Genomic DNA, 57,069 nt, shown 5'->3' on the forward strand with positions numbered 1-57,069 from the left:
AGCTTCGGCGGAATCACTTCGAGCAGCAGTTCATGGCCGCTTGCCTGGACCGCGTCGTAGAGCGCGCGTAGCTGCGCTTCCTGTTCGAGGCGCTGCTCGATGGGCTCGTCGGGGTGGAACTGCACGAGACACTTCACCGTATGCCCGATGGGCCAGGCTGCGAGCGTGGTGCCGATCGAGCGGCCATGGTCGAACACGAGCGGCACCGAGCCCGGCAGCTCGACCGGCCGGCCGATCCACCAGTCGCGCCCGGTTGCCGCGTTGAGCGCGTCCTGGCCGTAGCGGTCGTCGATCAGGACGCCGATGCGGCCTTGCAAGCCGAGCTCGCTTTCGGTCTGCGCCACGGCGTCGACGAACAGGTTCTTCAGGTGCGAGATACGCGCCTCGCTGGCGCCGGTTTGCTGGGCGAGGTCGAAGAACTGGTTGCGATGATCGAATGCGAAACCCAGCACCTCGTCGTACTGTTTGCGCGCGGGCGTCACGCGATGCAGTCGGGCGAGCGTCGCGTCGCGGTCGGGGCGGCGCATGCGCACGGGGTCCATTGCGGCTTCGCGCAGGAAATAGTCGAGCTCTGCAGGTGTGGGCATGGCAGGCGCGCAACCGTGGCGCGAGACCACGAGCGCGCCGCACGCATTGGCCGCACGGGCGCAGTCCTCGAGCGGCGCGTCGCGCAGCCAGCCCGAAAGAAAGCCCGCCGCAAACGCGTCGCCCGCGCCGAGCACGTTGAGCACTTCGACTTCCACGCCGCGCTGCAACGGCACGGTATCGAGGGAATCGGGCACTGCGCCCTCGACGATCTGGCAGCCGAGCGGGCCGCGCTTCACGAGCAGCGTGGCGGCCGTGACCTCGCGCACGCGCTTGAGCGCGTCGGGGAGGTTCTCCTTGCCGCCCGCGATGCGGAACTCTTCCTCGGTGCCGATCACGAGGTCGAAGCGCGGCAGGATCCGTTGCAGATGCTCGCTCACGCCTGCGCTCGCGATGAAGCGCGTTTCGCCGTCAGCCTTGCCGGTCAGGCCCCAGAGCACGGGCCGATAGTCGATGTCGAGCACGGTGCGCACGTTGTTGCGGCGCGCGTAGTCGAGCGCGGCGAGGCTCGCGCGGTTCACCTGTTCGGTCGAGAAGTGCGTACCGGTGATGAGCAGCGCTTTCGACGAGGCAATGAAGGCTTCGTCGAAGTCACCCGCATCGACGGCCATATCGGCGCAGTTCTCGCGATAGAAGATGAGCGGAAAGGTATCGCGGTCCTTCAAGCCGAGCAGCACCAGGGCGGTGAGCCGATCGCGGTCGATGCGCACGTGGCTCGTATCGCAGCCTTCCTTGGCGAGTGTTTCAGTGAGGAAGCGGCCCATATGGTCGTCGCCGACGCGCGTGAGCATGGCCGCGTTCAGGCCGAGCCGCGCGCAGCCAAAGGAAATGTTCGCCGACGAACCGCCGAGATACTTGGCGAAGGTGGAGACATCCTCGAGCCGCGCGCCCACCTGCTGCGCATAGAGATCCACGCCGAGCCGGCCGAGGCAGACGATGTCGCGGCTGCGCGCGCGCGCGAAGCGCGAAGGGGAGGTGCTGGGGAGAGCCATGAGCATTCCTGTCGTATTCGGTCCCGCACGTATTCAAATGGTCGCGCCGTCGAGCTCGGCAATCATCTTCTGCATCTCCGCGCCGCCGGCCATCATGTCGAGCACTTCGTTCTTGCTGATCGTGTCTTTCGTGTACGTGCCGAGCGAGCGGCCGCGATTGAGCAGTGTGAACGAGTCGCCAATCGGGTACGCGTGGTGGACGTTGTGGGTGATGAAGATCACCGAGATGCCTTTGGCGCGCGCGTTATGAATCAGCTTGAGCACGTTGAAGCTCTGCTTCACGCCGAGCGCGGCCGTTGGCTCGTCGAGAATCAGCACCCGTGCGCCGAAGTGAATCGCCCGCGCGATCGCGAGGCACTGGCGCTCGCCGCCCGACATCGTGCCGATGGCCTGATGCGGGTCGCGCACGTTGATGCCCATTTCGGAGAGTCGATCCTTCGCGATGGTTGCGCTTGCATCCAGATCCATCACGTTGATGAACCCAAAAAGCTTCTTCTGGGGTTCGCGGCCCATGAAGAAGTTGCGCGCCACGGAGAGCAGCGGCACCAGTGCAAGATCCTGATAGACCGTTGCGATGCCGAGGTCGAGCGCGTCCTTGGGCGAATCGAAGCGCACGGGCTTGCCGTCCACTAAATATTGGCCCGAGGTAGGCGCGTGCACGCCGGCTAGCGTCTTGATGAGCGTGGACTTGCCCGCGCCGTTGTCGCCGAGCAGGCAGTGCACTTCGCCGCGCTTCAGACGCAGCGTGACGCCGTTGAGCGCGATGACCTTGCCGAAGTACTTGCTGACGTTTTCCAGTGCGAGGATCGTGTCGCTGTTCGCATTTGCGCTTTCAGTCTGGTTCATGTCGGCCTCCGGCTTAGGATTGCGCGACGCGGCGGCGCACATAGTGGTTGAAGAGCACGGCGATGAGCAGCATCACGCCAAGGAAGACGCGGAACCAGTCCGAGTCGATGTTCGTGTAGGTAATGCCGATCTGCACGACGCCGAAGATGAGCGCGCCGAACGCGGCGCCGATCACCGAGCCATAGCCGCCCGTGAGCAGCGTGCCGCCGATTACTGCGGCGATGATGGCTTCAAACTCCTTTTGCAGGCCGCGGTCGGCGGCGGCCGAGCCGATATCGCAGACTTGCAGCACGGCGAACAGGCACGAGCAGAAAGCGGTGAGCATGAAGAGCGCGATCTTCACGCGCTTGACCGGCACGCCCACGTTCTTTGCGGCGTTGGCGTCGCCGCCCACGGCGAGGATCCAGTTGCCGTAGCGCGTCTTGGCGAGCGTGAACGCACCGATGGCCACGAGCGCGAACCACCAGAGAATGACCTTCGGCACGCCCGGCACGAGCGGCTGACCGTTGTCGAGCATCTTGCCGATGCCGATGTGCGCGAGCGCCACGAACAGGCCCTTGAACGCCGTGCCGTGAAAGAGCAGGTTGGTCACATAGTCGGCTTTCGCGACGTCGCCCACGCCGGAGACGATGGTGCGGTCGGCGAACATGATCGAGAGCGCGAGTGTGAGGCCGCGCAGGATGAACAGGAACGCGAGCGTGACAATGAACGAGGGCAGCCGCGTGCGCATCACGAGGTAGCCGTTCAATGCGCCTAGCGCGGTGCAGCCCGCGAACGCGAACAGCATGGACAGCGCAATGGGCCAATGGAAGTACATGGTGGGGATGGCCACCATCATGCCGGCAAAGCCGATCATCGAGCCGATCGAGAGGTCGAATTCGCCGGCGATCATCAGCAGGCACGCGCCAACCGAGAGGATGCCCAAGTAAGCGGCCACCTGCGACCAGTTCATCACGCCGTCGAGGTCGAACATGCCGGAGCCGCCCGCGCCGATCGCGAACACGGCGAACACGAGCACGGTGCCGGAAATCGCGGCAAATTCGGGGCGGCCGAGCAGATGCCCGAACCACGATTCGCGCCGCACGCGCTCGTCGGTGGTTCCGGGCCCCGCCGGCGCCGGCTGACCCGGGCGCGGGTCGGGCGCCTTGTCCGTTGCATGCGAGGGGAAGTGTTTGCCGGCTACACCCATGATGGCTCCTTGATTCGACCACACCTGGTGTGCGCCAGGTGTGGTCTCTTGCTGAAGAGAAGACGCTTTGAACCTGGGGGATCAGCGGTATTGACCCGCGTACTTCACGACCTTGTCGAGGTTCTCCCGGGTGATGAAGCCCGGACCCGAACGGATATTGCGTTGGCCGTACGAGGGTTGCAGGCCGTAGGTGTCCAGACGCTGCTTGAACTTCGGATTGGCTTCGAGGATCTGGCGGATCTTCGCCGGGTCGGTCGTATGTTCCTTCTTCACGATCGCGAGCACGGCCACCGGGATATAGCCCTGCAGATACGGCTGCTGGTCGATGGCGAACTGGATCGTGCCCGCGCGGATCGCCTTGGCGATCTCATCGGAGAAGTCGAACGTGCAGAAGTAGATCTTGCCCGCGAGGCCCATCTGCTGAACCGCCTTGAGCGTGGCTGCCGCCGGCACAGGGCCGAGCGTGAGAATCGCGCCGGTGTTCGGATGGTTGCGCAGATACGCGCTCACTTTCGACTGGATTTCGGTCGGGTCCTGGCCCGAGTCGATCGTCGAGGTCTTGTAGTTCACGCCGATGGCGTCCGCAAAGCCGCGGCAACGGTCGAACGACACCGTATTGGTGGCGATGTGGTTCACGCAGAGAAACGACTTCACGCCCGCGGCCTTGGCCTTTTCGCCGGCTGCGTGGCCCGCCACGTATTCGGGCTGGCCCACGTGCATGATTGCGCCGAGCTTCGCGCTCTGGTCCTCAGTGCCGGAGTTGATCGTGACGAGCGGGATCTTCTTTTCCGTGACCTTGCCGATGGAATTCTTCAGCACGTCGTAGTCGGCGATGGTGGTGATGACGCCGTCGTAATTGCGCGCGGCGGCCTGCTCGATCAGGCGCGCCATGTCGGCGATGTCGCCGTTGGGCGGATTGCGGTAGTCGGTTTCGACGTTGAAGTCTTCGTCGGCCTGCTTGATGGCGTTCTTGATGGTGTTCCACCACGAGTCCGAATCCGGCGCGTGGCTGATCAGCACGAAGTGTGCGTCGGCGGCCTGCGCCGGTTGCGCACCCAACGCGCTCAAGCCACTCAGTCCCGCTGCCAGCGTGAGCGCTGCGGCCAACCTTCGGAGCATGGTCTTGCCCTTGCGTTGCGTCATTGTCTCCACCTTTCTCGGTCTGTCGTTCGTTCTTGGGGTGAGCGACGCGCGCTACTCGGCTTGAGTTCCTGGCTTGCGTTGCCGCTTCGCTCAACGACAAGAGTAGGCGATCGTCTGGCGAGTTGCAACAGAAATTTCATTGCAAATAAAAATGGAAAATTTGTTCCAATCGTGTGCGCCGCTGCCTATAATCGGCTCCGTCGGCATGCCATGCATGCGTGGGCCAGCAGGGCTTCGCAGCAGGGGTTTGCCACACTGCAGCAAGCAACAGGGAAAAACGATCATGGCCGATGAAACCAGCGACGCCGTAGCAGGCGTGGACGAATTGATGCAGCGCATCGCGCACGAGTACGAGGCGTTGCCGCGGCAGTTGAAGAGCGTCGCGAACTATATCGAGCAGAACCGCGCGAGTGTCATGATGGATCGCACGAGCGACATCGCCGCGAGCTGCTCGGTGCATCCGTCGGCGGTGGTGCGGTTCGCGCAGCGCTTCGGCTTTTCGGGCTTCTCCGATTTGCAGGCGGTGTTCCGCCAGGCCTATGCGGGGCAGGGGGCGTCGCCCACGAGCTATCAGCAGCGCATACGCCAGTTGATCGAGGCGAAAGACGGCAGCGCGAGCCCCGATCTCGGCGGTGCGGTCGCGCGCGAATTCATCGGCGCGTGCCGCAATGGGCTCGACGAACTCGAGGCCGGACTCGACGATGCACAGTTCGACGCCGCGGTGAAGATGCTCGAGCACGCGGACAACATCTACGTGATCGGCGTGCGCCGCTCGTTCGCGGTGGCGAGCTATATCGTCTACGCATTGCAGCACACGAGAAAGCGCGTGCATCTCGTGTCGGGCTTCGGCGGCATGTATCACGAGCAGATCCGCAGCGTGAAGAAAGGCGACGTGGTGATCGCCATCAGCTTCGCGCCCTACGGCAAGGAGACGCAATACTGCCTGCGCGTGGCGCAGCAGCATCAGGCGAAGACGCTGGTCATTACGGACAGCCAACTTTCTCCGCTCGCGCGCCATGCCGACGCGCAACTCTATGTGAAGGAGGGGAGCGCATTCGCGTTCCGCTCGCTGACGAGCACGTTTTGCCTGTGCCAGGCGCTGTTCGTTGCACTCGCGTACCGGCTCGAACTCAACGTGGAAGAATCGACCGACCCAGGAGAATACGATGACTGAAGCAGGAACATGCAATGTTGCAGTATTCGGCGCGGGCCGCATCGGGCGGATTCATGCGGCGAACCTCGCGCGCCAGCCCGGCGTGCGCCTGAAGTACGTGGTCGATGTGAACCGTGAGGCAGCGGCCGCGCTCGCGGCGCAGCTAGGTGCGCAAGTGGCTGACGTGGAAGGCGCGCTCGGCGACACCTCGGTCGGTGCTAGCGTGATCTGCTCATCGACCGATACGCATTCCGAACTGATCTTGAAGTCGGCGGCGGCAGGCAAGCATATCTTCTGCGAGAAGCCGGTCGATCTGGCTCTCGCGCGCGCCCGCGAATGCGCCGATGCGGTCGCACGCGCGGGCGTGGTGGCTATGATCGGCTTTCAGCGCCGCTACGATCCCACTTTTGCGGCGCTCAAGGCGCGTCTGGATGGCGGCGAAATCGGCACGCCCGAGATGCTGGTCGTGACGAGCCGCGACCCGGGCGCGCCGCCGGTGGAGTACGTCGTGCGCTCGGGCGGCATCTTCAAGGACATGCTGATCCACGACTTCGACATCTTCCGCTGGATTCTCGACGACGAAGCCGACACTGTGCATGCGACGGGCAGTTGTCTCTCGGACCCCGCGATCGCCGATGCGGGCGACATCGACTCCACTGCCGTCACGATCCGCACGAAGCGCGGCCGTCTTTGCCAGATCAATACGTCGCGGCGCGCGGCCTATGGCTACGACCAGCGCTTCGAGATTCTCGGCAGCGCGGGCATGCTTCAGGCAGGCAACATGACGCCGACCGAGGTGGTGTCGTGGACCAAAGGAGCGGTGGCGCGGGACGTGCCGGAAGCGTTCTTTCTCGAGCGCTACCGGGCCGCCTATGCGCGCGAGATGGCGCATTTTTACGAGGCTCTCACGCAGGGCACGCCCGTGCGCACGAGCGTGGCCGACGGCCTCAAGGCGCTGGAGCTTGCGGAGGCGGCGGCGCTGTCGTGGCGCGAAGGCCGCGTAGTGAAGCTGGGGGCGTGATCACGTCGCGCGAGTGAGGGCCGTGGCGGCATGGTGCTCGCAAGATAGAGAGGATCCCGAAGGAGACAGGCGATGCAGGCGAATGAACGTACCCGGCCGTTGCGCGTGGGCGTGGCCGGACTGGGCCGGCTCGGGCGGCGGCATGCGCTTAATCTTGCGTACCGTGTGCCGGGCGCGAAGCTGGCGGCCGCATGCAGCCCGCTCGACGACGATCTCGCGTGGGCCCTCGAGGCGATACCCGAAGCGCGGCAATACCGCGAGTACGCCGAGTTGCTGGCCGATGCAACGATAGACGCCGTATGGCTCGTGACGCCCTCTGCGCTTCATGCGCAGCAGATTGTCGCTGCGTTGCACGCGGGCAAGCACGTGTTCTGCGAGAAGCCGCTCTCGCTCGACGTGGCCGAATGCGAGCGCGTGGTCGACGAGGCGCGGCGCTTTTCCGGGTGGCAGGTGACAATCGGTTTCATGCGCCGTTTCGATCCGAGCTATCACGACGCGTTTTCGAAGCTGCGCGCGGGGGCGATCGGGCGGCCATTTCTCGTGCGCTCGCAAACCTGCGACCTAAACGATCCGGACGGTTTTTTCGTGCGCTTCGCGCCCGGCTCCGGCGGCATTTTTCTCGACTGCACCGTGCACGATATCGACGTCGCGCGCTGGCTGCTCGGCAAGCCGCGCGCCACGCGCGTGTTCGCGGCCGGCGCGGTGGCGCTGCACGAGGGCCTGCGTGAATTCGGCGATATCGACAACGGCGTGGCGATCTGCGAGTTCGAAGGCGGCAGGCTCGCGATGTTCTACGCATCGCGCACCATGGCACATGGCAACGACACGTCGAGCGAGGTGATCGGCACGGCCGGCGCGCTGGCGATCGGCCACGTGCCGCGCGCGAACCGTGTGGAGATCTACGACGTGCACGGCGTGCGCAGCGTTTGCACGCCGACCTTCTTCGACCGCTTCGAGGAGGCGTTTCTGATCGAAGCGCAGGCGTTTGTCGCAGCGGTGCGCGCGCGTGAGGGCGGTGAGGCCGGCGTGGCGGAGGACGCGACGGCGAGTGCGGAGCAGGGCGCGACGCTGGAGGACGCGCTGGAAGCGACGAGAATTGGCTGTGCGTTGCGCGAGTCGCTGCGCACGGGCCAGGCGGTGACGCTCTGAAGGCGCAAAGAAGGTGCAAAGAAGGCACAAGCGGCGTTGTACGCGGCTGCGGTAAAATCGCTGCTATCCGTGCACACCCTGCGCCCTCCGCCGAGGTGGCGCGCCAACGAAGGATCCAACCCAATGCAGATTGAGGTTCACAAGGAAGTAGATGCGCGTGGGCTGACCTGCCCGCTGCCGATCCTGCGCGCCAAGAAGGCGCTCGCCGACATGGAAAGCGGCCAGATTCTCAAGGTTCTCGCGACCGATCCCGGCTCGCAGCGCGATTTCGCGGCCTTTGCCAAGCAAACGGGCAATGAGATCGTGGAAAGCTCGCAGCAGGACAAGACCTTTGTGTTCCTGATGCGCCGCCGCTGATATAACTGCAGGGATGCGCTCGAGCGCATCGCATGAAAAAATGGCCCGCAATCGTGAGATTGCGGGCCATTTTCTTTGCCGGGATGAGGACTGATTAGCCCTCCAGCTCCGGCTTGCGCGTGCGCAGATATTCCGCGAAATCGGTGGCCACTTCCGGGTGGCGCAGCGCGAATTCCACGGTGGCCTTCAGGTAGCCGAGCTTGCTGCCGCAGTCGAAGCGCGTGCCGTGATATTTGTACGCGAGCACTTGTTCATCGGCGAGCAGCGACTGGATGGCGTCGGTGAGCTGGAGTTCGCCGCCCGCACCCGGCTTGATCGAGCGCAGGTGCTGGAAAATGCGCGGCTTGAGCACGTAGCGGCCCACCACGCCGAGGTTCGACGGCGCGACTTCGGGCGCCGGCTTTTCGACGATGCCCGAGAGCTTGACGATCGAGTCTTCCCACTCCTTGCCGTCGACGATGCCGTACGAGCCCGTTTCCGAGGGCGGGATCTCTTCCACGCCGAGCACCGAGCTGTGGTAGTGGTCGAACACCTCGACCATTTGCTGCATGACGGGCGGGGTGCCGTAGAGCAGGTCGTCGGCGAGGATCACGGCGAACGGGTTGTCGCCCACGAGCTTTTCCGCGCACAGCACGGCGTGGCCCAGACCCAGCGCTTCGGGCTGGCGCACGTAAAAGCAGTCGACGTTGTTCGGCTTGATGTTGCGTACCAGTTCGAGCAGCTTTTCCTTGCCGCGTGCTTCGAGCTCGGCTTCGATCTCATATGACTTGTCGAAGTGGTCTTCGATCGCGCGCTTGCTGCGGCCCGTCACGAAGATCATTTCGGTGATGCCAGCCGCGACGGCCTCCTCGACCGCGTACTGGATCAGCGGCTTGTCCACGACCGGGAGCATTTCCTTCGGGCTCGCCTTGGTGGCCGGAAGGAAGCGCGTGCCGAGGCCCGCAACCGGGAATACCGCTTTGGTAACTTTTAGCATGTCTTTAGTCCTGGTCCTGGCTGGTCTGGCGCCGTGCGCGCCGCCAGACCTCACCTTAAGCCGATTCAGGCCGGCAGCCGCGCGAGTTGCGCGGTCAGCTTGCCCAGCGTTGCCTGAAATTCTGCCAGCCTCTTCTGCTCCTGCTCAACCACCACAGGCGGGGCTTTTGCAACAAAACTGTCATTTCCTAGCTTGGCATTGCACTTCGTCACTTCGTTCCTCAGTCGCGCGATCTCCTTCGAAAGACGTTCGCGTTCGGCCGCCACGTCGATCTCCACCTTGAGCACGAGCTTGTCCGTACCCACGATAGCAACCGGCGCGCCTGCCGAGGCGGCGTCGAGCGTCGCTTCGTCGGCGATGATCTGGACTTCCGAGAGCTTCGCGAGCGCTTGCGCATAGGGCGCGAACGACGCGAGGCGCTCCGCGTTGCCCGTCACCAGCAGCGGCACCTTCGTGGCGGGCGAGAGGCCCATCTCGCCACGCAGGTTGCGGCATGCATCGATCACGGCCTTCAGGTCGGCAGCCCATTGCTCGGCGGCTTCGTCGATCTTCTTCGGCTCGGCCAGCGGGTAGCGCTGCATCATGATCGATGCTTCGCCCTCGGCCGCGCCCGCCGGATAAGCATCGGTGAGCGGCGCCACCTTCTGCCACAGCGCTTCGGTGATGAACGGAATCACCGGATGCGCGAGGCGCAGCACCGTCTCCAGCACGCGCAACAGCGTGCGCCGCGTGGCGCGCTGCTGCGCGGGCGTGCCGGTCTGGATCTGAACCTTCGCGAGCTCCAGGTACCAGTCACAGTATTCGTCCCAGACGAACTTATATATGGCGTTGGCCACGTTGTCGAAGCGATAGTCGGCGAAACCCTTCGCGACTTCGGCTTCCACGCGCTGGAGCAGCGAGACGATCCAGCGGTCGGCCTGCGAGAAGTCGGTGTAGCCGCCCGGGCCGCAATCGCCCGGCTGGCACGCGCCCGGCTTCGAGAAGCCGCAGTCGTGGCCTTCGCAGTTCATCAGCACGAAACGCGTGGCGTTCCAGAGCTTGTTGCAGAAGTTGCGATAACCCTCGCAGCGCGCGAGGTCGAAGTTCACGTTGCGCCCGAGCGTGGCCATCGAGGCCATCGTGAAGCGCAGCGCGTCGGTGCCGAAGGCGGGAATGCCGTTCGGGAATTCCTTGCGCGTTTTCTTCTCGATGGTCGCGGCCTGCTTGGGGTTCATGAGGCCGGTGGTGCGCTTGGCGACCAGCGCTTCGAGCTCAATGCCGTCGACGATGTCGATCGGGTCGAGCGTGTTGCCCTTGCTCTTGGACATCTTCTGGCCTTCGGCGTCGCGCACGAGGCCGTGCACGTAGACCGTGTCGAAGGGCACCTTGCCGGTGAAGTGCGTGGTCATCATGACCATGCGCGCCACCCAGAAGAAGATGATGTCGAAGCCCGTGACCAGCACGGAGGAGGGCAGGAAAGCCTTCAGCTCAGGCGTATCCGCAGGCCAGCCGAGCGACGAGAATGGCACGAGCGCCGATGAGAACCACGTGTCGAGCACGTCCTCGTCGCGCTTCAAGGCGCCCTTGTAGCCCTTGGCATCGGCCTGCGCGCGCGCTTCTTCCTCGCTCTTCGCGACGAAGATTTCGCCGTTCTCGCCGTACCAGGCCGGAATCTGGTGGCCCCACCAGAGCTGGCGCGAAATACACCAGTCCTGGATGTTCTCGAGCCACTGGTAGTAGGTGGTGGTCCAGTTTTCCGGCACGAACTTGATCTGGCCGTTGCGCACCACCTCGAGCGAAGTTTCGGTGATCGACTTGCCGGGGTTGAAGGTGCCTTCGGGTGCGGGCTTGGTCATCGCCACGAACCACTGGTCCGTGAGCATCGGCTCGATCACGACGCCCGTGCGGTCGCCGCGCGGCACCATCAGCTTGTGCGGCTGCACCGATTCGAGCAGGCCCAGCGACTCGAAGTCGGCCACCACCTGCTTGCGCGCTTCGAAGCGGTCGAGGCTGCGATATTTTTCGGGCGCGTTGTCGTTGATCTTCGCGTCGAGCGTGAGGATCTCGATCATCGGCAGGCCGTGGCGCTGGCCCACCTGGTAGTCGTTGAAGTCGTGCGCGGGCGTGACCTTCACGACGCCCGTGCCGAACTCGCGGTCCACATACTCGTCGGCAATGATCGGGATTTCGCGGTCCGCGAGCGGCAGCTTCACGGTCTTGCCGATCAGGTGCGCATAGCGCTCGTCTTCCGGATGGACCATCACGGCCGTGTCGCCGAGCATGGTTTCCGGGCGCGTGGTGGCGACCGTGAGGTGGCCCGAGCCATCGGCGAGCGGGTAGCGCAGGTGCCACAGGTGGCCGTTTTCCTCTTCGCTCGCGACTTCGAGGTCCGAGACGGCGGTGAGCAGCACCGGATCCCAGTTCACGAGGCGCTTGCCGCGGTAGATCAGGCCCTGTTCATAGAGGCGCACGAACACGTCGCGCACGGCGGCCGACATCTTGTCGTCCATCGTGAAGTACTCGCGCGACCAGTCGATCGAAGCGCCCAGGCGCCGCACTTGGCCCGTGATGGTCGAGCCCGACTGCTGCTTCCATTCCCACACGCGCTCGACGAACTTCTCGCGGCCGAGGTCGTGGCGCGAGATCTTTTGCGCATCGAGCTGGCGCTCGACCACGATCTGGGTGGCGATGCCCGCGTGGTCGGTGCCCGGCACCCACAGGGTGTTCTCGCCGAGCATGCGGTGGTAGCGCGCGAGGCCGTCCATGATCGTCTGGTTGAACGCGTGGCCCATGTGCAGCGTGCCGGTGACGTTCGGCGGCGGCAACTGGATCGAGAAGTTGGCGCGGCCGGGCGTGAGGGTCGCGGCGGCGTAGCCGCGGCGCTCCCATTCGGGGCCCCAGTGGGCTTCGATCGTCTGCGGCTCGAAGCTTTTCGCTAGCGTGCTGTCGCTCATGGGTGGAATCTGCCGAAAAAAGATGCTGAAAACTTTCGATTATAAGGGGAAGCGCCGTCAGGCCGGGCCCGGGGCCCGTCCATAGCCGGTATGGCCTTTATAATGACGGTCTACTTCGAAGCCCGCCGCGATGGCGCCCCTGTTTGCGGCTTTCCTCGCGGCCTTCCTCGCGCCCCTCATTCATGCCTGAACTGCTCGCCAACCTGAACCCCGAACAACACGCCGCTGTCACGTTGCCGAACGAACCTGCGCTCATTCTGGCCGGGGCCGGCAGCGGCAAGACGCGCGTGCTGATCACGCGCATTGCGTGGCTCATCCAGCAGGGCCTCGCCTCGCCGATGACGATTCTCGCCGTGACTTTCACGAACAAGGCCGCACGTGAAATGACGAGCCGCCTTCAGGCGATGATGCCCATCGACACGCGCGGCATGTGGATCGGCACCTTCCACGGCCTGTGCAACCGCATGCTGCGCGCGCATTACCGCGACGCCGGCCTGCCGCAGACCTTCCAGATCCTCGACACGGCCGACCAGCTTTCGGCCATCAAGCGCTTGATGAAGGGTCTGAACATCGACGACGAGAAGTTCCCGCCGAAGAACCTTCAGCACTTCATCAACAACGCGAAGGAGCAGGGCCTGCGGCCGAAGGACGTCGACGTCACGGATCACTACAACCGCAAGTTCGTCGAGCTCTACGAAGCCTACGAGCAGCAGTGCCAGCGTGAAGGCGTGGTCGACTTCGCCGAGCTGCTGCTGCGCTGCTACGAGCTGCTCGCGTACAACCCGCCGCTGCGCGCGCATTATCAGGCGCGCTTTCGCGACATCCTCGTCGACGAGTTCCAGGACACCAACAAGCTCCAGTACGCGTGGCTCAAGCTGCTCGCGGGCTCGGGCAACGCGATCTTCGCCGTGGGCGACGACGACCAGTCGATCTACGCGTTCCGTGGCGCGAACGTGGGCAACATGCGCGACTTCGAGAACGAGTTCCGCGTGAAGCACCTGATCAAGCTCGAGCAGAATTACCGCTCGCACGGGCACATTCTCGATGCGGCGAACTATCTGATCGCGCATAACTCGCGGCGCCTCGGCAAGAATCTGCGTACCGACGCGGGCCACGGCGAGCCGGTGCGCGTCTACGAGGCCGCCACCGATTCGCAGGAGGCGGGCTGGATCGTCGAGGAAGTGCGGGCGCTCATCAATCAGGGCCTCGCGCGCAACGAGATCGCGATTCTGTACCGCAGCAACGCGCAGTCGCGCACGATCGAGCACACGCTCGTGAACGCGGGCGTGCCGTACAAGGTGTATGGCGGCCTGCGCTTCTTCGAGCGTCAGGAAGTGAAGCACGCGCTCGCCTATCTGCGCCTGATCGACAATCCCAACGACGACACCGCGTTTGCGCGCGTCGTGAACTTCCCGACGCGCGGCATTGGCGCGCGCTCGATCGAGCAGCTTGCGGATGCCGCACGCCTCTATAACTGCTCGATGGCGGCGGCGATTCCCTATGTCACGGGCAAGGCCGGCACGAGTCTCGGCTCGTTCGCGAACCTGATCGCGAAGATGCGCGCCGAAACTGCGCAAATGAGCCTGCCCGAGACGGTCGAGTACACGGTGCGCATGAGCGGTCTGGCCGAGTTCTATCAGGGCGAGCGCGAAGGCCAGGACCGTCTGGAGAACTTGCAGGAACTCGTGAACGCGGCCACCGCGTTCGTGAGCGAGGAAGGCTACGGCATGGACACGCCGGCGCGCTCGATTCCGCTGCGTCCCGGCGCGAGCGCGCTGCCCGAGATCGTCTCGCAGGAAGGCGAGATCGAAGTGCTCGACGCGCCCGCGATCACGGATCCCGCGCAGAACCCCGACCTCATGACGCCGCTCGCGGGGTTTCTCTCGCATGCGTCGCTCGAAGCGGGCGACAATCAGGCGCAGGCGGGCCAGGACGCCGTGCAGTTGATGACTGTGCACGCCGCGAAGGGGCTCGAATTCACGGCGGTGTTCATCACCGGTCTCGAAGAGGGGTTGTTCCCGCACGAGAACAGCGCGATGGAAGCCGATGGCCTCGAGGAGGAGCGCCGCCTGATGTACGTGGCGATCACGCGCGCGAAGGAGCGGCTCTATATCTCGTTCGCGCAGAGCCGTCTGCTGCACGGCCAGACGCGCTACAACGTGCGCTCGCGCTTCTTCGACGAACTGCCGCAGGAGTCGCTCAAATGGCTCACGCCGAAGGTCGAGGCGGGCGCGCGCTGGGGCGGGCGCTCGGACAACGCCGGCTGGGGGCGCGACTGGTTCTCGCGTCCGGGTGGCGGAAGCGGCGGCGGTGGCAGTCGCGATCGCGATGCCTATATCGCGGACAAGAGCCCCGCGCCGGCGTTCGCCAACGAGCAGCGCGCAGCCGAGACGGGCTTTCGCGTGGGCCAGGTCGTGTTTCATACGAAGTTCGGCGAAGGCACGATCACGGCGCTCGAAGGCAGCGGTGCCGATGCCAAGGCGCAAGTGCGCTTCAAGCGCCATGGCGAGAAATGGCTCGCGCTGGCCGTGGCGAAGCTGCAGCCGGTCGAGTGAGCGGCGTTTCCGTGCAACGCATCAACCCAGTGATGTAACCGGTCGACATAACCCATCGACGCAACCCGGCAGGCCCTTGAAGCAATGAACTCCCTTTCCACACAGCCCGGCGCAGCGGCGCGCCCGCTTGGCGTGCTTGCCGCGCTTCCCCAGGAACTCGGCGATCTGATCGCCACGATGCAGGCCGAATCGGGTGTCGTCACGCGCACGCTCGGGCGGCGCGACTATCACGTCGGCACTGTGCACGGCGTGCCGTGCGTGGTGACGCTCGCGCGCGTCGGCAAGGTGGCCGCGGCGGCCACGGCGAGCGCGCTGATCCACGTCTTCGATGTGGGCGCGGTGGTGTTCACGGGCGTAGCGGGCGGCGTGGGGCCGGACGTGCACGTGGGCGACGTGGTGGTGGGCGAGACGCTGCTCCAGCACGACATGAACGCCGAGCCGCTGTTCCCTCGCCACGAGATTCCGCTGCTCGCGCGCTCGCGCTTTGACGCCGACCGTGCGCTGGCCGATGCGCTGGCCGCCGCCTGCGAGCGCTTCGTCGCGGAAGAGGGCACGGCGCTGGCGGCGCGCTTTAGCGCCGCGCTGCCGCGCTTCGAAACCGCGCTGCCGGGCGTGCATCGCGGGCTCGTGATCAGCGGCGACCAGTTCGTGGCCAGTGCGGCGGCTGTGGGCGCATTGCGCGCGGCTTTGCCCGATGCGCTCGCCGTGGAAATGGAAGGCGCGGCGCTGGCTCAGGTCTGCCACGAGTACGAGGTGCCGTGCGCCGTCGTGCGCACCATTTCCGACACCGCCGACGAGCATGCGAGCACCTCGTTCTCGTCGTTCCTCACCGACATCGCCGGGACGTATTCGACGGGCATTCTGCGGCGCTTTCTCTCGTCGTACCGCCCGGCGGGCCGCTGAGCGGCGCGGATGGGCGCCGGCGGCCCGCAGTCGACCCGTGGGCGCGGGTTAATAATGACTGTGAAATTATTTATATCTAAAGTAATCTGGCCTGCCGTTCAACCGCCATTGACCGACTGCGCCTGAAAGTCCGCGTCCAGGGGCCTTGCTGCAAGGCATCTGGAGACGCCCGGACGGGACGGCGCCGTGCCCGCCCATGTCCGATGCCCGCTCCATCCCCGCGCGCACGACGCGCGCCGTCCTGCTCGTCTGCGGCTTGTCCGTTCTCTTCGAAGGCTACGACGTCGGCAGTCTCGGCGCGGTGCTGCCCGCGCTGGCCGCCGACCGACACTGGAGCCTCACGCCGATGCAACTCGGCGCGCTCGGCAGCTACGCGCTCGCGGGCATGTTCTTCGGCGGGATGGCGATCGGCACGCTTGGCGATCTGCTCGGGCGGCGGCGCATGCTGCTGGCCTGCGTCGCACTGTTTTCGCTCACGATGGCCGGCGCCGCGATTGCGCCCACGCCGTTCTGGTTCGGCCTGTGCCGGTTTCTGGGCGGCCTCGGTCTCGGCGGCGTGATTCCGGTGGCCGCCGCGCTCACGATCGAGTATTCGCCGCCGGCGCGGCGCAGCTTCAACTACGGAATGATGTACTCGGGCTACTCGCTCGGCATCCTGTGCGCGGCGCTCGCGGCCATGGCGCTGTTGCCCGCATGGGGCTGGCGCGGTGTGATGGCGGTGGGTGCGCTGCCGCTGCTCGCGCTGCTGCCGATGGCGCTCGCATTGCCCGAATCGCTCGAATATCTGGCCGCGCGCGGACGCTTCGACGAGGCGAGCGTGCTCGCCGCCCGGCTCGGCGTGACCGGTGAGCTGCCGGCGGCACGCGGCGCCGCGTCCCAGCGACGGACGAGCTTGCGCGACGTCGTGGCCGCGATCTTCGCGCGCCGCCGTCTGCGCGCGACGGCCTGCTTCTGGATCGCACTGTTCTGCGGCATGTTGCTCGTGTACGGCCTCAACACCTGGCTGCCGATGATCATGCGCAAGCAAGGCTACGATCTCGGCTCGAGCCTCGCCTTCCTGCTTGTTTTCAGCCTGACTTCGGCATGCGGCGGCGTGGTGCTCGGCAAGATCGCCGACCGCTTCGGCGCGCGTGCGACGGTCGCGCTGGCCTATGCCATCGGCGCGCTCGCGATCGCTGTGCTGATGACCCGCAACGCGCTCGTCGTGAGCTATGCGCTCGTGGCGCTCGCGGGCATCGGCAGCATCTCGGCTTCGCTCATCCTGACCGGCTATCTGACGCACTTCTATCCGTCGCACGCGCGCGGCGCGGCGACGGGCTGGGCGCTGTCCTTCGCGCGTTTCGGGGCGATGTGCGGGCCGCTCATGGGCGGGTACATCGCGAGCGTCGGCGCAAACTGGTCGTGGAATTTCGTGGCGTTCGCGGTGACAGGACTCGTGGCGGCGCTGGCGGTCGCGGCGTTGCCGTCGCGTGTGCGCGCTGAGGCGGGAGAAGATGCGAGGGTCGAAGCAGACGAAGGCGGCGAGGCGGCGCAGGGCGACGCCCGCCGCGCCACCGAGCGCGGCGCCCAGCTTTCCTGAAGGCGCGGCGGGCGCGCCTTGGATCGCCGCTTCACGCCTTGCCGGTTGGCTCGACCGCCTCGCGGATCTGCTGCAGCGCCGCTGCGTCCTCGATGGTCGGCAAATCGCCGGGATCGCGCCCTTCGGCGAGCGCCGCGATTGCGCGGCGCAGGAGCTTGCCCGAGCGCGTCTTCGGCAGCATCGACACGAAGTGCACGCGCGCGGGCCGCCCGATGGCGCCGAGCTGGCGGTCCACGGTGGCCGCGAGCGCGGCGGCGAGCTTGTCCGCCGCCGCCGGATCGGCCGCCGCACCCGCGTCGCGCAGCACCACGAACGCGAGCGCGGCCTGGCCCTTCACCGTGTCGTTCACGCCCACCACGGCGACTTCGGCGACCGCCGCGTGCGACGAGATCGCTTCCTCGATCTCGCGCGTGCCGAGCCGGTGGCCCGCCACGTTGATGACGTCGTCGGTGCGGCCGAGGATCGTCACGTAGCCGTTTTCGTCCTGCACGCCCCAGTCGAAGGTCGAATAGACCTGCTGGCCCGGCACGCTCTCCCAGTACGTCTTCACGAAGCGCGCATCGTCGCCCCAGACCGTTTGCATGCAGCCCGGCGGCAGCGGGTAGCTCAGCGTGATCACGCCTTTCTCGCCCTGCGCGCAGGGCTCGCCCGTATGCTCGTTGCGCAGCACGAGGTCGTAGCCGTAGCACGGCACGCCAGGCGAGCCGACCTTCGGCGGCAACGCTTCGACGCCGCGCTGGATCGCGAGCATCGGCCAGCCGGTCTCGGTCTGCCAGTAGTTGTCGACCACGGGCTTGCCGAGCGCGTCCGAGATCCACACGGACGTGGGTTCGTCGAGCGGCTCGCCCGCGAGAAAGAGGGTGCGCAGGCTCGACAGGTCGGCGGCGCGCAGCAGCGCCGGATCCTGCTTCTTGAGCACGCGGATCGCGGTGGGCGCGGTGAACATGAGATTGATGCGGTGCTGCTCGACGAGGCGCCACCAGATGCCGCCGTCGGGCCGCACGGGCGTGCCTTCGTACATCACCGTGGTCATGCCCGCGAGCAGCGGCGCGTAGATGATGTAGCTGTGGCCCACGACCCAGCCGATATCCGACGCCGTGAACATGGTGTCGCCGGCGCGGCCCTCGAAGATGTACTCCATCGACGCGGCGAGCGCCACCGCGTAGCCGCCGACGTCGCGCTGCACGCCCTTGGGCCTGCCGGTCGTGCCGGAGGTGTAGAGCACATAGGAAGGCTCGTTCGATTCGAGCCATTCGCAGGGGACGTGCGCGTTGTAATGCTGCTCGCGCAACGGTTCATAGTCGACCAGCCAGGGCGCATTGAGGCGTTCGGGCGCAAGCTGCCGGTCGATCAGCAGCACGCGCGGCGGCGCATGTTCGGCGCGCGCCATGGCCTCGTCGACGAGCGGCGTGTAGTCGATCACCTTGCCGCCGCGTGCGCCGGCGTCGGCGGAGACGAGCAGCGTGGGCTTGGCGTCGTCGATGCGCGCGGCGAGGCTCGGTGCCGCGAAGCCGCCGAACACCACCGAGTGGATCGCGCCGAGGCGCGCGCAGGCCAGCACCGCAAACACGGCCTCGGGAATCATCGGCAGATAGATCAGCACGCGATCGCCGCGCTGCACGCCGAGCGAGCGCATGACGGCGGCCATGCGGTTCACTTCGGCGTGCAGATCGGCGTAGGTGTAGCGGCGCTCGATGCCGGTTTCGGTCGACACGTAGACGAGCGCATTCTGTTGTGCGCGGGTGTCGAGGTGCCGGTCGACGGCGTTGAAGCACAGGTTCGTGCGCCCGCCCACGAACCAGCGCGCGAAGGGCGGATTCGAGCGGTCGAGCACCTCGGTGAACGGCGTTTGCCAATGGATGCGCGCGGCTTCGCGGCGCCAGAAGTCCTCGGGGCGATCGATCGACTCGCGGTGGAACTCGCGGTAACGGCGCATGACGTCCATCCTCCCGTACGGTGTCGCGGGCGCGGCGCGTGGGACGGCGCCCGCATGATGCCGGTATGGCGGCTGGACCCGGCTCTGAAGGGTCGAGGATAGTGCAGTGCAATGGGCGCGGGCAACGCGGGTTCACCCGTGGGTGGACCTGCAGATTCGCCCACAGATCTGCCCACAGATGCGTCGTTACCCGCTGCGCGACGTCAGTGCGTGATCAGGAGCGCAACGAGGCTTCGCGCGCGGTGTCGGGTTACGCGAGAGATTGCGCGAGTGGGCGCGGGTGCGCATGCCAGCGCCGCAGCCGGCGGCACGCGATCTCCACCGCCGGATCGAGCTGCGCGCTCACCGCAGCGCCGAGTCCCGTGCCATACGCGTCGTGCGCGTGCGGCTGCACGCCGATCAGCACGAGTTCGCGCGGATAGTGGCCTTTGAGCTGTGCGCAGGCGAGCGGATCGGCGAAATCCATCTGACGCAGGTTCACGGGGCGCGTGCGCAGATGCTGCACGGCTTCATCGCCTTCGCGCACGCACAGCGTGCCGGGCGTACGGCCGAAGTCGGCCGAGTTGAAGGCGAGCATGCGCTGTGCCGACTCGACGAGCGGCAGGAGCGCGAGTCCCTGGGTGCCGCCCGCGACGAACTCGACATGCGATGCGCATTGTCAACCGGCTTTGAGCCGCTCGATCGCGCGCATGCCGAACCCGGCGTCGCCCCATTGCAGATTGCCGAGTCCCAGTGCGACGCTGCGCGGCAGCGCCGGCGTATGCGTGGCGGCGCGGGCCGGCGCCGTCAGGGGGCGTGTGAAGATAAACGGAACGTGCTCGTAGAGAAAGCTCACGCGACTCACTTTGCGAAGGACACAGAGTTCAGAATATTCTTAGCTGTCGCGCATTTTTGTGCTGAGGTGTGTCAAGGGGCCAGGAATTTATGCGTGTGCTGGGATAAGTTTTGCAGGTTCAGGCGATTGACTGTCGGACAACCTTTGATTAACGGTTAAAACCTTTAAGCAATGTTCAGGCGCGCTCGAGCTCACGCGCCCGGTTTCACGACCACGGTACAGGTCGTGCCTGCGGAGAGCGTCATGCCGTCCGGCACCTTGTCGATGTGGATGCGCACCGGCACGCGCTGTGCGAGGCGCACCCAGTTGAAAGTCGGGTTCACGTCGGCGAGCAGTTCGCGGCTTTGCGGATTGTCGCGGTCGTAGATACCGCGCGAGATGCTTTCCACATGACCTTCGAGCGTGCCGCCGCTCATCAGCTTGATGTCGGCCTTGTTGCCCACCTTCACGCGCGGCAGCTTGGTTTCCTCGAAATAGCCGTAGACCCAGAACGAGTGGCTGTCCACCACGGCCAGCCTCGCCTGGCCGGCGTTCGCGTAGTCGCCGCGAAACACCTGGAGGTTGGTGATGTAGCCGTCCACCGGCGAGACCACGCGCGTGCGCTCGAGGTTGAGCTTCGCGGCATCGAGCGCGGCGAGCGCCTGCTGGTACTGCGCCTGCGCCGAGTTCGCGGTGTGCGAGGCGTTCTCGCGGCTTTCCTGCGAGACGACCTGGCTGTCCATGTCGGCGCGGCGGCGCGCGTCGTCCTGTTTCATGGTGAGTTCGGCCTTGCGCGCGGCCACGGCGGCTTGTGCCTGCTCCACGGCAATCTGGTAGTGCGACGGATCGATCTGCATCAGCAGGTCGCCCTTGTGCACGAACTGGTTGTCGCGCACGGGCAGCTCGACCACGGCGCCCGAGACGTCGGGTGCGATGTTCACGACTTCGGCGCGCACGCGGCCGTCGCGGGTCCAGGGCTCGTCCATGTAGTGCACCCACAGGGCGCGCCCGACCAGAATGGCGACGGCGAAAATAAGAGCCGTCGCGAGAAAGCCAATGATGTTTCGGATAGTCATGATTCGTTTGAATCCGGTTCGGCGGTTTGCGCTTATTTCAGCGAGTTCAGCGAGTTCAGCTATAGACGGCGAGCCCCAGCACGCAGCACACGACCACGAGCAGGCTCACGCGAAAGAGAGAGGGGTGCCACACGATCCGGTAGAGGCCGGTTCGGGCCAGCACGGAATCGAGCACCCACGTGAGCGCCGCGCCCAGAATGAAGAGCAGGACGATCGCGGGAAGGTAGGCGTCGAGAAACGCGACGTCACGCGGCATGGTTTGCTCCTTGCGGGGTACCGGGTTGATCCATCGGTGGGTTCAAATACGCTGCGAACGGCGATTGCGGATCGATGAGCGCGGCGCGGATGAAATGCAGATGGCTCAGGATGCGCTGCAGCCGATGACGCGTTTCGCGCGGCGCGTTGTCTTGCACGATCCGTTCGAGCACGCCGTGGCAGGCCGCGATGGCTGCACGGGTGGCGGCGAGCGCGGTGGCGTGGCGGTTCGCATCGGGGCGCTCGAACAGCGCGCTCACGGCCTTGAGCGTGGCCGCGGTGGCGTCGCGCCACGGCGCGGGGTGCTCCGTTACGGCGGCCAGCTCCTCGCGCAGATCGAGCGCGGCATTGCCGATCTCGAGCGTCGCGAACATCCAGCGCAGGGTGTCGTGGCGCAACGCGTCGTCGTTGCCCGCGAGCGCGTGCAGCTGGAACATCAGGTCGCGCGCGCCGCTTTCGAAGCGATTGCGCAGGCCCGCTAGCCCGCTCGCGCCGAGCCAGCGCGCGCGGCACGCGTGCACGGCCTGGCCCCGCAGATTGGCGAGGAGGCGCTTGCGCAGCCACGGCGCGGAGGGCGGCAGGAGCACCGCGAACGCGGCGGCCGTGACGATCATCGACATGACGAGCGACAGCGCGTCGTTCATGTAGCCGGCCGGGTTGTACTGCACGACGTTGTCCGGACCCACGAGGAAGCAAAGGAAGATGCAGTAGCCCATGCCGTAGCCCATATACGCGGGGCGAGTCGTGAGGAACACGCCGAAGGCGAGCGCGGGCGCAAGCGCGACACACAGCAACGGAAAGCCGTCGATGTGCGGAAACACGCCGAACGTGAGGAACATGCCGACCACCGACGCGAGCATCGTGCCGCCCGCCATCTGGCTCGACATGCGCGCGGGCTGGGGCGAGGCGGAGGCCAGCGCGCAGGTGGCGGCGGCGGTGAGCACGAGATTCGCGCCGCTCGGCCACGCGCTCGCGATCCAGAACGCGGCGAGCAGGCCCATCACGACGGCCGCGCGCAGGCCCGCCACGGCGGCCGCGACCAGATTGGTCTTCGGCACATAGCGCGCGACCCATTTCTCGCGCGAGTGCGTGTCGACGGCGAGCGAGGCGTAGGTCGCCGTGTATTCGTTCATCTCGTGCACGAAGCGGTAGAAGAGCTCGGTGGCCGTGTCGAAATCGAGCAGGCGCGCGGCGCGCGTGTCCGCGTTTTTGCCTTGCTGGTCCAGATCGGCTTCGAGCTGCACGCGCGTTTCGCGCACGCGCCTCGGCAACGTCGCGCGGTAGCTTTCGAGTTGGGTGGCCACGTGCACCGCATCGGCGGCGCTGAGCACCGGTTCGCCGGACTTGTCGAACAGCGGCGCGATTTCGCGGAAGTACGGTTCGAGCGCGTCGACCGTGACGGTCGAGCCGGCCTCGCGCAGGCGGTTCATCAACTGATGCAGCGCGTGAAAGCGCGTCGAGACGGTCATGAACTCGGTGTTCAGGCGCGCCAGCCGCCCCGCGCGCATGCGCGCGTCGGGCGACTCGAACACGGCCGTGCTGCGGCTCGCCTCGAAGCCGACGATGTCGGCCACGAAGCGCGCGTTGGTCGCTTCGATCCGCGAGCGTTCGACTTGCCCGCCCAGCGACGCCGACACATAGTCGACGAACGACGAGAAGCGCTGGCGCACCGTGGCGCGCAGCAGCTCGCCCGTGTACTGCGGAAACACCACGGCGCTCACGAAGCCCGACGCCAGGATGCCGATCGAGATTTCGGCCACGCGCGTCATCGCGGACATGAACGCGCCATCGGGATGCTGCGAGGCCGGGATGCCGATCAGCGCGGCCGTATAGCCCGCGAGCACGAAGCCGTACGAGCGGAAGTTGCGGTTGCGCGCCGCGCCCGCCGTGCAGATGCCCACCCAGAGCGCCGTGGTGGCGATGAAGAGCTCCGGCTGCTGGGCGAACACGCCGATCAACGCGAGCATGACCACGAGGCCGACCAGCGTGCCGCAGATCCGGTAGAAGCTTTTCGCGAACACGGGGCCGCTTTGCGGCTGCATCACGATGAACACCGTGGTCATGGCGGTGCGCGGCGAGGGCAGGTCGAGCTTCATCGCCACGCCGAGCGCGAGCAGCGCCGCGGCAATCGCCTTGAGGATGTAGAGCCAGACGAGGCCGTCGGTGCGCGCCCAGTCGGCGCACGCCTGAAACATGCGTGGGCCGCCGGCTTGCGTGGAAGTGGGAGAGGACGCAGCCATCTTCGCGGCCTCAGTGCGCAGGGGTTGAATCGGCCGCGTTGGCCGAATCGCCCGCATGAGCCGTATCCACGCCGGCCTTATCCACGTTCGGCAGCTTCGGTGCAAGCAGCGCTGCCGGCATGAGCGGCACGTCGCGCGTCTTCTTGCCGTGCGCGGGTAATTGCTCGGCTTGCGTCGGGCCCGCTGCCGGATCGATCATGCCGCCGCCGAGCGCCGCCACCAGCGTCGCATGGGCGGCGAGGCGCGCAGCCTGGATATGCGCGACGCCTTCCTGCGCGTGCAGCAACTGCGTCTGCGCGATCAGCACGTTGACATAGTCGCTGAGCCCGCGGCGAAAGCCGGCCTGCGAGAGGTCGTAGTTGCGCTGCGCGGCCGCGACCGAGCGATGCGCGTCGTCTTCCTGGGTGGCGAGCGAACGCATGCGCACGATCTGGTCAGCGATTTGCTTGAGCGCGCTCACGAGCGTCTGGTTGTACTGCTCGACAGCGATGTCGTAGGCCGCCGATTGCGCGCCGAGCTGCGCTCGCAGGCGCCCGCCGTCGAAGATTGGCAGCGAGAGCGCGGCGCCGCCCGCGTAGCTGCCGCTCATCGACTTGAGGAACTGGAACAGCGGGCCGGCCGCCGCATAGCCGCCCATCGAGACGAGCAAGTCGACGTTCGGGTAGAACTGGGCCTTCGCGACGTCGATGCCGCGCGCCTGCGCGGCGACGGTCCAGCGCGCAGCGACCACGTCGGGGCGATGGCCGATCAGTTCGGCCGGCAGCGCCGAGGGCAGGCCCGCCGGAGCGGCAAGCGAGAGCGACGGGCGCGTGATCGATTCGCCCGCGCCGGGACCCTTGCCCGCGAGCGCGGCAAGCTGGTTCTTGTCGAGCGCGATGCTTTCTTCGAGCGCGTCGATCTGGCGCTCGTGCTCGGGCAGCGGCGTTTCGGCCTGGCTCACTTCGAGCTGCGTGCCGATGCCGCCTGCGAGACGCTTTTGCGCGAGCGCGAGAATTTTCTGCTGCTCGGCGAGGTTTTGCTTCGCGATGTCGAGCAACGCGTAGTTCATCGACAGATCGATATACGCGCGCGTCACGTTCACTTCGAGCTCGAGCTGCGCGGCGCGCGCATCGGCGGCCGTGGCGTGCGCCATGTCGAGCGCGCGCTCGGCGGCGTTCTTGTCCTGGCCCCAGAGATCGAGGTGGTACGAGAGGCCGAGCGTGGCGGTGTTGTTCCACGTGTTGGCGCCGGCGAGCGGGCCGGGGCCGTAGAAGACGTTGTCGGCCCATTGCTGGCGCTGCACCGACATGCTGCCGTTGATCTGCGGCAGGAGCCCCGCTTGCGCGACGCCGGCCATCGAGCGCGCCTCGCGCACGCGCGCCTGGGCGGCGGCGAGCGACGGATTGCCTGCGACCGACGCCTCGATCCACGCATTGAGCTGCGGGTCGTTATAGGCGCGCCACCAGTCGCTGGCGGGCCATTGCGCGTCGGTGTTGGCGGCGCGAATGGCCGAGCCGACGTCCAGTTCGGCCGCGTCCGTGTGCTTCGCTTGCGGTGCGATGCCCCCGGTACTGGCGCAGCCCGCGATTATCAACGAGAACGTAAGAACCGTGAGTGCGGCTAGTCCTTTCGGTACCGGAGACTGCACGATTTACTCCTTTTACATGCATAGTTTGACGTACCGCATTATATTTTTTGCTGGATTCGCGAATAACCAGTAAGGATGCAAGGCATTCTTACGTGATTTGAGACAATCGATTTTGCGAAATATGTAACAATTCGTCCGTCAGCTAAAGGATTGTTATGGATACGCTTCAGAACATGCGTGTATTCATGCGGGTGGTCGAAGCCGGTAGCTTCACCGGCGCCGCCCAGCATCTGAATACGACGACGGCCTACGCATCGCGCGCGGTCTCCGATCTGGAGGCGCATTTGCGCACGCGGCTCCTGAACCGCACGACGCGCCGCATCGCGCTCACCGAGGCCGGCGAGCGTTATCTCCAGCGTTGCGAGCAGATCCTGGCCTATGTGGACCAGGCGGAAGCCGAAGCCGGCGATGCGCATGCGCGGCCCTCGGGCCGGCTCAAGGTGCACGCCATGACCAGCTTCGGCCAGCACTATGTGGTGCCCGCGGTGGGGCGGTATCAGCAGTTGTATCCGGACGTGCAGGTGGACCTCACGCTTGCGCAGCGCATGCCCGATATCCTCGACGAGGGCTACGACGTCACGCTCGTGCTGGCCACCGATCTGCCCGATTCGGGTTTCGTCTCGCAGCGCCTGACGAGCGCGTTCAGCATTGCGTGCGCGTCGCCGGCCTACCTGGAGCGCCACGGCGTGCCGCAAACGCCGCGCGACCTCGCGAATCATCGCTGCCTGCAGATGGTGACGCCGGTCTTTCCGGCATCGCAGTGGCAGTTCAGCGGACCGGACGGAGAGCAGACGATCGACCTCGGCGCGGCCCCGTTCCAGGTCAATGTCGCCGAAGCGCTGGCCGTGGCGGTGCGCGAGGGCATGGGCATCGGGCTCTTGCCGATCTATTCGGCCATTAGCGGCCTGCGCAGCGGCGAGCTTGTCTGGATCCTGCCCGAATACAAGTCGCAGGAGATGAATATCTATGCAATGTATCCGTCACGCCAGTACCTCGACGCGAAGATCCGCACGTGGGTCGAACTGCTGCGCGAGAACCTGCCCGCGACGATGGCCGAAGACCAGGCCGAGCTGCGGCAGTTCGCGCGGACCTGAGCGGGCCGGGAGCAGGGACTTGACGCGGGCGCGCTGACGGCGCGCCGTGACAGCCTGTTACAGCTTCGGACGATGGCAACACTTCCTTACGCACACCGTCGCGGCGGCTTGATAAGGTAGCGGAACTGAAACGTCAATCCGCCAGAACCCGAGGTTTTCCATGGATATGCATACGATGATCGGCATCGCCGTGATGATAGGCCTGATCGGCATTGCCGCATCGCGTGACTTGCTGCGCATGCGCCGCGCGCAGCTCCAACCCATCACACTGCGCACGCAGCGCCCGCGCGACCCACGCTGAGCGCCGCTCAGATCTCCACCACCTTGTCCCACGCGAAGGCCGGATTTTCCGGCTGGCCGGTGCGCCGGTCGCGATAGCCGCGGGGGTTGCACACCACGCGCGTGGCATCGACGGTGTAGTCGAAGCACGTATGCGTGTGGCCGTGGATCCAGAGCGCGGCGGGCGCGCCCACCAGCGCGCCCAGATCGTTCACGAATCCCGCCGAGACCAGATCATCCGCATAGCGCGCCGCGAGGCTCAGCCGATGCGGTGCATGGTGCGTAACGACGATCGTCTTGCCCGCAAAGGGCTTCGCCAGTTCCCCTTCGAGCCAGGCTCGCGCATGCGCGTGCAGCGCGAGCGAGTCGGCGGGCGTGAAATCGCGCGCGGCCGATTCGGGGCTCGCGGGCCACGACACCTGAATCAGCCCGCGAAAGTCGAGCATCACTCGCTTCGCGGCCTCGATCGCCGCTTCGAGCGCGGCCTCATCGGCGCCGAACAGCGCGAAATCCGCCCATAGCGTCGTGCCGAGCACCCGAAATCGGCCTGCCGGATCGACGTACGTCCCGTTATTCAAAAAGTGCACGTTGTCGAGCGTGGCGGCGGCGTCGCGCATGGCCGCTTCGAGCGCGCCGAGCTCGCCGTCGTAGTACTCGTGATTGCCCGGCACGTAGATCACGGGCACCTGCGGGTCGAACGTTTCGGCGGCCCAGCGCAAGCCCAGCCCGTGATTGTGGATGTCGCCCGCGAGCACGACGAGATCGGCCTGCGCGTGCGGGATCGTGTCCGGCTCGTCGTTTTCCAGATGCAGGTCGGATAGCACACGAACTTTCACTTCGCCTCCCTGGGCGTTCATTGCCGCGTTCAGCGGATGACCTTGCCCGGATTCATCAGATTGAGCGGATCGAGCGCGGTTTTCACGGCACGCATCAGCGCGAGCTCGACTTCGCTCTTGTAATGCGCGTTCTCGTCGGCCTTCAACTGGCCGAGGCCGTGCTCCGCGCTGATCGTGCCGCGATGGCGCGCGACGCTGTCGTAGACGATGCGGTTTAGCGTGGGCTCGTTTTCCGCGAGGAAACGCTTCGGGTCGCCGCCTTCGGGCGCCTGCACGTTGTAGTGCAGATTGCCGTCGCCGAGATGGCCGAACGTCACCATGCGCGCGCCGGGCACCATACGCGCGATTTCGGCGTCGGTTTCCTCGATGAAATGGCCGATGCGTGAGATCGGCACGCCGATGTCGTGCTTCACGTTCAGCCCTTCCTGCGCCTGCGCGAGCGGAATGTGCTCGCGGATATTCCAGAACGCCTGCGACTGCGCGAGGCTTTCCGCGACCACGGCGTCTTCCACGACCCCTGCTTCGAGCGCGGCTTCCATGAGGCGCTCGAAGAGCGCACGAGCGTGTTCTTCGCTTTCGTTGTCGGAGAGTTCGAGCAGCACCACTTGCGCGTGGCGCTGCTGGAACGGGTAGCGCAACTGCGGGAAGTGCCGGCCCACCAGTTGCATGCAGAAGTCCGACATCAGCTCGAAGCCGGTAAGGAGCGGTCCGGCAAAGCGCTGCGCGAGCGCGAGAAAGTCGAGTGCGGTGTGTGCGGAGGCGAGTCCCGCGAGTGCCGTGACGCGCGCGGTCGGCTGCGGATGCAGCTTCATGACGGCGGCGGTGATGATGCCGAGCGTGCCTTCCGCGCCGATGAACAGGTCGCGCAGGTCGTAGCCCGTGTTGTCTTTACGCAGCCCGCGCAGACCGTCCCAGAGTTCGCCCTGCGGCGTCACCACTTCGAGGCCGAGGCACAGTTCGCGCGTGTTGCCATAGCGCAGCACGGCGGTGCCGCCCGCGTTGGTCGAGAGATTGCCGCCGATCGTGCAGCTGCCTTCAGCCGCGAGCGAGAGCGGAAAGAGGCGCCCGGCCTCGGCGGCGCGCGCCTGGACCTCGGCGAGAATCACGCCGGCTTCGACGGTGATCGTGTTGTTGTGCGTGTCGACTTCGCGCACGCGGTTCAGGCGGCGCAGGCTGAGCACGGCCTGGCGGCCGCTCGTGTCGGGCGTCGCGCCGCCCGCAAGGCCGGTGTTGCCGCCCTGCGGCACGAGCGCGATGCGATGTTCGTGCGCAAGCTTGACGATTGCGGCGACTTCGTCGGCGCTTGCGGGACACAGCACGGCACACGCGGCGCCCTCATAGCGCTTGCGCCAGTCGGCGAGGTAGGGCGCGGTGTCGTGGGCGTCGGTCAGCACGTGCTGTGCGCCGATGGCGCTGGCGCAGGCGTCGAGGAAGGCTTGGCGGGCAAGTGCGTTGCTTGGGGTCATGGCGGGCGAGTTGTCTGCGGGGCCGGGCGGGGGGGCCGGGGCACTGACGAGCGCCACGTGCGCAACGCGCCGGCCTGCGGTTCTGGCTAAAGGGTTAGTGTGACATGCCGGGGGACCGGATAGTCAAGGCGCGCGCAGGGGCCGCCGGGTGTGGGCACCGATGCACGCTTGTGCGTTTGTGCATGCTCACGCGCTTTCCCGCTTGGCGCGCCGTGCGGCGCGCTTGAACGGCGCGACATACGCGAGCGCGCAGCCGAAGAACCCAAGCGCCAGCGCCACCTCGATCCAGCCGAGCAGCTTGCCAGGCGCAGGGTCGGTCATGCCGCGCACGATGCCCTCGGCGAAGTAGAGCAGCACCAGCATCGATGCCCATTGCAGCGTGTAGAGACGGCGCCGCAGCACGCCGGGCAGCGCGGCGGCAAGCGGCAGCGCCTTGAGCACCAGCGCGCTGCCGCCGGGGCGCAGCGGCGCGAGTTTCCACTCCCACGCGAGGCACAGCAGCGTGAGCGCGGCGAGCATGACGAACGCGCCGAGCGCGGCGGGTGCGCCGGTGCGGCGCTCGGCGATGTCGGCTTGCGTGCGGGGCGAAGAGGCCGGCATGGGCGGCTCGCCGCCGGCGTTCATGGCCGCTCGCCTTGCGACAGCGCGAGCGACGCCCGCGCGAGCCGCACGCCCAGCGCCACGGCGAGCGCTTTTTCGTCGGCGGTGAGGCCGTGGCCGCGGCCGTCGGCGCGCGCGTGATGCGAGGCGCCGTAGGGCGTGCCGCCGCTTTGCGTCGAAGTGAGCGCGCTTTCGGTGTACGGAATGCCCAGGAGCAGCATGCCGTGATGCAGGAGCGGCAGCATCATCGAGAGCAGCGTGCTTTCCTGGCCGCCGTGCAGGCTGCCGGTCGACGTGAAGACGCAGGCAGGCTTGCCCGCGAGCGCGCCCGAGAGCCATTGCGGCGTGGTGCCGTCGAGGAAATACTTGAGCGGGGCCGCCATGTTGCCAAAGCGCGTGGGCGAGCCGAGCGCGAGGCCCGCACATTGCTCGAGGTCGCGCAGTTCCACGTAGGGCGGGCCGTCGTCGGGAATGTCGGGCGCGGTAGACTCGCAGACCGTGGATACGGGCGGCACCGTGCGCACGCGCGCTTCGGCGCCAGGCACGCTGTCGATGCCCTGGGCGATGGCGCGCGCCAGTTCGTGGGTCGCGCCATGGCGGCTGTAATAGAGCACAAGAATCGGTTTCATCGGGCCTCGTCGGTGGACGGGATATTATAGGGGCTGGGTTCGCCGCGAGTTTTCAGCCAGTTTTGCGCTGTTTTTTCGCTGGGTTTTCGCAAAATGCGGTGTGCTGTCTGGATAAGGCAAGGCCAATGGACGTGTTGTCGAGATTACGGATCGATCTGGATATCGTGAAGCGCCTCGCGCGCTTCGCCGCGCGGCGAAGCCGCGAAGACCGCATTCCGCAAGTGGCGGGCAGCCTGACGTTCACCACCTTGCTCTCGATCGTGCCGCTTGCCACCGTTGCGTTCGCGCTCTTCACCGCGTTCCCGATCTTCGCGGCGTTCCAGAATTCGCTGCAGGACTTTCTCGCCGACCATCTGATGCCGGCGCAGATCAACAGCCAGATCTTCATGTACCTCAATCAGTTCGCGTCGAAGGCCAAGGGCCTCACGACGATGGGCATGATCGTGCTGTTCGTCACCTCGGTCATGACGATGATGACGGTGGAGTCGGCGTTCAACGTGATCTGGCGGGTGCGCAAGGCGCGGCCGTTCGCGCAGCGCGTGCTGGTGTACTGGGCGATTCTCACGCTCGCGCCGATCCTGATCGGCGTGAGTCTGTCGATTTCGTCGTATCTGTTCACGCGCTCGGTCGCGCTCGCCACTGAGCAGCACGTCTCGATGGTGTTCGACTGGATGCTCATCGGCGCTTCGCTGCCGCTCACGGCGCTCGCGTTCACGATGCTCTACGTCTATCTGCCGAATTGCCGCGTGGAGTGGCGCGACGCCGTGGTGGGCGGCGTCGCGGCGGCCATTGCTTTCGAGCTGGCCAAGCGCGGCTTCGGCCTTTACGTGCGGCGCATCCCGACCTATACGGCGGTGTATGGCGCGTTCGCGGCGGCGCCGATGTTCCTGCTGTGGATGTACCTGAGCTGGTTCATCACGCTCGTGGGCGCGATGATCACGTCGGCGCTGCCCGAGATCCGCACCGGACGATTCAATCGGCCGCGTTTTCCCGGCAGCGACCTGCTGGATGCGCTCGAATTGCTTGCGGGACTCGCGGACGCGCGCGACGTGGGCCAGCCGGGCAGCACCGCCGAGCAGCTCGCGCAACTGCTGCGGCGCGACCTTGCCACCGTCACGCGGCTCGTGACGGATCTGGAGGAGGACGAACTGATCGGCCGGCTGGAAAAGGACGGCGAGAAGCCACACTACATTCTGATCGCGAATCCCGCGCGAATTTCGGTGGAGCGCATTTACGCGCGCTTCGTGGTCGATCGCAAGGAACTGGCGTATCAGCTCAAATCGAGCGATATCGACGCCGCGACGCTGCTCGGCGCTCTTGAGAACGACAAGCTTTCGATATCGCTCGCTTCGCTGCTGGCGGCGCGGCGCGAGTTGGCACGCATTGCCGAGGCGGGCGCGGACCACCCGGGGTTGCCGCACCCGGCGGCTTGAAGGTGAGGGCGTGTCGGGAAAGAACCGGCAAAGAACCGGCAAAGAACCGTGGGCGAGTACGCGCGCGGCTACTAGATCGAAATCTTTCCGCGGCAGATATCCGAGAACATGACCCAGTCGCCCATCAGGCTGTAGATGGGATGCCGGAACGTGGCCGGGCGGTTCTTCTCGAACATGAAGTGGCCGATCCAGGCGAACCCGTAGCCGCACACCACAGCGGCGGGCAGCCAGAGCCAGTCGCCCGTGGCGATCGCCATGGAGAGGCAGCCGATCACGCCCAGCGAGCCGATGAAATGCAGCCGCCGCGACATGAGGTTGCTGTGTTCGCTCAGATAGAACGGATAGAACTGCGCGAAATTCGCGAAGTGCCCGGTATCGGTGGGATGGCTCATCATCGTCTCCTCCTTTGCGCGCTGCGTGCCGCTGCACCAAGGGTCGCTCATCCAGTCATTCTGCGGCGATCCGCACGACCGTGCAACCTGCACCGGCCGCAGTCCGCGCAGGCCGTGAAGTCCGGCTAGCCGTTCCCCACCCGCGTCCCTTGCTGCACCGCAAACGTGAAGAGCGCATCGAGCGTTGCGTCGGGCTGCTCGGTCATCAGTGCGTGTCCGGCGTCCAGCGTCACCGTATCGACGGGGGCGCCGGCCTGCGCGAGCGCGCCCGCGAGCGCGTGTGCCGCTCGCGGCGGGGTCATCATGTCGCGCTTGCCGACGATCAGGCGCACCGGGCAGCGCACTTTGGCTGCACTGGCGAGTCCGTCGGCGTAGGCGTTGCAGGCCGCGAAGTCGGCGTGAAAGAGCTGCGGCGCGCCTCGCGCCGAGACGCGCTCCATCAGCCGCTGGTTCATGCCGCGCAGCCAGAAGCCGGGGCCGGGGCTCGAAGGCTTGGCCGCGAGCGTCGAATGCGACCACGCGTTCACGAGCGCGATGGCCTCCGGTTCGCGCTCGCGCGCGGCCTCGAGCAGTGCGGGGGAGACGGCCATCGGCACGGCGGTGGCGAGCAGCGCGATGGCCAAGGCGCGCCCGGTGTGACGCGCGGCGAATTCGAGCGCGATCAGCGAGCCCATGCTGTGTCCTGCGACGAACGCTTTCTCCACCTTGAGCGCCGCGAGCAGGGCGTCGAGCCAGTCGGCGAGCGCGCCGATGCTCGTGAGCGCCGGGCCCGCACTGCGCATATGGCCCGGCAGATCGACGGCCAGCACGCTGAAGCCGTGGTGCGCGAAATAGCGCGATTGCAGCGCCCACACGCTGTGATCGTGCTGCGCCCCGTGGACGAACACCGCCACTGGCCGGGCCGGATCGAATGGGCGCCCGCCCGTATAGGCATAAGCGGCTTGCCCTGCGACGTCGACGATCATGACGCCTCCTTGCCCGCTGCGGCCGGGGCGGATTTCTGTGGCGCCTTTTGTGACATTTTGAGCGCGCGCTTGAGGTCGTCGATCAAGTCGTCCGGATCTTCGAGGCCGATCGAGAGGCGGATGGTGCCCGCGCCGATGCCGGCAGCGGCAAGCGCGGCCTCGTCCATGCGGAAGTGCGTGGTGGAGGCGGGGTGGATCACGAGCGAGCGCACGTCGCCGACGTTCGCGAGGTGCGAAAAAAGCGACAGCGACTCGATGAAGCGCTTGCCGGCCTCGCGGCCTCCGGCCAGATCGAAGCTGAACACGGCGCCTGCGCCGCGCGGCAGCAGGCGTTGGGCGAGCGCGTGGTCGGGATGGCCGGGCAACTCGGGATAGGCCACCGACTGCACGGCTTCGTGCGCATCGAGAAATTCGACGATGCGCCGCGTGTTCGCCACATGCCGCTCCATGCGCAGCGGCAATGTCTCGATACCTTGCAGCAACTGCCACGCGGCCTGCGGATGCAGGCACGCGCCGAAGTCGCGCAGCCCTTCGCGGCGCGCGCGCAGGAGGAACGGCGCGACGCTGCTTTCCTCGCTGAACACCATGCCGTGAAAGCCCGCATAAGGCTCGGTGAGTTCGGGGAAGCGGCCCGAGGCGTCGAAGTCGAAGGTGCCGCCATCCACCAGCACGCCGCCGATGGTCGTGCCGTGGCCGCCGAGGAATTTCGTGGCCGAGTGGTAGACGAGATCGGCGCCGTGCTCGAACGGGCGCAGCAGATACGGCGTGGTGAAGGTCGAGTCGACGAGCAGCGGCACGCGGTGCTCGTGCGCGATCTGCGCGACGCCGGCGATGTCGAGCACATCGAGCCCAGGATTGCCGAGCGTCTCGCCGAACAGCAGGCGTGTCTCGGGCCTTATGGCCGCGCGCCAGGCGTCCAGGTCGCCTGGCTTCACGAAAGTCGTGGCGATGCCGAAGCGGCGCAGCGTGTAGTCGAGCAGATTGTGCGAGCCGCCGTAGAGTGCCGTGGACGCCACAATATGCGAGCCCGCGCCCATCAGCGTGGCGACCGCCAGATGCAGCGCGGCCTGGCCGCTCGCGGTGCCGATCGCGCCCACGCCGCCTTCGAGCGCGGCCACGCGCTCCTCGAACACGGCGACCGTGGGGTTCGAGATGCGCGAATACACGTGGCCCGCGCGCTCCATGTTGAAGAGCGCCGCCGCGTGGTCGGTGTCGCGGAACGAGAACGACGTGGTCTGATAAATCGGCGTCGCGCGGGCGCCGGTGACGGGGTCGGGCGCGGCGCCGGCATGCAGCGCGAGCGTGTCGAAGCGTGGGTCGGACATCGTGGCAGCACGGCCGGCGCGAGCCGGCGTCGGGTGAAAGGTGCTGGCATCGTAACACCGGCCTGCGCTCGCGGGGGCGCGCCGCAGGGCCGGGCGGCGAGGGCGCGCCGGCTTGCCGGGCGCCTGGCAACGGATCGCGGGCGCGGCGCTTGCTGGCCCAACCGCATAGGGCGACCGGCCGGCTTTGCCGCGGCTTTCCCCGCGACTTTCCTTTTGCCGGCCTTTCCGATAGCATCGAAAACAGGTAGCAATTCTTTTCGGCATCGCCCCCATATTTTTTGCAAGAAATGAGGCTCGGCGCGGTATGGCCAGGCCTCATCGGCACAGGAGACACAACATGCGTGTGAGCGACATTCTCAAGGTCAAGGGCAATACGCTTTATACCGTTACGCCCGACACGTCGTTGCACGAAGCGGTGAATACCATGGCCGAGCGCGATATCGGCTCGCTCGTCGTCATGGAGTACGGCGATCTGGTCGGCATGCTCACGTTCCGCGAGATCATCATGACGGTGAGCGCGAATGGCGGCGGCGTCGGCACCACCACGATCCGCAAGGTGATGGACGACCACCCCATCACGTGCACGCCCGAAACCGACGTCGACGAAGTGCGCCGCATGATGCTCGAGCATCACGTGCGCTATCTGCCCGTCATGGACAGCCGCTCGCTGATGGGCGTGATCTCGTTCTACGACGTGGCGAAGGCCGTGGTGGAGGCACAAGGCTTCGAAAACAAGCTGCTCAAGGCCTATATTCGCGACTGGCCCGAGGAAGAGCAGCATTCGGGGCGTTGATCCCGGCCCCGCGCGCTGACTCACGCGCGCGGGCCGTTTTCGTACTGCTCGCACCAATTCGCACGAATCCGCATGAAAAGCGCGCGTTTAGCGCGCTTTTTCGCGTCTGGTCTTCCATTCCTACAGCACGATCTCACTTGATGAGCGAAAGTCCGATGCCCGTCGCGCAGCGCGCGGCCAGCGAAGCGAGCGGTCATGGCTCGCAGTTCGCGCTGCTGCGCCAGCGCCGTTTTGCGCCGTTCTTCTGGACGCAGTTCCTCGGCGCGATGAACGACAACGTCTTCAAGATCGGCTTCACGTCGGTCGTGACCTATCAGGCGGCGCGCTTTTCCGGCGTCGATCCGAAAACCGTGGCGTTCCTGATCTCGGCGATTTTCATCGCGCCGTTCGTGCTCTTTTCCGCTACGTCGGGACAGATCGCCGACAAGTTCGACAAGGCCGTGCTCACGCGCTGGGTCAAGACCTTCGAGATCGCGGTGATGCTGATCGGCGCGACGGGTTTCTGGATGCACAGCGCGCCGCTGCTCTATCTGTGCACGTTCCTGATGGGGGTGCACTCCACGGTGTTCGGGCCCATCAAGTATGCGTATTTGCCGCAAAAGCTCGCGGACGATGAACTCGTCGGCGGCAACGGGCTCGTGGAGATGGGCACCTTCGTGGCGATCCTGATCGGGACGATCGTGGGCGGGCTCATGGCTGGCATTGGCGCGTCCGATGCGGTGTCTGGCGTCGCGTCCGGTGTTGCGTCGAACGCCGCTTCCACGACGGTCCCGGCCGCGACGCCGGCGGGCGCCTGGTGGCTCGGCGGCCTGTGCATCGCCATCGCGCTGATCGGCCGTGTGGCCAGCGCGTTCGTGCCGCCCTGCGCGCCGCCGCAGCCGGAGCTGCGCATCAACTGGAATCCGTTTTCCGAAACCTGGCGCAATTTGCGCCTCGCGCACGGCAACCGCACCGTGTTCCTGAGTCTGCTCGGGATTTCGTGGCTGTGGTTCGTCGGCGCGACGTTTCTGGCCTCGTTCTTCAACTTCGCCAAGGACGTGCTGTCCGCCGATCCCGATGTCGTGACCTTGTTGCTCGCCATGTTCTCGCTGGGCATCGGCACGGGCTCGATGCTGTGCGAGCGGCTTTCGCGCGGGCGCATCGAGATCGGTCTCGTGCCGCTCGGCTCGATCGGCATGAGCGTCTTCGGCATCGACCTGTTTTTCGCGAGCCATGCGCTGCCCGCGGCGTCCCATCTGCTTTCAGTGGGCGAGTTCGTGCGCACGCCCGCGCACTGGCGCGTGCTGGCCGACCTGTTCCTGCTCGCGATGTTCGGCGGCTTCTACAGCGTGCCGCTCTACGCGCTGATTCAGAGCCGCAGCGCGCCCAGCCATCGCGCACGCATCATCGCTGCGAACAACATTCTCAACTCGCTTTTCATGATCGTCTCGGCGCTCATGGCGATGGCGCTCACGGCCGCGGGCGTCGGCATCGCGGGCATTTTTCTCACGACGGCGCTGCTCAATATCATCGTGGCCGCGTACATCTACGCGCTCGTGCCCGAGTTCCTGCTGCGCTTCATGGCGTGGGTGCTCGTGCATACCGTCTATCGCGTGCGGCTCGTGCATGCCGAGCGCATTCCCGCCGAGGGCGCCGCGGTGCTGGTCTGCAATCACGTGAGCTATGTCGATGCGGTGGTCATCATGGCCGAGAGCCCGCGGCCGATCCGCTTCGTGATGGATCACCAGATCTTCCGCTCGCCGTTGCTCGGCTGGCTGTTCCGGCATGCGAAGGCCATCCCGATCGCGCCGGCGCACGAGGACGCAGCGCTGCTGACGGAGGCCTACGAGCGCTGCGCCGCCACGCTTGCCGACGGCGAGCTCGTGTGCATCTTTCCCGAAGGCAAGCTCACGAAGACTGGCGAGGTGAATCCGTTCCGCCACGGCGTGACGGAGATCCTCAGGCGCTTCCCGGCGCCGGTCGTGCCGATGGCGCTGCGCGGGCTGTGGGGCAGCGCGTTCTCGCGACACGGGGCGTCGGGCCAGGAGCGGCCGGTGCGGCGCGGGCTGACGAGCCGGCTCACGCTCGCGGTGGGCGAGCCGGTGGCGCCCGAAGACGTGACGGTCGACGAACTCCAGCGCAAGGTGACCGAGTTGCGCGGCGCGCGGCGCTGAGTGCGGCGGGGGCGGGGAAGGCTGGCTCGGGCGGCAGCGGAAAAGCAGCGCGGGCGGGTCGTCGCGCGGGCTGGCATAATGCTGGATTCCCCGATTTACTTTGGACCACCGCCATGTCCGGCAACACGCTCGGTACGCTTTTCACCGTCACCACCTTCGGCGAATCCCACGGGCCGGCCATCGGCTGCGTCATCGACGGCTGCCCGCCCGGCATGGCGCTCACCGAAGCCGATATCCAGATCGATCTGGACCGCCGTCGCCCAGGCACTTCGCGCCACGTCACGCAGCGCCAGGAAGCCGACCAGGTCGAGATCCTCTCGGGCGTGTTCGAGGGCGTGACGACCGGCACGCCCATCGCGCTCCTGATCCGCAACACCGATCAGCGCAGCAAGGATTACGGCAACATCGTCGAGACCTTCCGCCCAGGCCACGCCGACTACACCTATTGGCAGAAGTACGGCATCCGCGACTATCGCGGCGGCGGCCGCTCGTCGGCGCGCCTGACGGCGCCCACCGTGGCGGCCGGCGCCGTCGCGAAAAAATGGCTGCGCGAGCGCTTCGGGGTGGAAGTGCGCGGCTTCATGAGCGCGCTCGGCGAGATCGACGTGCCGTTCGTCGACTGGAAGCATGTGCCCGAAAACCCGTTCTTCGCGCCGAATGCCGACATCGTGCCGCAACTCGAAGCCTACATGGACGCGTTGCGCAAGGACGGCGACTCGATTGGCGCGCGCATCGACGTGGTGGCGAGCGGCGTGCCGGTGGGTTGGGGCGAGCCGCTGTTCGACCGCCTCGATGCCGACATTGCCCACGCCATGATGGGCATCAATGCGGTGAAGGGCGTCGAGATCGGCGCGGGCTTCGCCAGCGTGGCCCAGCGCGGCTCGGAGCATGGCGACGAACTCACACCCGAGGGCTTTCATGGCAATCACGCGGGCGGCGTGCTCGGCGGCATTTCGACCGGGCAGGACATCACCGTGTCGATCGCCATCAAGCCGACTTCGAGCATCCGCACGCCGCGCCGCTCGATCGACAAGACCGGCGATCCGGCCACGGTCGAGACCTTCGGCCGCCACGACCCATGCGTGGGCATCCGCGCGACGCCGATCGCCGAAGCGATGCTCGCGCTCGTGTTGATCGACCATGCGCTGCGCCATCGCGCGCAAAACGGCGACGTCGTCGTGGCGACGCCGAAGATCCCGGCCAGCGACGCCTGATCGCCGCGCGCGAGGCAAGTCCGTGCTTGCGCCGCCGGCTGGCGGCCGCTCGGTCGCGCTGGTCTGGAACGGCAATCCATCGGCATGTGCGCGCTGCGCGCCGTTCGATTCCGGATGCCTAACCCGGTGCGCTGCTCACGGCGCCGGGCATCACATTCTTCGCGTTGTCGCCGGGTCGCCGTGCGGTTGTGGAGGCGTGGCGCGAAGCTGGTTGACTTGACCGCGCCGTTCGAGGCGGGTTTCGACGACGTGGCGGTGTTGATCTCGAGCATCGATCGCGCGGTGACGATCGACAGTGGCGCGGCACATCTGGCTGGCGCGCTCGGGGCGCCGACGAGTCTGCTCGTCGACCATGTTTCCACCTGGTTTTGGGGCAGCGAAACGGCGTGCACGCGTGGTACGACTCGATCGAACTGTTTCGGCAGCCCGCGGTGGGTGAGTGGGGCACGTTCTCGCGCGCGCGTGAGGGCGCGTCTTGAAGCATTGATGGCGACTTGATCGTTCCCGAACGCGTCGAGCGGCGGGTGTCGCGAGATGCCGCGCCTGCATGAAACGACAAAGCCGCTCCAGGGAGCGGCTTTGTTTTCTCGTTTTCCGATCTTACATGTTCGGGTAGTTCGGGCCGCCGCCGCCTTCGGGCGTGACCCATACGATGTTCTGCGTCGGATCCTTGATGTCGCAGGTCTTGCAGTGCACGCAGTTCTGCGCGTTGATTTGCAGGCGGTCGCTGCCGTCGTCGTTCTTCACAAATTCATAGACCGCGGCAGGGCAGAAGCGCGCTTCAGGGCCCGCATAGGTGCGCAGATTCACGTTCACCGGCACGCTCGCATCCTTCAGCGTCAAATGCGCCGGCTGGTTCTCTTCGTGATTCGTATTGGAAATGAACACCGAAGACAGGCGATCGAACGTGAGCTTGCCATCGGGCTTCGGATACTCGATCGGCTTGCACTGCGACGCCGGCTTGAGCATCTCGTGATCGCGGTGCTGGTGATGCAGCGTCCATGGCACATTGCCGCCCATGAGCTTCTGCTCGACGCCCACCATCAGCGTGCCCAGGTACAGGCCCTTGCTCATCCACTGCTTGAAGTTGCGCGCCTTGTACAGTTCCGTGTAGAGCCACGACTGCTTGAACGCTTCCGGATAGGCGGCAAGTTCATCGCTCTGGCGGCCAGCCTGTACGGCATCGAACGCCGCTTCCGCCGCGAGCATGCCGGTCTTGATCGCCGCATGGCTGCCCTTGATGCGCGCAGCGTTCAGGAAGCCCGCGTCGTCGCCCACCAAAGCGCCGCCCGGGAACACCAGCTTCGGCAGCGACATCAGCCCGCCCGCCGTCATTGCACGCGCGCCATACGAAACGCGCTTGCCGCCTTCCAGATACTTGCGGATCGCCGGATGCGTCTTGTAGCGCTGGAATTCTTCGAACGGCGAGAGGTACGGATTCTGGTACGCGAGGCCGACGACGAAACCCACCATCACCTGGTTATTGTCGGTGTGGTAGAGGAACGAGCCACCGTACGTGTCTTTTTCGAGCGGCCAGCCCGCCGTGTGAATCACGAGGCCTGGCTTGTGCCTGGCCGGATCGATCTCCCACAGCTCCTTGATGCCGATGCCATACACCTGCGGATCCGCGTCCTTGCCGAGCTTGAAATGCTCGTTCAGTTGACGGCCCAGATGGCCGCGGCAACCCTCGCAGAACAGCGTGTACTTCGCGTGCAACTCCATGCCGAGCTGGAAATTCTCGGTAGGCTCGCCATCCTTGCCGACGCCCATGTTGCCGGTGGCCACGCCCTTGACCGAGCCATCGTCGTTGTAGAGCACTTCGGCGGCCGGGAAACCCGGAAAGATTTCCACGCCCAGCGCCTCGGCCATTGTCCCAAGCCAGCGCGTGACGTTCGCAAGGCTGATCACATAGTTGCCGTGGTTCTTGAAGTTGTCCGGCAGCGCCCAGTTGGGCACCGTTTTCGCGCTGGTTTCCGAAAGGAAAAGAAATTGATCTTCGGTAACCGGCACGTTCAGCGGCGCACCTTGCTCTTTCCAGTCGGGAATGAGCTCGCCGATGGCGCGCGGATCCATGACCGCGCCCGAGAGGATATGCGCCCCGATCTCCGAGCCTTTTTCCAGCACGCATACGCCGATCTCAGCGCCTTTTTCTGCTGCCAGCTGTTTCAGGCGGATCGCTGCGGACAGGCCTGCCGGGCCGCCGCCCACGATCACCACGTCGTATTCCATCGACTCGCGTGGGCCGTATTGCTCCAAAAGACTTGCGGGGGTCATCAAAGCTCCTCTTGCCATTAGAATACTTTTTCGGGTTCGTATTGTCGGGTAACGTTCCCCAGGCCGCAACCCAACGGGCCAACTTTAGCACGATCGTTCTATTTTATGCCAGAATACCCGGCGCGCCGCCGGTGGTGTATTCCGGCGCTCTTTCATCCTTGAACAGGAAGCGAAAATGGGCCGTTCGATCAATCTGGAAGGTAAGGTGGCAATGATCACCGGCGCGTCGAGCGGTCTGGGCAAGCGTTTTGCCCAGGTGCTCTCACAGGCCGGTGCGAAGGTCGTGCTGGCGAGCCGGCGCGTGGAGCGCCTCAAGGAATTGCGCGCCGAAATTGAGGCTGGCGGCGGGGCCGCGCATGTGGTCTCGCTCGACGTGACGGATTACCAGAGCATCCGCTCGGCGGTCGCGCATGCCGAGACCGAGGCGGGGACCATCGATATTCTCGTCAACAACTCGGGCGTCTCGACCACCCAGAAGCTGGCCGAGGTCACGCCCGCCGACTTCGAGTACGTCTTCGACACCAATACCCGCGGCGCTTTCTTCGTTGCCCAGGAAGTGGCCAAACGCATGATCATGCGCGGCAATGGTGGCGCTTCGAAGCCGGCGTACCGCATCATCAATATCGCTTCCGTGGCCGGCTTGAACGTGCTGCCGCAGATCGGCCTCTACTCGATCAGCAAGGCGGCCGTCGTGCATATGACGAAAGCCATGGCGCTGGAGTGGGGGCGGCACGGCATCAACGTGAATGCAATCTGTCCCGGTTATATCGACACCGAGATCAACCATCATCATTGGGCGACCGAGCAGGGCCAAAAGCTCATCTCGATGCTGCCGCGCCACCGGGTGGGCACGCCGGCGGATCTCGACGGCCTGTTGCTGCTGCTGGCTGCGGATGAATCAGCCTTCATGAACGGCTCGATCATCACCGCCGACGATGGCTTCGGCCTGATGTGAATTTCCAGTGCAACAAATGTAAAGCGTGCAATGAGTGAGTACCACCCTGTTTTTGAAATGGCGATGCCAATCCGCTGGGGCGACATGGACGCGTTCGGCCATGTGAACAACACGGTCTATTTCCGCTACATGGAGCAGGTGCGGATTTCGTGGTTCGAGCACATTGGCGTAGGCGGCGAGAGCCGCGAACGAGGCGATGGGCAGGGGCCTGTGATCGTGAACGCGTCGATGGATTTCCTCAAGCAGTTGCACTATCCCGGCGATATCGTTTGCACGATGACGGTGGGCGAGCCGGGCCGCAGTAGTTTCGATACCGGTTTCGAGCTGCGCCGCGTGGACGATCCCGATACCGTGTATGCGCGCGGCAATGCGCGCTGTGTATGGATCGACTACGCGGCGGGTAAATCCGTGCCGATTCCAGACAGCCTGCGCGCGACGATTGAAAACGCGCCGCTCGTGAAGGCGCAATGATTGGGTTCTACGGCGTGCGCATGTCCCGCGCGCGCCGCACTCCGCCGCTTCTCAGCCGCATCTCCGCCGCTTCTCAGCCTCCTCTTCGCCTCTTCAATACGCGGCATTCATGGCGCTTCAATTTCCGAGTAGCCGCTGCAGCAGTTCGGTAGCGTTGCCCGTGTCGTACTTGCGCATGAGCCGCGCGCGGTAGATGTCCACCGTGCGCGAGCTGATGTCGAGAATTTTGCCGATCTGTTTGCTCGTCTTGCCCGTGACCAGTTGCGCCGCGATTTCGCGCTCGCGCGGCGTGAGCTCGACCGCCACGCGCCGTGTCGCGCTCAGGTCCTCGAAGGTCCAGACACCGGCAGCGTGCGGCTCCGCGCGGTCGAGCGAGCGGCCCGTGACGTGGCACCAGAAGAGTTCGCCGTCGAAGCGCTTCATGATGCGGTCGTCGGCGTAGCTGCCCTGGGCTGTCATGATGGGTGGAATGCGCTCGCCGATGCGCTCGAACTCGACTGCCGACGGATACAGCACCAGAAACGACTGGCCGACCAGCGCCTCGCGCGGGCAGCGGAAAATGGCGCAAACGGCCTCATTGCAGTCCTCCACGATGCGCTCGCGCGCGAGCACGAGCCCAATTGGCGCGAGATGGAAGGCGGTCTGATAGTCGAGTGCGGTAGTGGCGTTTGCGGGTGCTGGCATGGCGGACGATGCGGGTATGGCTTTATGTAGTTTTGCGTATTGTGCCGCAATGCCCGCCCAGCGTACGCTTTGCAACCATCGGAGGGCCTGGCGGATGCCGGGCCGGGTTCGCGGCAACGCCACCGGGCCGTGATTAAAATGAGGCATCCGGGCGGCTGCGGCGCCGGCACGCTGGGCCGAACGAATGCATTCAACAAGAATTCAACGAACAGGTTCAACGAACCGGCGCATCGACGTATTTCCATACGAGGAAGGGACACACTGATGAACAAGGTCTATAAAAGCGCGGCTGCCGCGCTCGAAGGCATCGTCAAGGACGGGCAGACGTTCGCGGTAGGCGGTTTCGGGCTGTGCGGCATTCCCGAGGCCCTGATTGGCGCGCTGCGCGATTCGGGCGTGAAGGGCATTACCTGCATCAGCAACAACGCGGGCGTCGACGGCTTCGGCCTCGGCCTGCTGCTGGAGACGCGCCAGATCAAGAAAATGATCTCGTCCTACGTGGGCGAAAACAAGGAATTCGAGCGCCAGTATCTCTCGGGCGAACTCGAGCTCGAATTCACGCCGCAGGGCACGCTGGCCGAAAAGCTGCGCGCCGGCGGCTCGGGCATTCCGGCGTTTTTCACTAATACCGGCTTCGGCACGCTCATCGCCGAAGGCAAGGAAACGCGCCAGTTCGGCGACAAGCACTACGTGCTCGAGCATTCGCTCACGGCCGATGTGGCGCTCGTGAAGGCCTGGAAGGCTGACAAGTCGGGCAACCTGATCTATCGGCGCACGGCGCGCAACTTCAACCCGATGTGCGCGATGGCGGGCAAGATCACTGTGGTGGAAGTGGAGGAGATCGTCGAGAACGGCGAACTCGATCCGGACAGCATCCATACGCCGGGCATCTTCGTGCAGCGCATCGTGCTCAATGCGCACCCGGAGAAACGCATCGAACAACGCACCGTGCGCACCGGGTCGAACAACCCGGCGGGCAAGTGACAAAGGAGACCGACCATGGCATGGAATCGTGACGAAATGGCCGCCCGCGCGGCGAAGGAACTGCAAGACGGCTTTTATGTGAATCTCGGCATCGGTCTGCCGACGCTGGTGGCCAACCATGTGCCGCAGGGCATGGAAGTGTGGCTGCAATCGGAAAACGGCCTGCTCGGCATCGGACCGTTTCCGACCGAGGAGGAAGTGGATGCCGACATGATCAACGCCGGCAAGCAGACGGTCACGACGCTGCCGGGTTCTTCGATCTTCTCGTCGGCGGACTCGTTCGCGATGATTCGCGGTGGCCACATCAACCTCGCGATCCTCGGCGCGATGCAGGTGAGCGAGAAGGGCGACCTGGCCAACTGGATGATCCCCGGCAAGATGATCAAGGGCATGGGCGGCGCGATGGACCTCGTCGCGGGCGTGGGCCGCGTGGTCGTGCTGATGGAGCATGTGGCCAAGGGCGACCAGCACAAGATTCTCGAGGCGTGCACGCTGCCGCTCACGGGCGTGGGCGTGATCGATCTGATCATCACCGACCTCGGCGTGATTGAAGTGACCGATGCGGGCCTGAAGGTGACTGAACTCGCGCCGGGCGTGACGGTGGACGAGATCAAGGCCAAGACCGGCGCGCCGCTCGATGTGAGCGCGGTGAGTTGATCGCGGCAATGCGGTAGTCGACGGCTGCGGCATGATTGAGACGGGCGGGACTTCGGTTCCGCCCGTTTTGCGTTTGTGGCTGATTCAGGATGGATCCATTCTTGGGCGACCGCACGGATTTGAAACCTCGGCTGAATGGCATACACCGGATGGCCGGTGTATGGACGTTGAACCTGCCGCCGCACGTGGGGCGCCATCGTGCCCGATAGGCCCGAACGTGCCCGCGAGCCTCGGCGTGCGCGGCGGTTGCGCACGGCAAAGCCGTTTACAATGGCCTCACAGCCTAACGGCGCAACCAGCGAGACTTGAGCGATGACCGAACCGTCTGCCGTGCCGCGTCAGCATTACGTCCAGTGCCTTAGTCCTTCGGGGCTCCACCGCATGGCGTATACCGAGTGGGGCGATCCCGCCAATCCGCGCGTATTGGTGTGCGTGCATGGTCTGACGCGTTCGAGCCGCGACTTCGACAGGCTTGCTGCGGCGTTGTGCGGAAAATATCGCGTGGTTTGCCCGGACGTCGTGGGGCGCGGTCTTTCGTCGTGGCTCGTCGACCCGCGCGGCTATGGCGTCGCGCAGTACGTCGCGGACATGGTCACGCTCATCGCGCGCACGGGCGTCGAGCAGGTGGACTGGTTCGGCACCTCGATGGGCGGCCTGATCGGCATGGCGCTCGCGGGACTGCCGGGAGCACCCATCGGCCGCATGCTGCTCAACGACATCGGCCCGCATATCGAGCCGGCGGCGCTCGGGCGCATTGGCGATTACGTCGGCCGCGACGAGCGCTTCGGCTCGCAGCAGGAAGGCATCGACAATGCGGCGCTGCTGGCGTCGTCGTTCGGCCCGCTCACCGCGCAGGAGTGGCGCGAGATCAACACGCCGTTGCTGCACGAGGTGGACGGCGCGTGGCGTTACCGCTATGACCCGCGCATCGCCGAAGGTTTCAAGGGCGTCACGCCCGAGCAGAATGAGCAGGGCGAACAGTTTTTATGGCGCTCGCTCGCCGCGTTCAAGGGGCCGGTGCTCGCGGTGCGCGGTGCGCTTTCCGATTTGCTCTCGCGCGAAACCGTGGCAAAGATGGTCGAAACCGGCCAGCAGGTGTCGAGTGTCGAGATCGCGGGCGTCGGGCATGCGCCAGCGTTTCTGGCGGCCGACCAGATCGAGATTGCGCGCCGTTTCTTCGACGGCTGGCCCGTCGGCGGGTCATAATATCGCGATTTCCCGGCCCGCCGGGGCGCATCGAACATTCAACTTCAACAGGACTCTTCATGGCAGTCATTCGTCACCACGTCGGCCCGCGTCTTTCGGAAACCGCGATTCACAACGGCACGGTCTATCTCGCGGGCCAGATCGCCGAGGACACCAACCAGGACATCGGCGGCCAGATGCGCGAAGTGCTCGGCCACATCGACCGTCTGCTGGGCGAGTCGAACAGCGACAAGTCGCTGCTGCTCTCGGTGCAGATCTATATCGCCGACATGAAGGATTTTCCGGGCATGAATGCCGAGTGGGACAAGTGGGTGGCGCAGGGCGCCACGCCGCCGCGCGCGACTGTCGAGGCGAAGCTCGCCAATCCGGAATGCCTCGTCGAAATCGTCGTGGTGGCTGCGCAGCGCGATTGAGTGTGACTGAGCACGCTTGACCGTGCTTGAAAGTACTTGTTGCGCGACCATTGGCCTGAATCGTTTCATCGTAGTTTGCAGCCCGGCCGGTACGCCGGCGGGCGCCGTCTCATGAGCAGCGACACCGTACCTCCCGTTTCCGCCGAAGCCTTCTCCCGCGCCGCGCTGCCGTCGCTCGACGACACGCTCGCGTTCGTGCGCGAACACGCCGGCGACGCGCGCCTTTCCACGGGCGAGCCGCTTGTCGAGCACGCGCAAGGCACGGCTTCCGTCATGAGCCGCCTGAACGTCGATCCTCCCGCAGTGCTGGCGGCGGCGCTCTTCAATATCGCGCCGCATCTCGACGACCCCGAGGGCACGATCGAGGCGCGCTTCGGCGCCGAGGTCGTCAAGCTCGTGTTCGACGTGCGCAAGCTGTTGCGCCTGGGCACCGTGAGCCTGCGCACGGCGGCGCAAAACGCAGCATCCGAAGCCGGCCGCGAAGGCCGCGATGCCCAGGCCGCGCGCCGGGCCCAGGTGGAGTCGCTGCGCAAGATGCTGCTGGCGTTCGCGCAAGACATCCGCGTGGTGCTGATCCGGCTCGCGTCGCGCGTGCAGTCGCTGCGCTACTACGCGGCGGCGAAGGTCACGCCCGCTCCCGAGATCGCGCGCGAGACGCTCGAAATCTACGCGCCGCTCGCGAACCGGTTGGGCATCTGGCAATTGAAGTGGGAGCTCGAAGACCTCGCGTTCCGCTTCGAGGAGCCGGCGACCTACAAGCGCATCGCCAAACTGCTCGATGAAAAGCGCGTGGAGCGCGAGAGCTATGTGGCCGAGGCCATCGAACGGCTGCAGCACGAGCTTGCCGCCGCGCATATCGATGCCGAGGTGAGCGGCCGGCCCAAGCACATCTACAGCATCTGGAAGAAGATGCGCGGCAAGGAGATCGACTTCTCCGAGCTCTACGACGTGCGCGCGTTTCGCGTGATCGTGCGCGATATCAAGGATTGCTACACGGTGCTCGGCATCGTGCACAACCTTTGGCAGCCAGTGCCGAAGGAGTTCGACGACTACATCTCGCGGCCCAAGCCCAATGGCTATCGTTCGCTGCATACGGTCGTGATCGGCGACGATGGCCGCGCGTTCGAAGTGCAGATCCGCACCCAGGAGATGCATCAGTTCGCGGAATATGGTGTGGCCGCGCATTGGCGCTACAAGGAGGCAGGCTCGAAGGGCTATGGCGGCCAGTTCAGTGCCGCCAGCGCGTACGACGAGAAGATCGCCTGGCTGCGTCAGTTGCTGGCCTGGAAGGACGATGTGGCCGACGGCCCTCAGCCGTGGGAGCAACTGCGCCACGCCACGCTCGACGACGACCACATCTACGTGCTCACGCCGCAGGCGCGCGTGATTGCATTGCCGCAGGGTGCGACGCCGCTCGACTTCGCGTATCACCTGCATAGCGAGCTCGGCCACCGCTGCCGCGGCGCGCGCGTGGACGGCGCAATGGTGCCGCTCAACACGCAGTTGCAGAACGGTCAAACCGTCGAGATCGTCGCGGTGAAAGAGGGCGGCCCGTCGCGCGACTGGCTCAACCCGCAGCTCGGCTATCTGCACAGCAACCGCGCCCGGCAAAAGGTGCGCGTGTGGTTCAACGCCATCGAGGCTCAGGAGAACATCGCCAACGGCCGCGCGATGGTGGAAAAGACGCTGCAGCGCGAGGGGCGCACGTCCGTGAATCTCGATCAGCTTGCGGCCAAGCTCGGCTTCAAGTCGCCCGACGAGCTCTTTAGCGTGGTCGGCAAGGAAGAGTTCAGCTTGCGTCACGTCGAGCAGGCGCTGCACGATGCGCCCGCCGCCGAACCCGAAGACGAGACACCCGAGCAGATCACCAAGCGCGCGAGCGGCGCGAATGTGACACACGGCGGATCGTCGGGCGTGCTCGTGGTAGGCGTGGATGCGCTGCTCACGCAGCTTGCGCGGTGCTGCCGGCCGGCGCCGCCCGACGATATCTGCGGCTTTGTCACGCGCGGCAAGGGCATGTCGATTCACCGCAGCGATTGCCCGACCTTCCTGCGCATGGCTGGCCGCGCGCCTGAGCGCGTGCTGCAGACCACCTGGTCCGCGGACGTGATGGGCGGGCGTGGCCAATCGGTGTATCCGGTGGATATCCTGATCGAGGCCAGCGACCGCCAGGGCTTACTGCGCGACATCTCGGAAGTGTTCGCGCGCGAGAAGATGAACGTGATCGGCGTGAAGACGCAATCGCGACGCAACGCCGCATACATGCAGTTCACGGTCGAGGTGTCGAATTCGGCGCAGATCCAGCGCGCGTGCGTGCTGCTCGGCGAGGTGGGCGGCGTGCTCAGGGCGGCGCGCAAGCACTGAGGCGCGGGACCCGGGTTCTGGCGGGGCCTGGCTTTTGTGCTCCGCCGCAAAAAATACTTGCCAAGCCAGCGCAGGCAACATACAATCTTGCTTCTTCAGGCTCGTAGCTCAGCTGGTTAGAGCACCACCTTGACATGGTGGGGGTCGTTGGTTCGAGTCCAATCGAGCCTACCAACGAAATCGAAGTCGCGATACGGGTAGTGCATATCGAGGCTTCACGTGCAGTAAAAGCGCTGAATGAGCGCCTAAGGCGAATACGGTTATGACACCGCGAACGTTTACCGAAACCACTTCGGAGCGACGCTGATAGTCGAGGATCTCTTTCGCCCTGCAATCTGGTTTGAAAAGTGAATGCGGCCCCTCGAAAGCGGGGCCGCATTTTTTTTCGCCACGAAGTTTTCGCGGGTTGCAGCGAGTGGCTTTGCCGGCAATCTTCCACGAACGATACGATGTGCCTCCACGGCACTTCTGGAGAAAAACATGGTTGCGATACGTCTGCCCGATGGCTCGGTTCGACAGTACGATCATCCCGTCACGGTCGCCGAAGTGGCGGCTTCGATTGGCCCCGGCCTCGCCAAGGCGGCGCTCGGCGGCAAGCTCGACGGCGAGCTGGTCGACACGTCGACGCTGATCGATCGCGACGCGTCGCTTGCCATCGTCACGGAGAAGGACGCCGACGGGCTCGACATCATCCGTCACTCCACGGCGCACTTGCTCGCCTATGCGGTGAAGGAGCTCTATCCGGAAGCGCAGGTCACGATCGGGCCGGTCATCGACAATGGCTTCTACTACGACTTCGCCTACAACCGTCCCTTCACGCCCGAAGATCTCGAAAAGATCGAAAAGCGCATGCAGGAGCTCGCGAAGAAGGACGAGCCGGTCACGCGCCGTGTCGTTTCGCGCGGCGAGGCGGTCGATTACTTCAAGAGCATCGGCGAGAAGTACAAGGCCGAAATCATCGAATCGATTCCCGGCAGCGAGGATATCAAGCTCTACGCGCACGGCGGCTTCACCGACCTGTGCCGCGGCCCGCACGTGCCGTCCACGGGCAAGCTCAAGGTCTTCAAGCTCATGAAGGTCGCGGGGGCCTACTGGCGTGGCGATGCAAAGAACGAGCAATTGCAGCGCATCTACGGCACGGCCTGGACGAAGAAGGAAGACCAGGACCAGTACCTGCACATGCTCGAAGAGGCGGAGAAGCGCGACCACCGCAAGCTCGGCAAGCAGCTCGACCTGTTCCACATGCAGGACGAGTCGCCGGGCATGGTGTTCTGGCATCCGAAGGGCTGGACGCTCTGGCAACAGGTCGAGCAGTACATGCGCGGCCGCCTGCGCGAGGCTGGCTACGACGAAATCAAGACGCCGATGATCATGGACCGCTCGCTTTGGGAGGCGTCGGGCCACTGGCAGAACTATCGTGAAAACATGTTCACGACGGAGTCGGAGAAGCGCGACTACGCCATCAAGCCGATGAACTGCCCGGGTCACGTCCAGGTGTTCAACCACGGCCTGCGTTCGTATCGCGACCTGCCGCTGCGCTATGCGGAATTCGGCTCGTGCCACCGCAATGAGGCGTCGGGTGCGCTCCATGGTCTGATGCGCGTGCGCGGCTTCGTTCAGGACGACGCACACATCTTCTGTACCGAAGACCAGATCATCAGCGAGTCGATCGCCTTCAACACGCTCGCGATGAGCGTCTACAAGGATTTCGGGTTCGATCACATCGACATCAAGCTCTCGCTGCGCCCGGATTCGCGCGCGGGAACGGATGAGACGTGGGATCGCGCCGAGCAGGGTCTGCGCGAGGCGCTCACGGCTTGTGGTCTGCAATGGGAGGAGCTGCCGGGCGAGGGTGCCTTCTATGGTCCGAAGGTCGAGTACCACATCAAGGACGCGCTTGGCCGCTCGTGGCAGTGCGGCACGCTGCAGCTCGACATGGTGCTGCCGGAGCGTTTGGGCGCCGAGTACGTGTCCGAGGACAACAGCCGCCGCCGCCCGATCATGCTGCACCGTGCAATTCTCGGTTCGATGGAGCGTTTCCTCGGGATTTTGATCGAGCACCATGCGGGCGCGATGCCGTCCTGGCTCGCTCCGGTGCAGGCTGTTGTGATGAATATCGCCGAAAGTCAGGCCGAATACGCGACAAATCTAGCCCAATCGTTGCAAAAACAAGGGGTTAGAGTGCAGGCCGATTTGCGCAACGAGAAAATTAGCTATAAAATACGCGAGCACACGCTTGAGAAGGTCCCGTACCTGCTGGTTGTCGGCGACAAAGAGCGTGAAGCACAAACGGTAGCCGTGCGTGCCCGTGGCGGCGTCGATCTGGGTGTCATGCCGGTCGACGCGTTCGCTGAGCGTCTGGCGCAGGATGTCAAGACGTTCAAGTAAGCCACCTGGCAGCGCGGCTCGTTTTTTTAATTTTTAGAGGAAACGTAACATCGCTACGGATAAGTCGCATCGCATCAACGGTGAAATCTCGGCACCCGAGGTGCGTCTCGTTGGCATCGACAACGAGCCGCTCGGCATCGTAAAGCTGGCTGATGCGTTCCGCATGTCGGAACAACAGGACGTCGATCTGGTTGAAATCGCCCCGCAGGCCGTGCCCCCCGTGTGCCGCCTGATGGACTACGGCAAGTTCAAGTACCAGGAGGCGAAGAAGCAACACGAGGCCAAGCTCAAGCAGAAGGTCATCCAGGTCAAGGAAGTCAAATTCCGTCCGGGTACCGACGACGGCGATTACAACGTCAAGCTGCGCAATCTCGTCCGCTTCCTTGAAGATGGCGACAAGACGAAGATCACGTTGCGTTTCCGGGGCCGCGAAATGGCCCACCAGGAAATCGGCATGCGTATGCTCGAGCGCCTGCGCACCGATCTCGAAGAAGTCGGTCAGGTCGAGCAGATGCCGAAGATGGAAGGGCGCCAGATGATCATGGTGCTTTCGCCCAAGAAGAAGAAGTAATTGGCGCGCCGCGCGTTGTTGTTCTGTTGTTCCATGCGCGGCGGCCACGGTAGTTTTGTCAGACGTTTCCCACGCGGTGAGTGCGGTAAAATGCGCGGGGAAACGGCAAGCAGGTTCCGGAACGGCGCCCGCGCGCCGCACGTCAATGTGCGGCAAACGGGCGTTTTTCCTGAAAGCGGCGGCAAGCTTGTTTTTTAAAAGCCGGCCAGCTGCCAAAACAAGTGGAGTGGGTTTCGAAGGGCGGTTTGAGGGCGAAGCGCGCGGTTTTTGAAAACCGGGCGTGGGAGCCAGCCGCACACCCATGTCCATCAAATAAATGGAGTTTTTGTCATGCCCAAGATGAAGACCAAGAAGAGCGCTGCAAAGCGCTTCGTGGTTCGTCCGGGTGGTACCGTCAAGCGCGGTCAAGCCTTCAAGCGTCACATCCTGACCAAGAAGACCACCAAGAATAAGCGTCATCTGCGTGGTGCAACGGCCGTTCACGAGTCTGATGTGAAGTCCGTTCGCGCAATGATGCCGTTCGCGTAATCCTCAACCGACAACTCATAGGAGCTACTCATGCCTCGAGTCAAACGTGGGGTTACCGCACGGGCCCGTCACAAGAAAATCATCAAGCTGGCCAAGGGTTACCGCGGCCGCCGCAATAACGTCTATCGCATCGCCAAGCAGGCGGTCATGCGCGCAGGCCAGTACGCCTACCGCGATCGCCGCAACAAGAAGCGTGTGTTCCGCGCACTGTGGATCACGCGTATCAACGCGGCGGTGCGTCAGCACGACATGACCTACAGCGTGTTCATCAACGGCCTGAAGAAGGCTTCGATCGAACTCGACCGCAAGGTTCTGGCTGACATGGCTGTGTTCGACAAGGCTGCATTTGCTGCGATCGTCAAGCAGGTGAAGGCCGCCGTCGCTGCCTAAGCAAGGTATTGCGCAGGTTCGTTGCAGCAGACATTCCGGTTGTCTCGGTGATGCTGCAACAAAAACGGGGCTCCTCACCGAGCCCCGTTTTTGTTGGCGAAGCGCTTCCTGCGCCGCTCAAGTCTCAAACACTGACGCTGAAAAGATGGGATCAATGGATCTGGACCAGATTGTCGCCGACGCGCAACGCGCCTTTGCCTCCGCCTCCGACGTCAACACGCTTGAAAATGAAAAAGCGCGTTTTCTCGGTAAATCGGGCGCGCTGACCGAACTGCTCAAGGGCCTCGGCAAGCTCGACCCGGAAACGCGCAAGACCGAAGGTGCGCGCATCAACGCCGTCAAGCAGCAGGTCGAGGCCGCGCTCAACGCGCGCCGCCAGGCGCTTGCCGACGCGCTGCTGAACCAGCGTCTCGCCGCCGAGGCGATCGACGTCACGCTACCGGGCCGTGGCGCCGGCACGGGCAGCCTGCATCCGGTGATGCAGACGTGGGAGCGCGTCGAGCAGATCTTCGGCTCGATCGGCTTCGACGTGGCCGACGGCCCCGAGATCGAAACCGACTGGTACAACTTCACCTCGCTCAACAGCCCGGAAAACCATCCGGCGCGTTCGATGCAGGACACCTTCTATGTGGACGGCAAGGATGCCGAAGGCCGTCCGCTCTTGCTGCGCACCCACACGAGCCCGATGCAGGTGCGCTACGCGCGCACGCACACGCCGCCCATCAAGGTGATCGTGCCGGGCCGTACTTATCGCGTGGACAGCGACGCCACCCACTCGCCGATGTTCAACCAGGTCGAAGGCCTGTGGATCGAAGAGAACATCAGCTTTGCGGACCTCAAGGGCGTCTATACGGACTTCCTGAAGAAGTTCTTCGAGCGCGACGACATCCAGGTGCGTTTCCGCCCGTCGTACTTCCCGTTCACGGAGCCGTCCGCCGAAATCGACATGATGTTCGAGCAGGGCAAGAACGCCGGCAAGTGGCTCGAAATCTCGGGCTCGGGCCAGGTGCATCCGACCGTGATCCGCAACATGGGCCTCGACCCGGAGCGCTATATCGGCTTTGCGTTCGGCAGCGGGCTCGAACGCCTCACGATGCTGCGTTATGGCGTACAGGATCTGCGTCTGTTCTTCGAAGGCGACCTGCGCTTCCTGCGCCAGTTCGCCTGAGGCTAGGCACGGCATCCGCGGTTCGCGAAGCGCACGCAGCACCACAAGCCTTAGGGCAGTGCGCGAGAAAACGCTACGCGACGGTCTCAATCTGTCTGGAACGTAAAACGAAATGCTATTCCCCGAATCCTGGCTGAGAAGCTTTGTCGATCCGAAGCTCACGACCGATGAACTGGCCCATGCGCTGACCATGGCCGGCCTCGAAGTCGAAGGCCTGCGTCCGGCCGCGCCGCCCACTGCGAAGATCGTCGTGGGCCGCGTGATCGAAGTCGTCAAGCACCCGGGCGCGGACAAACTCAACGTCACGCAGGTCGATGCCGGCACCGGCGCGACGCTGCAGATCGTCTGCGGCGCACCCAATGTGGCGCCCGGCATCAAGGTGCCGGTGGCGCTCGTGGGCGCGGAGCTGCCGCCCGCGGAAGAGGGCGGCAAGCCCTTTGCGATCAAGCTCTCGAAGCTGCGCGGGGTGGAAAGCCAGGGCATGTTGTGCTCGGCGCGCGAGCTGAAGCTCTCGGAAGACCACAGCGGCCTCATGATCCTGCCCGAAGACACGCCCATCGGTCAGGACATCCGCGAGACGCTCAATCTCGACGACACCATTTTCGAAATCAAGCTCACGCCGAACAAGGCCGATTGCCTTTCGGTGTACGGCATCGCGCGCGAAACCGCCGCGATCACCGGTGCGCCGCTGCAAGCGCCCGTGTTCCCGAAGGTCGACGTCAAGCTCAACGAAACGTTGCCCGTGAAGATCTCGGCGCCGGACCTGTGCGGCCGTTTCTCGGGCCGCGTGATTCGCGGCGTGAACGCGCACGCGAAGACGCCCGCGTGGATGGTCGAGCGCCTCGAGCGCTCGGGCCAGCGCAGCATCTCGGCCCTCGTCGACATTTCGAACTACGTCATGCTCGAACTGGGCCGCCCGTCGCACGTGTTCGATCTCGACAAGATCCACGGTTCGATGGAGGTGCGCTGGGGCAAGAAGGGCGAACAGCTCAAGCTGCTCAACGGCAGCACCGTCGAAGTCGATGAAACCGTGGGCGTGATCGTCGACGAGCGCGAGATCGAAAGCCTCGCGGGCATCATGGGCGGGGACAGCACCGCCGTCTCGCTAGACACGAAGAACATTTACCTCGAAGCCGCGTTCTGGTGGCCGGACAGCATTCGTGGCCGCTCGCGCCGCTACAACTTCTCGACCGATGCGGGCCACCGCTTCGAGCGCGGCGTGGACTGGTCCACGACTGTCGAGCACATCGAGCGCATCACGCAATTGATCCTCGACATTTGCGGCGGCGAAGCCGGCCCGGTCGACGACCAGACCGTGAACGTGCCCAAGCGCGCGCCGGTGAAGATGCGCGTCGCGCGTGCGAACCGCATCGTCGGCGTGAAGATTGGTGCTGATGAAATCGCACAAATCTTCACGCGTCTCGGCCTTGCGTTCGAACGCAGTGCGGAGAATGGCGACGAGACGTTCAGCGTGATGCCGCCGCCGTATCGCTTCGACATCGAGATCGAGGAAGACTTGATCGAAGAAGTCGCGCGCATTTACGGCTTCGAGAAGATTCCCGCGAACCCGCCTGTCGCACGCAGCGAGATGCGTGCAACGAACGAAACGCGCCGCTCGGTTCACGCGATTCGTCACGCACTCGCGGCGCGCGATTACGCCGAAACGATCAACTTCAGCTTCGTCGATGCCGAGTGGGAGCAGGATTTCGCGGGCAACGCGAATCCCGTAAAGCTGCTGAACCCGATCGCGAGCCAGCTTTCGGTCATGCGCACGACGCTGTTCGGCAGCCTCATCAATGTGCTGCGCCATAACCTCAACCGCCGCGCAGATCGCGTGCGCGTGTTCGAGGCAGGCCGCGTGTTCCTGCACGATCCGTCGATCAAGGCCGGCGAGATGGCGGTGGAAGGTTTCGCGCAGCCGAAGATGATTGGCGCGCTCTCCTATGGTCCCGCGCTCGAAGAGCAGTGGGGCGCGCCCACGCGCGGCGTCGATTACTTCGACGTGAAGGGCGATCTCGAAGCGCTGTTTGCGCCGCTGGGTGCGGCAAAAGCGCCGCGTTTCGTGAAGGCGGAGCACCCGGCGCTGCATCCGGGTCGTAGCGCGCGCATCGAAGTCGATGGCCGCGCGGTGGGCTGGATTGGCGAACTGCATCCGCGCTGGATGCAGAAGTATGACCTGCCTCATGCGCCGATGTTGTTCGAAGTCGAAGCGGACGCGCTGATGGCGCGCGAACTGCCCGCGCCGTCGGAAGTCTCGAAATTTCCGCCGGTTCGACGCGACATCGCACTTGTCGTCGATCAAAAGATCGAAGTGCAGGCACTGCTCGACGAGTTCCAGAAGGGTCTGCAAGACGAGCCCTGCAAGATTGTCCAGAGGGTTGCGTTGTTCGATGAATTTCGTGCAAAATCAAATACTTCCGGACTTGGCGCGGACGAGAAAAGCCTTGCCTTCCGGGTGACCCTGCAAGATACTGGCGGAACCCTTCAGGACGAAACGGTCGATGCGGCCATCAAGTCCCTGGTGGATCGCCTGGCTCGAGTGTTTGGCGCCCGGTTGCGCGGATAGGCTCTACGGCTCATCTCCTGCCGACATCGACTTCCGGTTTGCGAGGTTGCAGTCACCCTGCCAACCGGAAGCGCGCCATTTCATAGATAGATGAACGAAATGAACTCGAGTGATTTCGAAGCCCTTCTTGCGGCACAGCGTAGCGCCATGATTCGCGACATTCCTGCCTCGTCGGCAAGCGCCACGAACGACACGCCCACGCTGACCAAAGCCGAGCTCGCCGAGCTGCTGTTCGACAACGTCGGGCTCAACAAGCGCGAGGCCAAGGATATGGTCGAAGCGTTCTTCGAAGTGATTCGCGACGCGCTCGAAGGCGGTGACAGCGTGAAGCTCTCAGGCTTCGGCAATTTCCAGTTGCGCGACAAGCCGCAACGGCCTGGCCGCAATCCGAAGACCGGAGAGGCGATTCCCATTGCTGCGCGACGCGTGGTGACGTTCCATGCGAGCCAGAAGCTCAAGGCACTGGTCGAGAGCGGCGCCGAGGCTAGCTTTTCGCGCTGATCCACCGATCAAGGCATCATGCGCGGGGAGAACCCGCGCACGCTCGCACGGGCCGCACGTGACAGATCGTGCAGCGGGCGTGACTGGAAACCACTGACCGGCGGCGACGCCACATTTGCGCAACCACCACGACGGCAACCCGGCGATGACATCGACAATCGAAAAGGTCGTCTTGCCTCCCATCCCCGCCAAGCGCTACTTCACGATCGGCGAAGTGAGCGAGTTGTGCGGTGTGAAGCCCCATGTGCTGCGGTATTGGGAGCAGGAGTTCACGCAGTTGAGGCCTGTCAAGCGGCGCGGCAACCGCCGCTACTATCAGCACCACGAAGTCCTGCTGATCCGGCGCATTCGCGAGTTGCTTTACGAGCAGGGATTCACGATCAACGGCGCGCGCAATCGCCTCGATTCGTCGGGCGCGGTGGTGGAAGAGGCCGCGCCGGG

Annotated in this window: 50 protein-coding genes and 1 tRNA gene (2 of these 51 cut by a window edge); 29 read left to right on the forward strand and 22 right to left on the reverse strand. The window is 65.2% G+C overall.

The annotated features are described in order from the left end of the window. The 4 genes from P5W98_RS05405 to P5W98_RS05420 form a co-directional block, all read right to left on the reverse strand. Positions 1–1,577: the 5' portion of a bifunctional 5-dehydro-2-deoxygluconokinase/5-dehydro-2-deoxyphosphogluconate aldolase gene (locus tag P5W98_RS05405; RefSeq protein WP_434718439.1), read on the reverse strand. It extends 442 nt beyond the left edge of the window; only the first 1,577 of its 2,019 coding nucleotides appear in the window; it begins with the start codon at positions 1,575–1,577; its stop codon lies off the left edge, out of view. Between the two features lie 33 nt (positions 1,578–1,610). Next, complete coding sequence (locus P5W98_RS05410) at positions 1,611–2,423, reverse strand: ATP-binding cassette domain-containing protein (RefSeq protein ID WP_421023613.1); 813 nt, start codon at positions 2,421–2,423, stop codon at positions 1,611–1,613. A gap of 13 nt (positions 2,424–2,436) precedes the next feature. Continuing rightward, positions 2,437–3,612, reverse strand: coding sequence for an ABC transporter permease (locus P5W98_RS05415; RefSeq protein WP_434718440.1), 1,176 nt, complete (start codon positions 3,610–3,612; stop codon positions 2,437–2,439). Positions 3,613–3,693: 81 nt separating this feature from the next. Next, entirely contained in the window at positions 3,694–4,755 is a 1,062-nt protein-coding gene (locus tag P5W98_RS05420) for a sugar ABC transporter substrate-binding protein (protein ID WP_421023615.1), read from the reverse strand. Between the two features lie 283 nt (positions 4,756–5,038). Between P5W98_RS05420 and P5W98_RS05425 the strand changes: the two genes are divergently transcribed. The 4 genes from P5W98_RS05425 (at position 5,039) to P5W98_RS05440 (ending at position 8,435) form a co-directional block, all read left to right on the forward strand. Further along, entirely contained in the window at positions 5,039–5,929 is an 891-nt protein-coding gene (locus P5W98_RS05425) for a MurR/RpiR family transcriptional regulator (RefSeq protein ID WP_421023616.1), read from the forward strand. Next, on the forward strand, positions 5,922–6,929 hold the full coding sequence (iolG, locus tag P5W98_RS05430; protein ID WP_434718441.1) for an inositol 2-dehydrogenase: 1,008 nt from the start codon (positions 5,922–5,924) through the stop codon (positions 6,927–6,929). Before P5W98_RS05425 ends, iolG begins: the two co-directional genes overlap by 8 nt. A 72-nt stretch (positions 6,930–7,001) precedes the next feature. Further along, a complete protein-coding gene (locus P5W98_RS05435) occupies positions 7,002–8,078 on the forward strand; it encodes a Gfo/Idh/MocA family oxidoreductase (RefSeq protein ID WP_421023618.1) in 1,077 nt (358 codons plus the stop codon). Between the two features lie 129 nt (positions 8,079–8,207). Next, the gene (locus tag P5W98_RS05440) at positions 8,208–8,435 is read left to right on the forward strand and encodes a sulfurtransferase TusA family protein (RefSeq protein ID WP_421025193.1); all 228 of its coding nucleotides are present in this window, start codon (positions 8,208–8,210) and stop codon (positions 8,433–8,435) included. 94 nt (positions 8,436–8,529) lie between these two features. Here P5W98_RS05440 and galU read toward each other — a convergent pair whose 3' ends face one another. Further along, positions 8,530–9,411 carry a UTP--glucose-1-phosphate uridylyltransferase GalU gene (gene galU, locus P5W98_RS05445; RefSeq protein WP_421023619.1) on the reverse strand — a complete coding sequence of 294 codons (882 nt, stop codon included), beginning with the start codon at positions 9,409–9,411 and terminating at the stop codon, positions 8,530–8,532. A 65-nt stretch (positions 9,412–9,476) separates the two neighbouring features. Then, positions 9,477–12,344, reverse strand: coding sequence for a valine--tRNA ligase (locus tag P5W98_RS05450; RefSeq protein ID WP_434718442.1), 2,868 nt, complete (start codon positions 12,342–12,344; stop codon positions 9,477–9,479). A gap of 182 nt (positions 12,345–12,526) precedes the next feature. On the opposite strand from P5W98_RS05450, the gene P5W98_RS05455 reads away from it, so the two are divergent. From P5W98_RS05455 to P5W98_RS05465, 3 genes are all read left to right on the forward strand, one after another. After that, positions 12,527–14,899 carry a UvrD-helicase domain-containing protein gene (locus P5W98_RS05455; RefSeq protein WP_421044019.1) on the forward strand — a complete coding sequence of 791 codons (2,373 nt, stop codon included), beginning with the start codon at positions 12,527–12,529 and terminating at the stop codon, positions 14,897–14,899. Positions 14,900–14,983: 84 nt separating this feature from the next. After that, complete coding sequence (locus P5W98_RS05460; protein WP_434718443.1) at positions 14,984–15,802, forward strand: 5'-methylthioadenosine/adenosylhomocysteine nucleosidase; 819 nt, start codon at positions 14,984–14,986, stop codon at positions 15,800–15,802. A gap of 196 nt (positions 15,803–15,998) precedes the next feature. Beyond that, positions 15,999–17,381 carry an MFS transporter gene (locus P5W98_RS05465; RefSeq protein WP_434718444.1) on the forward strand — a complete coding sequence of 461 codons (1,383 nt, stop codon included), beginning with the start codon at positions 15,999–16,001 and terminating at the stop codon, positions 17,379–17,381. Positions 17,382–17,412: 31 nt separating this feature from the next. Here the strand turns inward: P5W98_RS05465 and P5W98_RS05470 are convergent, their stop codons facing one another. From P5W98_RS05470 to P5W98_RS05500, 7 genes are all read right to left on the reverse strand, one after another. Further along, a complete protein-coding gene (locus tag P5W98_RS05470; RefSeq protein ID WP_421023624.1) occupies positions 17,413–19,317 on the reverse strand; it encodes a propionate--CoA ligase in 1,905 nt (634 codons plus the stop codon). Positions 19,318–19,567: 250 nt separating this feature from the next. Beyond that, positions 19,568–19,921: a hypothetical protein gene (locus P5W98_RS05475; RefSeq protein WP_434718512.1), complete on the reverse strand. Its 354-nt coding sequence runs from the start codon at positions 19,919–19,921 to the stop codon at positions 19,568–19,570. A gap of 54 nt (positions 19,922–19,975) precedes the next feature. Next, positions 19,976–20,152, reverse strand: coding sequence for a hypothetical protein (locus tag P5W98_RS05480; protein WP_421023625.1), 177 nt, complete (start codon positions 20,150–20,152; stop codon positions 19,976–19,978). A 191-nt stretch (positions 20,153–20,343) separates the two neighbouring features. Beyond that, on the reverse strand, positions 20,344–21,207 hold the full coding sequence (locus P5W98_RS05485) for an efflux RND transporter periplasmic adaptor subunit (RefSeq protein ID WP_421023626.1): 864 nt from the start codon (positions 21,205–21,207) through the stop codon (positions 20,344–20,346). A 55-nt stretch (positions 21,208–21,262) separates the two neighbouring features. Continuing rightward, positions 21,263–21,463, reverse strand: a complete 201-nt coding sequence (locus P5W98_RS05490) for a DUF1656 domain-containing protein (protein ID WP_434718445.1) — start codon at positions 21,461–21,463, stop codon at positions 21,263–21,265. Further along, a complete protein-coding gene (locus tag P5W98_RS05495; RefSeq protein ID WP_434718446.1) occupies positions 21,453–23,702 on the reverse strand; it encodes an FUSC family protein in 2,250 nt (749 codons plus the stop codon). Before P5W98_RS05495 ends, P5W98_RS05490 begins: the two co-directional genes overlap by 11 nt. 10 nt (positions 23,703–23,712) lie before the next feature. Then, entirely contained in the window at positions 23,713–25,329 is a 1,617-nt protein-coding gene (locus P5W98_RS05500) for an efflux transporter outer membrane subunit (RefSeq protein ID WP_421023629.1), read from the reverse strand. Between the two features lie 155 nt (positions 25,330–25,484). On the opposite strand from P5W98_RS05500, the gene P5W98_RS05505 reads away from it, so the two are divergent. Beyond that, positions 25,485–26,423: a LysR family transcriptional regulator gene (locus tag P5W98_RS05505; RefSeq protein WP_421023630.1), complete on the forward strand. Its 939-nt coding sequence runs from the start codon at positions 25,485–25,487 to the stop codon at positions 26,421–26,423. A gap of 160 nt (positions 26,424–26,583) precedes the next feature. Next, positions 26,584–26,724 carry a hypothetical protein gene (locus tag P5W98_RS05510; protein WP_421023631.1) on the forward strand — a complete coding sequence of 47 codons (141 nt, stop codon included), beginning with the start codon at positions 26,584–26,586 and terminating at the stop codon, positions 26,722–26,724. A gap of 7 nt (positions 26,725–26,731) precedes the next feature. Here P5W98_RS05510 and P5W98_RS05515 read toward each other — a convergent pair whose 3' ends face one another. From P5W98_RS05515 to wrbA, 4 genes are all read right to left on the reverse strand, one after another. Beyond that, complete coding sequence (locus tag P5W98_RS05515) at positions 26,732–27,538, reverse strand: metallophosphoesterase (protein WP_421025194.1); 807 nt, start codon at positions 27,536–27,538, stop codon at positions 26,732–26,734. A 29-nt stretch (positions 27,539–27,567) separates the two neighbouring features. Beyond that, positions 27,568–29,004 (reverse strand): FAD-binding oxidoreductase, encoded by a 1,437-nt coding sequence (locus P5W98_RS05520; protein WP_421023632.1) that lies wholly within the window; start codon positions 29,002–29,004, stop codon positions 27,568–27,570. A gap of 186 nt (positions 29,005–29,190) precedes the next feature. After that, positions 29,191–29,604 (reverse strand): DUF2069 domain-containing protein, encoded by a 414-nt coding sequence (locus tag P5W98_RS05525; RefSeq protein WP_421025195.1) that lies wholly within the window; start codon positions 29,602–29,604, stop codon positions 29,191–29,193. Between the two features lie 20 nt (positions 29,605–29,624). After that, positions 29,625–30,233, reverse strand: a complete 609-nt coding sequence (gene wrbA, locus P5W98_RS05530) for an NAD(P)H:quinone oxidoreductase (protein ID WP_421023633.1) — start codon at positions 30,231–30,233, stop codon at positions 29,625–29,627. Positions 30,234–30,358: 125 nt separating this feature from the next. On the opposite strand from wrbA, the gene P5W98_RS05535 reads away from it, so the two are divergent. After that, complete coding sequence (locus P5W98_RS05535; protein ID WP_434718447.1) at positions 30,359–31,666, forward strand: YihY family inner membrane protein; 1,308 nt, start codon at positions 30,359–30,361, stop codon at positions 31,664–31,666. A gap of 71 nt (positions 31,667–31,737) precedes the next feature. Here the strand turns inward: P5W98_RS05535 and P5W98_RS05540 are convergent, their stop codons facing one another. From P5W98_RS05540 to P5W98_RS05550, 3 genes are all read right to left on the reverse strand, one after another. Continuing rightward, the gene (locus P5W98_RS05540; RefSeq protein WP_421079582.1) at positions 31,738–32,058 is read right to left on the reverse strand and encodes an Mpo1-like protein; all 321 of its coding nucleotides are present in this window, start codon (positions 32,056–32,058) and stop codon (positions 31,738–31,740) included. 125 nt (positions 32,059–32,183) lie between these two features. After that, the gene (locus tag P5W98_RS05545; protein WP_421023635.1) at positions 32,184–33,023 is read right to left on the reverse strand and encodes an alpha/beta fold hydrolase; all 840 of its coding nucleotides are present in this window, start codon (positions 33,021–33,023) and stop codon (positions 32,184–32,186) included. Beyond that, entirely contained in the window at positions 33,020–34,348 is a 1,329-nt protein-coding gene (locus P5W98_RS05550) for an O-acetylhomoserine aminocarboxypropyltransferase (protein ID WP_421023636.1), read from the reverse strand. Before P5W98_RS05550 ends, P5W98_RS05545 begins: the two co-directional genes overlap by 4 nt. A gap of 337 nt (positions 34,349–34,685) precedes the next feature. Between P5W98_RS05550 and P5W98_RS05555 the strand changes: the two genes are divergently transcribed. The 3 genes from P5W98_RS05555 (at position 34,686) to aroC (ending at position 38,508) form a co-directional block, all read left to right on the forward strand. Continuing rightward, a complete protein-coding gene (locus P5W98_RS05555; RefSeq protein ID WP_421023637.1) occupies positions 34,686–35,141 on the forward strand; it encodes a CBS domain-containing protein in 456 nt (151 codons plus the stop codon). Positions 35,142–35,281: 140 nt separating this feature from the next. After that, positions 35,282–37,294 (forward strand): MFS transporter, encoded by a 2,013-nt coding sequence (locus P5W98_RS05560; protein ID WP_421023638.1) that lies wholly within the window; start codon positions 35,282–35,284, stop codon positions 37,292–37,294. Positions 37,295–37,407: 113 nt separating this feature from the next. Next, the gene (aroC, locus tag P5W98_RS05565) at positions 37,408–38,508 is read left to right on the forward strand and encodes a chorismate synthase (protein WP_421023639.1); all 1,101 of its coding nucleotides are present in this window, start codon (positions 37,408–37,410) and stop codon (positions 38,506–38,508) included. A gap of 600 nt (positions 38,509–39,108) precedes the next feature. Here the strand turns inward: aroC and P5W98_RS05570 are convergent. Continuing rightward, complete coding sequence (locus P5W98_RS05570; RefSeq protein WP_421044004.1) at positions 39,109–40,782, reverse strand: electron transfer flavoprotein-ubiquinone oxidoreductase; 1,674 nt, start codon at positions 40,780–40,782, stop codon at positions 39,109–39,111. 175 nt (positions 40,783–40,957) lie between these two features. Here P5W98_RS05570 and P5W98_RS05575 point away from each other — a divergent pair, with 175 nt between their 5' ends. Together P5W98_RS05575 and P5W98_RS05580 are read left to right on the forward strand one after the other, a co-directional pair. After that, the gene (locus tag P5W98_RS05575) at positions 40,958–41,737 is read left to right on the forward strand and encodes an SDR family oxidoreductase (RefSeq protein ID WP_421023642.1); all 780 of its coding nucleotides are present in this window, start codon (positions 40,958–40,960) and stop codon (positions 41,735–41,737) included. A gap of 30 nt (positions 41,738–41,767) precedes the next feature. Beyond that, entirely contained in the window at positions 41,768–42,208 is a 441-nt protein-coding gene (locus P5W98_RS05580; protein ID WP_434718448.1) for an acyl-CoA thioesterase, read from the forward strand. A 117-nt stretch (positions 42,209–42,325) separates the two neighbouring features. Here P5W98_RS05580 and P5W98_RS05585 read toward each other — a convergent pair whose 3' ends face one another. Continuing rightward, complete coding sequence (locus tag P5W98_RS05585; RefSeq protein ID WP_421023644.1) at positions 42,326–42,892, reverse strand: LuxR C-terminal-related transcriptional regulator; 567 nt, start codon at positions 42,890–42,892, stop codon at positions 42,326–42,328. A 264-nt stretch (positions 42,893–43,156) separates the two neighbouring features. Here P5W98_RS05585 and P5W98_RS05590 point away from each other — a divergent pair, with 264 nt between their 5' ends. The 14 genes from P5W98_RS05590 to P5W98_RS05655 form a co-directional block, all read left to right on the forward strand. Beyond that, positions 43,157–43,876 (forward strand): CoA transferase subunit A, encoded by a 720-nt coding sequence (locus P5W98_RS05590; RefSeq protein WP_421023645.1) that lies wholly within the window; start codon positions 43,157–43,159, stop codon positions 43,874–43,876. 15 nt (positions 43,877–43,891) lie between these two features. After that, positions 43,892–44,533, forward strand: coding sequence for a CoA transferase subunit B (locus P5W98_RS05595; RefSeq protein WP_213296431.1), 642 nt, complete (start codon positions 43,892–43,894; stop codon positions 44,531–44,533). 312 nt (positions 44,534–44,845) lie between these two features. Continuing rightward, entirely contained in the window at positions 44,846–45,739 is an 894-nt protein-coding gene (locus P5W98_RS05600) for an alpha/beta fold hydrolase (RefSeq protein WP_421023646.1), read from the forward strand. 59 nt (positions 45,740–45,798) lie between these two features. Continuing rightward, a complete protein-coding gene (locus P5W98_RS05605; RefSeq protein ID WP_421023647.1) occupies positions 45,799–46,152 on the forward strand; it encodes a RidA family protein in 354 nt (117 codons plus the stop codon). A gap of 111 nt (positions 46,153–46,263) precedes the next feature. After that, complete coding sequence (locus tag P5W98_RS05610; protein ID WP_421079328.1) at positions 46,264–48,516, forward strand: RelA/SpoT family protein; 2,253 nt, start codon at positions 46,264–46,266, stop codon at positions 48,514–48,516. Positions 48,517–48,613: 97 nt separating this feature from the next. Beyond that, positions 48,614–48,690 (forward strand) — tRNA-Val (locus P5W98_RS05615). Positions 48,691–48,996: 306 nt separating this feature from the next. After that, the gene (gene thrS, locus P5W98_RS05620; protein ID WP_421023649.1) at positions 48,997–50,904 is read left to right on the forward strand and encodes a threonine--tRNA ligase; all 1,908 of its coding nucleotides are present in this window, start codon (positions 48,997–48,999) and stop codon (positions 50,902–50,904) included. Between the two features lie 49 nt (positions 50,905–50,953). Beyond that, positions 50,954–51,475: a translation initiation factor IF-3 gene (infC, locus tag P5W98_RS05625; RefSeq protein ID WP_421025197.1), complete on the forward strand. Its 522-nt coding sequence runs from the start codon at positions 50,954–50,956 to the stop codon at positions 51,473–51,475. A gap of 330 nt (positions 51,476–51,805) precedes the next feature. After that, positions 51,806–52,003, forward strand: coding sequence for a 50S ribosomal protein L35 (rpmI, locus tag P5W98_RS05630; RefSeq protein WP_035530936.1), 198 nt, complete (start codon positions 51,806–51,808; stop codon positions 52,001–52,003). 30 nt (positions 52,004–52,033) lie between these two features. Then, a complete protein-coding gene (gene rplT / locus P5W98_RS05635) occupies positions 52,034–52,393 on the forward strand; it encodes a 50S ribosomal protein L20 (RefSeq protein WP_007585475.1) in 360 nt (119 codons plus the stop codon). A gap of 154 nt (positions 52,394–52,547) precedes the next feature. Further along, a complete protein-coding gene (gene pheS / locus P5W98_RS05640) occupies positions 52,548–53,561 on the forward strand; it encodes a phenylalanine--tRNA ligase subunit alpha (protein ID WP_213296418.1) in 1,014 nt (337 codons plus the stop codon). A gap of 112 nt (positions 53,562–53,673) precedes the next feature. Beyond that, positions 53,674–56,127: a phenylalanine--tRNA ligase subunit beta gene (pheT, locus tag P5W98_RS05645; RefSeq protein ID WP_434718449.1), complete on the forward strand. Its 2,454-nt coding sequence runs from the start codon at positions 53,674–53,676 to the stop codon at positions 56,125–56,127. Positions 56,128–56,217: 90 nt separating this feature from the next. Continuing rightward, positions 56,218–56,628 carry an integration host factor subunit alpha gene (locus P5W98_RS05650; RefSeq protein WP_035530944.1) on the forward strand — a complete coding sequence of 137 codons (411 nt, stop codon included), beginning with the start codon at positions 56,218–56,220 and terminating at the stop codon, positions 56,626–56,628. Positions 56,629–56,773: 145 nt separating this feature from the next. Next, positions 56,774–57,069 carry the 5' portion of a MerR family transcriptional regulator gene (locus P5W98_RS05655; RefSeq protein ID WP_421043997.1) on the forward strand. Its footprint extends 103 nt past the window's final position, so the window shows 296 of its 399 coding nt (coding positions 1–296); the start codon lies at positions 56,774–56,776; the stop codon falls past the right edge of the window.

This window comes from Paraburkholderia sp. A1BS-2L, from assembly GCF_051125205.1.
Taxonomy (GTDB): Bacteria; Pseudomonadota; Gammaproteobacteria; order Burkholderiales; family Burkholderiaceae; genus Paraburkholderia.

Excerpts from the sequence above, each read along its gene's own strand:
- pheS (WP_213296418.1), top strand. The coding sequence starts at position 52,548 with ATGGATCTGGACCAGATTGTCGCCGACGCGCAACGCGCCTTTGCCTCC.
- galU (WP_421023619.1), bottom strand. The coding sequence starts at position 9,411 with ATGCTAAAAGTTACCAAAGCGGTATTCCCGGTTGCGGGCCTCGGCACG.
- aroC (WP_421023639.1), top strand. The coding sequence starts at position 37,408 with ATGTCCGGCAACACGCTCGGTACGCTTTTCACCGTCACCACCTTCGGC.
- P5W98_RS05450 (WP_434718442.1), bottom strand. The coding sequence starts at position 12,344 with ATGAGCGACAGCACGCTAGCGAAAAGCTTCGAGCCGCAGACGATCGAA.
- P5W98_RS05520 (WP_421023632.1), bottom strand. The coding sequence starts at position 29,004 with ATGACCCCAAGCAACGCACTTGCCCGCCAAGCCTTCCTCGACGCCTGC.
- P5W98_RS05415 (WP_434718440.1), bottom strand. The coding sequence starts at position 3,612 with ATGGGTGTAGCCGGCAAACACTTCCCCTCGCATGCAACGGACAAGGCG.
- P5W98_RS05590 (WP_421023645.1), top strand. The coding sequence starts at position 43,157 with ATGAACAAGGTCTATAAAAGCGCGGCTGCCGCGCTCGAAGGCATCGTC.
- wrbA (WP_421023633.1), bottom strand. The coding sequence starts at position 30,233 with ATGAAACCGATTCTTGTGCTCTATTACAGCCGCCATGGCGCGACCCAC.
- P5W98_RS05605 (WP_421023647.1), top strand. The coding sequence starts at position 45,799 with ATGGCAGTCATTCGTCACCACGTCGGCCCGCGTCTTTCGGAAACCGCG.
- P5W98_RS05575 (WP_421023642.1), top strand. The coding sequence starts at position 40,958 with ATGGGCCGTTCGATCAATCTGGAAGGTAAGGTGGCAATGATCACCGGC.
- P5W98_RS05490 (WP_434718445.1), bottom strand. The coding sequence starts at position 21,463 with ATGCCGCGTGACGTCGCGTTTCTCGACGCCTACCTTCCCGCGATCGTC.
- P5W98_RS05435 (WP_421023618.1), top strand. The coding sequence starts at position 7,002 with ATGCAGGCGAATGAACGTACCCGGCCGTTGCGCGTGGGCGTGGCCGGA.
- P5W98_RS05470 (WP_421023624.1), bottom strand. The coding sequence starts at position 19,317 with ATGCGCCGTTACCGCGAGTTCCACCGCGAGTCGATCGATCGCCCCGAG.
- iolG (WP_434718441.1), top strand. The coding sequence starts at position 5,922 with ATGACTGAAGCAGGAACATGCAATGTTGCAGTATTCGGCGCGGGCCGC.
- rpmI (WP_035530936.1), top strand. The coding sequence starts at position 51,806 with ATGCCCAAGATGAAGACCAAGAAGAGCGCTGCAAAGCGCTTCGTGGTT.
- P5W98_RS05510 (WP_421023631.1), top strand. The coding sequence starts at position 26,584 with ATGGATATGCATACGATGATCGGCATCGCCGTGATGATAGGCCTGATC.
- P5W98_RS05545 (WP_421023635.1), bottom strand. The coding sequence starts at position 33,023 with ATGATCGTCGACGTCGCAGGGCAAGCCGCTTATGCCTATACGGGCGGG.
- P5W98_RS05465 (WP_434718444.1), top strand. The coding sequence starts at position 15,999 with ATGTCCGATGCCCGCTCCATCCCCGCGCGCACGACGCGCGCCGTCCTG.
- P5W98_RS05495 (WP_434718446.1), bottom strand. The coding sequence starts at position 23,702 with ATGGCTGCGTCCTCTCCCACTTCCACGCAAGCCGGCGGCCCACGCATG.
- P5W98_RS05650 (WP_035530944.1), top strand. The coding sequence starts at position 56,218 with ATGAACGAAATGAACTCGAGTGATTTCGAAGCCCTTCTTGCGGCACAG.
- P5W98_RS05550 (WP_421023636.1), bottom strand. The coding sequence starts at position 34,348 with ATGTCCGACCCACGCTTCGACACGCTCGCGCTGCATGCCGGCGCCGCG.
- P5W98_RS05455 (WP_421044019.1), top strand. The coding sequence starts at position 12,527 with ATGCCTGAACTGCTCGCCAACCTGAACCCCGAACAACACGCCGCTGTC.
- thrS (WP_421023649.1), top strand. The coding sequence starts at position 48,997 with ATGGTTGCGATACGTCTGCCCGATGGCTCGGTTCGACAGTACGATCAT.
- P5W98_RS05410 (WP_421023613.1), bottom strand. The coding sequence starts at position 2,423 with ATGAACCAGACTGAAAGCGCAAATGCGAACAGCGACACGATCCTCGCA.
- P5W98_RS05525 (WP_421025195.1), bottom strand. The coding sequence starts at position 29,604 with ATGCCGGCCTCTTCGCCCCGCACGCAAGCCGACATCGCCGAGCGCCGC.
- P5W98_RS05560 (WP_421023638.1), top strand. The coding sequence starts at position 35,282 with ATGAGCGAAAGTCCGATGCCCGTCGCGCAGCGCGCGGCCAGCGAAGCG.
- P5W98_RS05420 (WP_421023615.1), bottom strand. The coding sequence starts at position 4,755 with ATGACGCAACGCAAGGGCAAGACCATGCTCCGAAGGTTGGCCGCAGCG.
- P5W98_RS05535 (WP_434718447.1), top strand. The coding sequence starts at position 30,359 with ATGGACGTGTTGTCGAGATTACGGATCGATCTGGATATCGTGAAGCGC.
- P5W98_RS05610 (WP_421079328.1), top strand. The coding sequence starts at position 46,264 with ATGAGCAGCGACACCGTACCTCCCGTTTCCGCCGAAGCCTTCTCCCGC.
- P5W98_RS05580 (WP_434718448.1), top strand. The coding sequence starts at position 41,768 with ATGAGTGAGTACCACCCTGTTTTTGAAATGGCGATGCCAATCCGCTGG.
- P5W98_RS05505 (WP_421023630.1), top strand. The coding sequence starts at position 25,485 with ATGGATACGCTTCAGAACATGCGTGTATTCATGCGGGTGGTCGAAGCC.
- P5W98_RS05540 (WP_421079582.1), bottom strand. The coding sequence starts at position 32,058 with ATGAGCCATCCCACCGATACCGGGCACTTCGCGAATTTCGCGCAGTTC.
- P5W98_RS05460 (WP_434718443.1), top strand. The coding sequence starts at position 14,984 with ATGAACTCCCTTTCCACACAGCCCGGCGCAGCGGCGCGCCCGCTTGGC.
- P5W98_RS05585 (WP_421023644.1), bottom strand. The coding sequence starts at position 42,892 with ATGCCAGCACCCGCAAACGCCACTACCGCACTCGACTATCAGACCGCC.
- P5W98_RS05600 (WP_421023646.1), top strand. The coding sequence starts at position 44,846 with ATGACCGAACCGTCTGCCGTGCCGCGTCAGCATTACGTCCAGTGCCTT.
- P5W98_RS05570 (WP_421044004.1), bottom strand. The coding sequence starts at position 40,782 with ATGACCCCCGCAAGTCTTTTGGAGCAATACGGCCCACGCGAGTCGATG.
- rplT (WP_007585475.1), top strand. The coding sequence starts at position 52,034 with ATGCCTCGAGTCAAACGTGGGGTTACCGCACGGGCCCGTCACAAGAAA.
- pheT (WP_434718449.1), top strand. The coding sequence starts at position 53,674 with ATGCTATTCCCCGAATCCTGGCTGAGAAGCTTTGTCGATCCGAAGCTC.
- P5W98_RS05425 (WP_421023616.1), top strand. The coding sequence starts at position 5,039 with ATGGCCGATGAAACCAGCGACGCCGTAGCAGGCGTGGACGAATTGATG.
- P5W98_RS05555 (WP_421023637.1), top strand. The coding sequence starts at position 34,686 with ATGCGTGTGAGCGACATTCTCAAGGTCAAGGGCAATACGCTTTATACC.
- P5W98_RS05485 (WP_421023626.1), bottom strand. The coding sequence starts at position 21,207 with ATGACTATCCGAAACATCATTGGCTTTCTCGCGACGGCTCTTATTTTC.
- P5W98_RS05595 (WP_213296431.1), top strand. The coding sequence starts at position 43,892 with ATGGCATGGAATCGTGACGAAATGGCCGCCCGCGCGGCGAAGGAACTG.